Raw genomic sequence first — 57,671 nt, 5'->3', positions numbered from 1 at the left:
TGGCTTCTTGGATTGTGACACTACCTGCAGGTGCTCTACTTGCTGTTGTGTTCTTCTACGGAATTCAAGCTGCGTTTACTATGTAATCGCGACTGCGTTAGTGAATACTAGCGTCAGAACAGTGTGAGCTTCAGTAACGATATGTAAATGCCATGTCATTATTGACTCAAACGCACAGAAAGGGAGGCTTTGCCTCCCTTCTTTGTTGCACCGCATAAAGAAACTAAATATTATTTGCTGATTGAGGCTGACTCATACGCCTACCCAATTTGAATCGTTAAGGGATTTACTGTGAAAAAACTGATTAGCTTAGTTTTGTTCGCAATGCTTGCGGCTCCAGCTGCCTTTGCACAAGACCGTTATATTGCTGACAAACTATTTACTTATATGCATTCTGGCCCAAACAACACATTCCGTATCATCGGTAGTGTTGATGCTGGTGAAAAGATTACATTCCTACAAACTAACAAGAGTACGGGTTACACCCAAATTCAAGACAACCGTGGCCGTAAAGGTTGGGTTGAAAGCAAGTTTGTAAGCACTCAAGAAAGCATGGCACTGCGTATGCCTAAGCTAGAGAAAGAGCTGACGGAAGTTAAAGGCAAGCTAGCGAATGCTCGTCAGAGTGCTGACAGCGAAAAAGCTGGCCTAGCAAGCTCTCTAGATTCTCGTAACAAGCAGATTGCTGAACTAGAACAGAACTACAGTGAAATTAGCCAACAGCTAACGAGTTCTCAAACAGAGAACCGTGAACTGCGCGCTAAGCTAGACACTCAAAAAGACGACCTACTATTGAAGTACTTCATGTACGGTGGTGGTGTTGCGGGTATTGGTCTACTTCTAGGCCTTGTTCTGCCACACATCATGCCTCGTCGCAGAAAATCACCAAACGGTTGGGCGTAGACGTAACGCTTGTATTAGGTACAGTAAATTCAGTATCGAAGATCAAAAAGGAGCACCGAGGTGCTCCTTTTTATTTGTCTGTTATCTAGATACCTTTAGAGCTCGCTAGCCTTTCCACTCGTACAGAGCTGGGATTTCTATCTTCTGCTGATTGAACTCTATGATCACCGATTGTGGCTTAATCTCCAGCAATTGAATGTCTTGTCCAATCCAATCTCCTTGCGCCACTTCTTGACCGTTCACTTTTACCCAACGCTTGGTTTCGCTGCTCGAGTACATATGGGTTTGTAGGTCTAACTTAGGAAGGACGCCTGATAAGCTATTGGTGTGCGTTTCCAACTCAATGACCTGAGAACCCCTTTGCCCTGAGGGTCTAGAATCCATCGGCTCAGGAGCGCTTTGTTGCTCCCCCATAATGGATTCAAGCTTCAATGCCAAATCAGGTGGCAACTCACTGAGGTCTAGCCCTTGCAGCAGATCACTGTCCGATTGTAAGTCACTATTTGATTGCTGATCAGTGCTTGATTGCAGAGCAGTCGTTTCATCACTCGCGCCTGGCTGAACGGATGACGATTCAGAACTGGCTGTCATTTGAGTGTTGTTATCAGCATTAGCGAAGATCACTGCTGAGCCACCAGCGGTGTTTGCACGATTAGCGCCAGAATCAATCTGTGCATACATCTCTTGGCGTGGCAATGCTTTCAACGGTTGGCTCGCCGGTGCAGGGCGAACGGTGAACAAGGCATCTTCTTCCTCAGACACGGCATCCATGCTTGCTATATCAGCATCCGCAATTTCAGGCTCAATGTCTGATTCAGTTTTAAATTCTGGCAGAGCGACATTGGCAGCTTGGTTCACGGCTTCTTGTTGTTGGATATACGATTGATAAGCCAAGACGCCACCCACCAACAAAGAAGGAACCAAGATTAAGAGTAGCCCCATCGCTAACGATGAACCTCGCTTGTTGCTCATCCCTTTTGCAGAATTAGGAACATGATGATTCTGGTAGCCTTTGAAGCTTGGTTTGCTAAGAGAGTGCTGATTAATAGAAGATGGCTTGTGAGACGGCTGTTTAAGTTCGTGCATAATACGTGACATTAGCTTTCGCCCCCTTCTAGTGACATCAGCTTAGGCGAATCGAGTTGAGCTAATCTCTGCAATCTTGCTAAGGTGCGCTTACCTGCAATGCCATCAACAGACATACCTTGCCACGTTTGAAATGCTTCGATTTTCATTTTTAACTCATAATCAAATACATCATTACCGGAAACAACCTCTCCTAATACTTCAGAAAGCAGTAGATCAAGCAAAGCAACCGCTTCACCTTGATAGCCCTCTTTAAGGGTCTCTCGCAGCGGCTGCTTCCAAATAGCGACGTAATCGCCTTGCCAGATTTGCTCTAAGGATTGCTTCGGCATCACCAAGAGCTTTTCGTTAACGAGGAGCTCGACAGACTCCTCAGACGCACCATAAAGCACAGCAAACACTGGTTCTTGATCGATATCCAGATTAAGGACCACGGGTACGCCAAGCTCTAACAATGTATCCAAATTTGACTGTTGTTGCTCGCACACAAAGACACTTTGCGGCTCACTTAAGCACAAGCCATCACGCAGTGAAGACTGATACCCCCAGAGCGTATACAAGTCCTTGATAGCGAGAGAACGATTGGTTCCCTGCATCAAGTGCTGTTGAATATCTTGTGGCAAAGCAAACTTGGAAGGTTTTGGCTCAGCAACCAACTGAGGTTCATTCGCCACCAAAGAGCGCTGAGCCTGTGCAGACACTTCCGTCTTTGCTCCATTTGATGCATCCGTAGGCAACCAAGCATTGATATAGCTTGGAGCGAAGTTAAAGGTCGCTATTGCAAGACCAACGCTTAACGTCGCAATCCCTGCGTATTGGAATAACTTAGGCGCGACACGAGAAGTTAGAGCTTTCTCGACGTGATACACATCGGCCTGAAAGGACATAACCTGCTGACACGCTCGGTTAACCGTTTCATTGCTCGGTAGCTGCTCACCGTCATGAAAAGCCAACTGCAGTGCTTTATCACACACCAAGTTAATGAGCCTTGGAATACCATGCGTATATTGAGCAATCAGCTTGATAGAACGGTTCGAAAACAACATCTGCTCGCCACCCGCCGTCTCCAAACGAAACGCGATGTACTTGCCCGTTTCTTCGGTATTAAGAGGCAGTAAGTGATAACGACCAGTAATGCGCTGTGCTAGCTGACGTAGCTGCGTGGTTTGTAAGTGCTGTTGTAATTCCGGCTGGCCGACCAACAGTACTTTTAACAGCTTACGATTGTCGGTTTCCAAGTTTGTTAGAAGGCGTAACTGCTCCAACACATCGGCAGCGAGGTGTTGGGCTTCATCGATCACCAATAGGGTTTGAATGCCTTCGGCATGGCTATCAAGTAGAAAATAATGAATAGCCTGACTGAGCTGTTTCAACGATGCTTGTTCTGGGTACTCGACCTCAAACTCATCGCAGATAGCTTCTAGTAAATCCGTATTTGAAAACGTAGGGTTAAGTATAAGGCCAGCCTGAGTATGACTATCCAATGAAGACAACATCGCCTTAGCGACCGTTGTTTTCCCTGTACCAACCTCACCAGTAAGCATCGCAAAGCCCCCACCCTCGCCTAAACCGGCTTGTAGGTTCTGCATCGCTTCTTGATGGCGCTGACTCAAAAACAAGTAGCGAGAATTTGGTACAATCGAAAATGGCATCTCAACGAAGCCAAAATATTCCTTATACATGTGCTGCCCTATAATTACGATTAATGGAAAGTACCATTGCTTGCAGTAAAGTCCAGCAGTGATAAAACATTTCGAGGTGATAAGTTGCAAATTTACGATAGCCTACCAAAAGACAACGGGCTACAACGCTATCTAGTCGGTGGAGCAGTGCGCGATAAGCTGCTCAATATTGATAGTTATGATAGAGATTGGGTCGTGGTAGGGAGTACCCCTCAAGAGATGGAAAACCTTGGCTTTACTGCTGTGGGAAAAGATTTCCCGGTATTCTTGCACCCAAGAACCAAAGAAGAGCACGCACTGGCTCGCACTGAGAGAAAATCAGGCTCTGGTTACACAGGCTTCGAATGTTACTTCGCGCCAGACGTGAGTTTGGAAGAAGACCTGATGCGTCGAGATCTGACCATCAACGCTATAGCTCAAGATGATAAAGGCCAACTTCACGATCCTTATCATGGCCAGAAAGATCTCTCGGATCGTATCTTAAGACACGTTTCAGACGCTTTTGTTGAAGACCCTCTTCGTGTACTGCGTGTGGCTCGCTTCGCCGCCAAGCTTCACCATCTTAACTTCACGGTTGCACCTGAAACCATGGATATGATGAGTGAGATCGTCCAATCCGGTGAGCTGGCACACCTTACTGCAGAGCGAGTTTGGCAAGAGTGGCATAAGTCTCTTAGTACACCGCACCCTGAAGTGTTCCTCTCTGTATTGAAAGAGTGTGGTGCATTGGCAGTCGTATTACCTGAGATTGACGCTCTATTTGGCGTCCCTCAACCTGAAAAATGGCACCCTGAAATCGACACGGGTATTCACACTCTGATGGTTGCTCAGCAAGCCGCACTATTAAGCCCATCGCTACCGGTACGCTTTGCAGCTCAAGTGCATGACTTAGGTAAAGGCGTCACACCACAAGCTGAATGGCCAAGCCATAAAATGCACTGCCACACAGGTGTTAAGATAATCAAGAAACTGTGTGAGCGAGTGAGAGTGCCCAATGAGTTCAGAGACCTTGCGTTGTTAGTGTGCGAGCAACATTCTAATATCCACCGCGCAGGCGAGCTCAAACCAACCACCTTTCTCAAGGTTCTCAACAAGTTCGATGTTTGGCGTAAGCCAGATAGGCTCGACGATATACTACTTTGCTGCCAGGCCGACCACGCAGGCCGAAAAGGATTAGAAGATCAGCCTTATCCTCAAAAAGCGCGCTTTGAAGTCGCCTACCAAGCGGCGCTTCAAGTCGAAGTTAAGGCGATTATTGCCGATGGCTTTAAAGGTAAAGATATTCGAGAAGAACAAGAGAAACGCAGAGCCATCGCAATTGAAAACGCTCTATCAGAACTTGCTAGCAGTTAATCGTCACCGCACTAACTAAAACGTATTAAAAAGCCCGCAGTTAAGCGGGCCTTTTGTTTCAATTCTTACAGCGAGACCGTTGCCTGTGTCTGTTACTGCATAATTAAGAAAGCAAACAGACCACAACCTAGAATCAGGCGGTAGATAACGAACGGTGTCATGCCCATACGAGAGATAAGCTTCAAGAAGAAGTGAATACAGATGTAAGCACTGATGAAAGACACCGCAACACCCGTTAGCAAAGTGCCAACATGGATTGGGTCACCGCTTGTCACCAACTTAAGACCTAAATAACCACCAGCCAGAGTGATGATTGGGATAGACATCAAGAAAGAGAATCGAGCCGCTGCTTCACGTGTGAAACCAAGGTAAAGCGCCGCGGTAATGGTTGCGCCAGAACGAGACGTGCCCGGAATGATCGCCATTGCTTGAGCAAGACCAATAAACAGCGCCTTTTTCCAACCCGCTTGGTATTCGTCATCGCGCAGGCTTGAGTTCTTGTCCACCCACCATAGCAATAGACCAAAGATAACCGTTGTCGTCGCGATCACCCACGCACTGCGTAAGTAAAGCTCAACAATATCTTTCATCAACAAGCCAAAGATACACGCAGGAATCGTCGCGAGAATGATCATCCACGCTAACTTCGCTTCTTTACTGCGATCGCCTTTAAACACTGAACCAAAGAATGCGCTCAACAGAGAGACCACTTCTTTACGGAAATAGATAACAACAGCTGCCAAAGTACCAACGTGGACAGCGACATCAAAGGCCAAACCTTGATCTTCCCAGCCTAAAACAGCAGAAGGAAGGATTAGGTGTGCAGAACTGGAAATAGGTAAAAACTCTGTAAAGCCTTGCACCAACGCCAATATAAACGCTTCAAAATAACTCATTACTTACCTTAAAAATTATAGTTTTATATCTACGACAGAGAGCGAGTCTAATTGCTGCATCTTCTGCCATATTTCACTGACGGTTCTTCCGTCTTGCGGGATCACTCGCGCAGGACAAAGATCATAAAGCGGTTGTGTTACAAAAGGATATTTGTAGATATCACTGCGTGGTAATTCTGGCTCACGCTCAGAAACCTCCTCTCCAAACAGCACAATATCAAGATCGAGTTTTCGATCTTGTAGTTTGTGCGCATCTTGAGAGCGACCCCATTTAAACTCAATTTTACGCAGCTGCTGTGAAAATTCAGTCAATGAGAGTGACGTGTCGAGCTCTATCACAAAGTTATAAAACGGATGGCTATTAAAACCGACGGGCTCACAGTGATAGATTTTAGAGCATTTAAGGTTAGTCCCTAACGATTGAAGCTCTGTCCATGCCACCCTTGCATGCTTGTCGCGGTCTATGTTCGTGCCAACACCAACATAGGCTACTGTCATGCTTGACCTCGTTCGATGATCACACCAACGGCTTTTGCTTGTGGCACTGCGCCAGGTTTAGCCAATCGGATTTTAATCCACGGCACAGAGAACTGAGTCATAATAAGCTCTGCGACTTCTTCAGCAACACGTTCTACGAGTAGAAAACGGCCATTTGCAATGTGCTCAAGTACTGCAGTGCTCACTTTCGAATAATCCAAAGCATCAACCACATCATCACTCTTGCCTGCTGGGCGGTTGTCATGAGCCATTTCAATATCAAGCACCAGTTTCTGTTTGATCTCTTGCTCCCAATCGTAAACACCGATCGTTGTAATTACTTCTAGCTGCTCAATGAAAACTTTATCCAGTGCCATGACTTGTCCTTTTAGAGGTCGGATACCCAAATTGGGGAAAAAAACGTATTATTTGCGTAATTCGAGATATGATATCAATTACTCTTGGATTGAGCATTATTTTCCCATCGTTAGGCGTATAACCGTTAAAGGACAGACATGACCCCATTGGCACTTATCATGATCATTGCTGCCTACTTACTAGGTTCAATCTCTAGTGCGGTCTTGATATGCCGAGTTTTGAGGCTCCCAGATCCTCGAACAGTAGGTTCTAACAACCCAGGAGCAACCAATGTCCTGCGTGTTGGCGGTAAAGGCGCAGCAGCTGCCGTCCTTTTGTGTGACATGCTGAAAGGCACTATCCCTGTCTGGCTTGGCTACTACCTCAAGATCGACCCAATCATTCTTGGGGTTGTGGCAATTGCGGCGTGTCTTGGCCATATGTATCCGATCTTCTTCCACTTCAAAGGTGGTAAAGGCGTGGCAACCGCACTTGGCGCTATCGCCCCAATAGGATTCGATCTAACCGGAATGATCATGGCGACTTGGTTAGTGGTCGCGTTTTTGTTTCGTTACTCTTCTTTAGCGGCACTGGTTACTGTGCTACTTGCCCCTTTCTACGCTTGGTTAGTCAAACCTCAATACACACTGCCAGTAGCCATGCTGTGCTGTTTGATCGTGTTACGTCACCACCAGAATATCCGCCGCCTACTCGATGGCAGCGAACCAAAACTCGGACAAAAAAAATCGGCTTAAACTGTCACGTCTAAGCCGAACCATAATATTCAGTATTTAAAGCTTATAGCAGATGTTTATCTAAAAACGTCTTCAGCATTGTGTTCACAAACTCTGGTTGCTCTAACGAGCTAATATGACCTGCGCCAGGAATCACCACTAATTCACTGCCCGTAATGCAATCGTGCATTAGGTATGACTCAAGTACCGGACGTGGTTTATCTTCTTGTCCTACAGCAATCAAAACAGGCAGAGCAAAGTTCTCTACCGATTCAATCATATCGCGACGTCCAAACACCATTCGACCAATTCGTGCCACTTCTTCAGCGTTGTCGCCCTCAAGAGCTGATAACTGCTGAGTAAAACCTTCAACTAAAGCTGGCGTGTTGGTTTGCGTATCATTAGCGAAGAACAGTGGAACAACCGCTTCAACAATTGGCTGAGGAACCGTCTTGGTTTGAGTGATGGTATCTAATATGCTGAAGTACTTTGCGTGAGCAACTTCTGGTTCTAAACCCACAAAAGTATCCATTAGAACCAAAGACTTAATACGTGCAGGTGCAAGTTCCGCTAACTCAGTCCCCCACATACCGCCAACCGATAAGCCAACCACTGAGAATTCTTCGATCTCTAAATGATCAAGCAGAGCCAAAACGTGCTGAGCGTAATCTTTCAAGTTACGCATCGAAGTGGGTGCTGCTTGAGATTCACCATGAGACCAAAGCTCTGGAACAATACAGCGATACTGAGTTTTTAACGCTTCGATCTGCGGCTTCCACATTGCACTATCCCAAAGGTAGCTGTGGCCGAGTACAACAACAGGGCCTTGACCTTCATCTAGGTACGCCATCGATTGATTGTCTACTGTGAACTTGTTCATTTTCTTCCCTAATCTCTATCAGCAATTATTTATCGACATACAGTCGGTAAGCTAGGATATAAAAACGGCCGCACAAGGCGACCGTTTATCGAAACACTATAGTCAATTACGCAATTGGCTCTAGCTGGTCAATAGGCCAACGCGGTGTGGCATGAACAGACAAATCAGCCGTTTCGCCATTCTTTAGGCGCTGCATGCCCGCATAAGCGATCATCGCACCGTTATCTGTACAGAACTCAGTGCGTGGGTAGTACACCTCACCACCGACTTTCTTAGCAAGCGCCTCAAGCTCAACGCGCAGTTGTTTGTTGGCACTTACACCGCCAGCGATAACTATACGTTTCATGCCCGTTTCAACCAAGGCACGCTTACACTTGATTACTAAGGTTGCACAAACGGCTTCTTGAAACGCGTAAGCAATATCAGCACGAGTTTGGTCATCATTATCGTTATCACGAATGGTATTCGCTGCGAACGTCTTCAGACCAGAAAAGCTCATATCTAAACCCGGACGATCGGTCATTGGACGCGGGAACTTAAAACGACCCGGAGTGCCTTTTTCTGCCAAGCGAGATAGCAATGGACCACCAGGGTAATCTAAGCCCATCAGTTTCGCGGTTTTATCAAACGCTTCACCCGCTGCATCATCAATCGATTCACCAAGGATTCGGTATTCACCAATACCTTTCACTTCTACCATCATGGTATGGCCGCCAGAAACCAACAGAGCCACAAATGGGAATGGTGGTGGGTTATCTTCTAGCATTGGCGCAAGAAGGTGACCTTCCATATGGTGAACAGGCACTGCAGGCACTCCCCACGCATAAGCAATACTGCGACCAATCGTTGCACCAACCAGCAGTGCACCCACTAAACCAGGGCCAGCCGTGTAAGCCACACCATCAATGTCTTTCGACGTTAGGTTCGCTTCTGCTAATGCCGCTTTAATAAGAGGAATTGTTTTTTTCACGTGGTCACGTGAAGCTAGCTCAGGTACCACACCACCGTAATCGGCGTGCAGCTTTACTTGGCTATATAATTGATGAGAAAGCAGCCCTTGCTCATCATCATAAATCGCGATTCCTGTTTCATCACAAGAGGTTTCAATACCAATAATGCGCATAATTTTCTCGGCACGCTTTCGTCTAAAATGGGAAATTAGCGCAATATTACCCTGCCTAAGCTCTTCAAACAAATATTGTACAGACTATAATCGACAAAGTGCTTTACAAAGCCACTGTGATCGGATTAAAATTCCGCACCATTTTTGATCAAGCTGGTTAATGGCCAAACGCGAATAGAGAGTTAGCTCGATGGGTAACTTCTCTGATTTGGTACTGAGTAGCCAGCGATAATGAATAACCCCTGAGGTGAAAGGCATATGCCAATAGTTAAAGTACGTGAAAACGAACCGTTCGACGTTGCACTACGTCGTTTCAAGCGCTCTTGTGAAAAAGCAGGTATCCTTTCTGAAGTTCGCCGTCGCGAGCATTACGAAAAGCCAACTACAGTTCGCAAACGCGCTAAAGCAGCAGCTCAAAAGCGTCACGCTAAGAAGCTAGCTCGCGAAAACGCACGTCGCGTTCGCCTGTACTAATAACTTAATCCATAAGGACTGAGTTATGGCTCTTATTGAACAACTCAAAGAAGAGCAAAAATTAGCGATGAAAGCCAAGGACAAACCGCGCCTTGGCACTATCCGCTTAGCTCTTTCAGCAATTAAGCAACGTGAAGTTGACGAACGGATCACTCTGAACGACGACGACATTCTTGCTGTATTAGTTAAAATGGTTAAGCAACGTCGCGATTCTGTTGCTCAATATGAATCAGCAAATCGTCAAGATCTTGCTGACGTGGAAAAAGCAGAAATTACGGTACTTGAAGGCTTTATGCCTCAACCGCTAACTGATGAAGAAGTTATTGCACTACTTGATAGCGCAATCGCCGAAGCTCAACCAGCGGGCATGCAAGACATGGGTAAAGTAATGGCTATCTTGAAACCACAAATTCAAGGGCGTGCAGATATGGGGAAAGTTAGTGGTTTAGTTCGTTCTAAACTCGCTTAATCCCAAATCAAATTGCAACAAGCCGTGCAATCCTTCGGAACGCACGGCTTGTTTGTATCTGTAACCTATTCAAACTATTATTATCCACACTCTCAGTTAGTGCATTTTTCTAAGGTTTTATGGCAGGACACATCCCGCGTAGTTTCATCGATGATCTCCTAGCGCGTCTCGACATTGTCGACATTGTGGACGCACGCGTGAAACTTAAGAAAAAAGGCAAAAACTATGGTGCTTGTTGCCCATTCCACAACGAAAAGACCCCTTCTTTTAGCGTAAGCCAAGAAAAACAGTTTTATCACTGCTTTGGTTGTGGCGTACACGGTAATGCTATCGACTTCATTATGGAGTTCGAACGCCTCGATTTTGTTGAAGCTATTGAAGAGCTAGCCTCTTTCTTAGGCCTCGACGTTCCTAGAGAACAGCGCAGCGGCGAGATATCAACAGCACCAAGAGCCAACAGCGAACAAAAACGTAACCTCTACGATTTGATGGGCGGCATCAGTAATTTTTACCGCTCTCAACTGAAAATATCAGCCAACAAACCTGCGATTGATTACCTAAAGAATCGTGGCCTTTCGGGCGAGATCGTCCAGAAGTTTGGTATTGGTTATGTGGCCGATGAGTGGGACTTAGTTCGTAAGAACTTTGGCCAACAGAAAGAAGCCCAAGACATGCTCGTGACTGGCGGCATGCTAATTGAGAACGATAAAGGTAACCGATACGACCGATTCCGTGGACGCGTAATGTTCCCAATTCGTGATCGTCGTGGCCGTGTGATTGGTTTTGGTGGTCGTGTATTAGAAGACGGCACACCAAAATACCTCAACTCACCAGAAACGCCTATCTTCCATAAAGGTAAAGAGCTTTACGGCCTTTATGAAGTGCTGCAAGCCTACCGTGAACCGCCGCAAATACTTGTGGTTGAAGGTTACATGGATGTCGTGGCACTCGCGCAATATGGTGTCGATTACTCAGTAGCATCACTGGGCACCTCGACAACCGGCGACCATGTTCAAATGTTGTTCCGTCAAACCAGCACTGTGGTTTGTTGTTACGATGGTGACCGAGCAGGTAAAGAGGCCGCATGGCGCGCACTAGAAAACGCACTTGAGTATCTCAAAACCGGTAACACGCTTAAGTTTCTGTTCTTGCCCGACGGTGAAGACCCAGACAGCTATATTAGAGAGCATGGCAAAGCCGCTTTTGAACAACTGGTCCACAATGCGACGCCGCTTTCGACCTATTTGTTCGATAACCTGATTGAAATACACAAGTTAAACTTGGGAACAACCGAAGGGAAATCAGCACTGCGCGCACACGCTAGCGCATTGATTAACAAAATCCCTGACAGTTACTTCCAAGAGTTGCTCGAAAAATTGCTCGATGAGCGCACTGGATTTGATAACCAATTGAGGCGAGCGCGTGTTCATACACAGAACCCGATACCTCAACCGCATAAAGAGCTGAAACGCACTCCAATGCGTGAAGTTATCGCTTTGCTTATCCAAAATCCGAGCTATGCTGATATGGTACCGGATTTATCAAGTGTCAAAGGCTTACAGTTGCCTGGGCTAAGTTTATTCGTCGAAGTACTTGATAAATGCCATGCGCATCCCCATATCAACACAGGCCAATTATTAGAGCATTGGCGACACAATAAACATGAGGCTCTTCTGTCTCGTCTCGCGAGCTGGGAAATCCCCCTCGACGAAGACAATCAAGAAGACATATTTTTAGACTCATTGGACAATATACTTGCCCAGTGCGTTGAAAAACAGATTGAAAACCTGCAGGCCAAAGCAAGAAGCGTCGGTTTATCAGCCGAAGAAAAAAGGGAGCTACTAGCTTTAATGCTAGATCTAAAAGCGTAACCCTGTTTGATTAGTCAGCATTTAATAAATTTGTTAACATAATTGGTTTGCATTTGAGAATGCAACGTCCTTCACCAGACCTGAAGTTGGATATCATCTATGGATCAAAATCCGCAGTCACAGCTTAAATTACTTGTTATTAAAGGCAAGGAACAAGGCTATCTGACCTACGCCGAAGTAAACGACCACCTACCTGCAGAAATCGTGGATTCTGAACAGGTAGAAGACATCATTCAAATGATTAACGACATGGGTATCAAGGTAGTTGAAACTGCACCTGATGCTGATGATCTAGCACTTAATGATGACGATGCCAATATAGATGAAGATGCAGCCGAAGCTGCAGCTGCTGCGCTTTCAAGCGTAGAAAGCGAGATTGGCCGTACTACTGACCCAGTTCGTATGTACATGCGTGAAATGGGTACAGTTGAACTACTGACTCGTGAAGGCGAAATCGACATTGCGAAGCGTATTGAAGATGGTATCAATACAGTTCAACTATCGGTTGCTGAGTACCCAGGCACTATTCCATACATCTTGGAACAGTTTGACCGCGTACAAGCAGAAGAGATTCGCTTAACAGACCTAATCAATGGCTTTGTTGACCCAGACGACGATGGCACAGCTGCGCCAACGGCGACTCACATCGGTTCAGAACTTGCTGAAACTGATCTGGAAGACGAAGACAAAGAAGACGCAGAAGACGACGAGGAAGAGGAAGAAGAAGATACAGGTATCGATCCTGAACTTGCTCTTGAGAAGTTCACAGCACTTCGTACTAGCTACCAGAATCGTCAACTAGCGATCAACGAGTACGGCCATGAAAGCCCGAAAGCAATGCTTGCAACGACAATGATGCAAGACGTATTCAAAGAGTTCCGTCTAACACCAAAACAGTTTGATTACCTAGTAAACGAACTGCGTAACTCTATGGATCGCGTACGTACTCAAGAACGCCTAATCATGCGTCAAACGGTTGAATACGGCAAAATGCCGAAGAAATCTTTCATTGCTCTATTTACAGGCAACGAATCTAGCGAAGCATGGTTGGATGAAGTTCTTGCTTCAGACAAGCCATACGCAGAAAAGATCAAACGTAACGAGCACGACATCCGTCGCTCTATCCAAAAACTGGATATGATCGAACGTGAAACGTCTCTTACTGTTCAAAGCATCAAAGATATCAGCCGTCGTATGTCCATCGGTGAAGCGAAAGCTCGTCGTGCGAAGAAAGAGATGGTTGAAGCGAACTTACGTCTAGTAATCTCGATTGCTAAGAAGTACACAAACCGTGGTCTACAATTCCTGGATCTAATCCAAGAAGGTAACATCGGTCTGATGAAAGCCGTAGATAAGTTTGAATACCGTCGTGGTTACAAGTTCTCTACTTACGCTACTTGGTGGATCCGTCAAGCAATCACTCGTTCGATTGCCGACCAAGCTCGTACTATCCGTATTCCGGTTCACATGATCGAAACGATCAACAAGCTAAACCGTATCTCTCGTCAAATGCTACAAGAGATGGGTCGTGAACCACTTCCGGAAGAGCTAGCTGAACGCATGCAAATGCCTGAAGACAAGATCCGTAAAGTACTGAAAATCGCTAAAGAGCCAATCTCAATGGAGACACCAATCGGTGACGACGAAGATTCGCACCTAGGTGATTTCATCGAAGATACAACGCTAGAACTACCTCTAGACTCTGCAACGGCAACCAGCCTACGCGGTGCAACTAAAGACGTTCTTGCAGGCCTAACACCTCGTGAAGCTAAAGTACTGCGTATGCGTTTCGGTATCGACATGAACACTGACCACACTCTTGAAGAGGTTGGTAAACAGTTCGACGTAACTCGTGAACGTATCCGTCAGATCGAAGCAAAAGCACTACGTAAACTTCGTCACCCAAGCCGCTCAGAAACTCTGCGTAGCTTCCTAGACGAGTAATCGCACACTCAAGTGTGGTTAGCTTTTAAGCATAAATAAGAAAAGGTGAGCGTTGGCTCACCTTTTTTTTATCTGTGTGATTTAAGTGGCTAAGATGTAAGCGGAATTGCCCCTTATAGTGTCTAGACACCATTGAACGCTTCCCCTATAATCTATGCCCTACGGCCCCTTAGCTCAGTGGTTAGAGCGCACGACTCATAATCGTTCGGTCCCCAGTTCAAATCTGGGAGGGGCCACCAAATTAGAAAAGCCAGAACAGTTCATGCTGCTCTGGCTTTTTGCTTTTCTAAATCTGTACAACTTACGCCCTGCATTTCCTAACCAATAACGAATCATCCCGCACACAATTCCAATTGCCTCTCTGTGACTAAACATACTTTTCTTTTATAAAAAAATCGGCAATATGAGTGTACACAAATCATTCAATAGTTCAGGGAAGAAACATGAAAGACGAAACACTCTCGATTCACTTCGGCTACGAAACTGATCCAACAACCAAATCGGTTGCCACACCTATTTACCAAACCGTCGCTTACGAATTCGATGACGCACAACATGGCGCCGACCTGTTTAACCTTGCGGTGCCAGGTAATATCTACACACGGATAATGAATCCAACCAATGATGTGTTAGAAAAACGCATGGCAGCCTTAGAAGGGGGGATTGCAGGCTTAGTGGTAAGTGCGGGCAGTGCTGCGATCAACTACGCGATTCAGACGTTGGCGCAAATCGGTGACAACATTGTCTCAACGCCTCAGCTTTACGGTGGTACTTACACCCTATTTGCTCACATGTTGCCAAACCAAGGAATTGAAGTTCGTTTTGCTAAAGACGACAAACCAGAAAGCTTAGCGGCACTGATCGATGAAAAAACCAAGGCGGTTTACTGTGAAAGTATCGGTAACCCAGCAGGTAATATTATCGACTTAGAGCGTGTTGCTGAACTTGCTCACGCACAAGGTGTACCTGTGATTGTTGATAACACGGTGGCGACGCCTGTACTGTGTAAACCTATCGATTTTGGTGCTGACATCGTGGTGCACTCACTAACTAAATACGTGGGTGGTCACGGTACAACGTTAGGTGGCGTGATTGTCGACTCAGGTAAATTCCCATGGGCACAGCACAAGGACCGCTTCCCTGTGTTTAATCAGCCAGAGCCTTCTTATCATGGCGTGGTTTATACCGAGGCCTTTGGTGAGGCTGCGTTTATTGGTCGTGCTAGAACGGTTCCCCTACGTAATACAGGTGCAGCACTGTCACCAATGAATGCTTTCATGTTGATGCAAGGTTTGGAGACGTTGTCGCTACGCATGGAGCGACACACAGAGAATGCCTTGAAAGTAGCGGAATACCTCAAGCAACACGAGAAAGTCAGTTGGGTAAGTTACGCTGGCCTGCCTGATTCAGAATTCTATCCACTCGCTGAAAAGTACATGCAAGGTAAGCCATCGGCCATTCTATCTTTTGGTTTAAAAGGCGGTTATGAAGCCGGTGTTCGCTTCTATGATGCACTGCAAATCTTCAAGCGCTTAGTTAACATTGGCGATGCGAAATCTCTCGCTTGTCACCCAGCTTCGACGACACACCGTCAACTAAGCGAAGCTGAACAGAAACAAGCCGGTGTATCACCGGAGATGATTCGCCTATCAGTAGGTATCGAGCACATTGACGATATCTTGGCTGACCTAGAGCAAGCACTGAGCGCTTAATGACGCTACAGCTAGCTCTAACACTGATCGTTAACTAACAGACATAAAAAAGCCCATCACAGGATGGGCTTCTTATTATCTATATCTTAGGTAAGCTGTCGATTACTCAACTGTTACCGCTTTCGCTAGGTTACGAGGTTGGTCAACGTCGGTACCTTTGATTAGTGCGACATGGTAAGACAGCAGCTGCATCGGTACTGTGTAGTAGATAGGCGCTGTTACTTCACTTACGTGAGGCATCTTGATGATCTTCATGTTCTCATCGCTTTCAAAGCCCGCATCTTCATCAGCGAATACGTAAAGTAGACCGCCACGAGCACGCACTTCTTCAACGTTCGATTTCAGCTTCTCTAGCAAGTCGTTGCTTGGTGCAATAACGACTACAGGCATATCTGCATCGATAAGAGCCAAAGGACCGTGCTTAAGCTCACCAGCTGCGTATGCTTCTGCGTGGATGTAAGAGATCTCTTTCAGTTTAAGAGACGCTTCCATCGCGATTGGGTAGAACTCACCACGACCCAAGAACAGTGTGTGATGCTTATCAGCAAAATCAGGTGCCAGTGCTTCAATTTCTTTATCGAACGCTAATGCTTTCTCGATATCAGCAGGCAGTTGGTGAAGTGCTTGAACGATTTCCGCTTCTTTTTCTTCATTGATACGACCTTGTAGGCGACCAATTGACGTTACCATCATCAGCATCGCTGCTAGTTGAGTTGTGAAAGCTTTAGTAGAAGCAACACCGATCTCTGTTCCTGCGCGAGTCATGAAGGCAAAATCAGATTCACGAACCAGTGAAGAACCCGCAACGTTACAGATAGTCATTGCAGACATATAACCCTTCTCTTTTGCAAGACGAAGTGCAGCAAGCGTATCCGCCGTTTCACCAGATTGAGACAGAGTCACCAATAGGCTGTTCGGACGAACAACGAAATCACGGTAACGGAATTCAGAAGCAATCTCTACGTCACAGCTTACGCCAGCTAGAGATTCAAACCAGTAACGCGCTGCCATGCCTGAGTTGTAAGACGTACCACATGCGATGATCTGCACGTGTTCAACCTTGCTTAGGATCTCTTCAGCTTTAACGCCGATCGCGTTAGTGATAACCGAAGTGTCAGAGATACGGCCTTCCATTGTATTGATCAGCGCTGTTGGCTGCTCGAAGATCTCTTTCTGCATGAAGTGGCGGTATTGACCTTTGTCACCTGCGTCGTGTTCAGCGTTTGACTCAACGATTTCACGCTCAACACGCTCACCCGCTACATCAAATACCGTAACATCACGACGAGTTACCTCAGCAACATCACCTTCTTCTAGGTACATGAAGCGACGAGTTACGCTCAGTAGCGCCAGTTGATCAGAAGCAAGGAAGTTCTCGCCGACACCAAAACCGATAACGATCGGGCTACCAGAACGAGCTACAACGATACGGCTAGGATCTTTACGATCAACCGCAACCGTGCCGTACGCACCGTCTAATTGTTTTGCTGTTTTCTGTAGCGCTTCAACCAAAGAAGCTGAAGTGCGAAGTTCCCACTCAACTAAGTGAGCAATAACTTCTGTATCCGTTTGTGAAGTAAATACGTAACCACGCTCTTGCAGCATAGCGCGCAGTGCTTCGTGGTTTTCGATAATGCCATTGTGTACAACGGCAATATCACCAGACATGTGTGGGTGTGCGTTCGCTTCAGACGGCTCACCGTGTGTCGCCCAACGTGTATGAGCGATACCTGTACCACCAATCACTTGTTGCTCTTCTACTGCGTCAGCTAGCTCTTGTACTTTACCTAGGCGGCGTACACGAGTTAGGTTAGATTCAGTATCGACTACAGCGACACCAGCTGAATCGTAGCCACGGTATTCTAGACGACGAAGGCCTTCTACTAAAATTTCAGCTACATCACGCTGTGCTACTGCACCAACAATTCCACACATAGTTTCACTCCATCAATTTTGTTTTATTCCTATTGGCAGCAAGCAAAGGCCAAATCTTCATTAAGATCAATTATAGGAAGGTAAATGCATAATACTTAAATTTGTTTTTACGCTGGATCGGTCAGGATCACTCGAACATCATGTGATTCGATACTTGCTTTGGATTCTTCGCCTAAGTCTGTATCGGTAATTAAGATGTCAATGTGTTCCCATGCCAGCTCTAAGTTCGGGATCTTTCGTCCCACCTTTTCCGACTCAACCATCACGATCACTTCTCGTGACACTTCAGCCATTACTTTGCTCAGGCCAACCAGTTCGTTAAACGTGGTTGTGCCTCTATCGAGGTCGATACCATCAGCCCCAATAAATAGTTGGTCAAAATCGTAAGCACGAAGTACCGACTCTGCAACTTTGCCTTGGAAAGAGTCCGAATGGGTATCCCAAGTGCCGCCAGTCATTAATAACGTCGGCTCGCTTTCAAGCTCATTAAGCGCATTAGCAACGTGCAATGAGTTGGTCATAACAACCAAGCCACGCTTAGCATTAAGCTGCTGAATTAGAGCACCGGTCGTACTGCCACTATCGATCACGATGCGGTTATGGTCGCGAATTAAATCTGCAGCGGCTTTTGCCAATGAAATCTTTCGAGTCGAAACTTGTTGACCCAGCTCTTCGTTGACAACCTCTTTCGGTAACGAAATCGCACCACCATAACGGCGTAAAAGCTGACCGTTTTTCTCTAAAGACGCCAAGTCCTTTCTAATAGTGACTTCTGAGGTTTCGAACTTAGCGGATAATTCATCAACACTAACCTCCCCTTTTTCATTCACTAGGTTAGAAATTGCATGTCTTCTGAGTTGGGTGTTTCGTTTCGACATTTAAAAAAGGCCACTAAGTTTCGATGTGAAACATATTATAGTTACAACGAAACTATTTAGTCCATTTATTTTGATCCAAAAAATTAATAAATAGCGATAAAACCTTGTCCTAAGACAATTGTTAAGCAGTGATATTGAACTCATTAGGTGGTAGAATCCGCACCCGAAAAGAAAAAAAATTACAAAACTGACTGTTATTTTTTTGCAACTTACCCCCTATATAGTGGGGTAAGTCACAGAAAACCGATATTGAATCAAAATCTTTTAGTCATAAAATGACTAAAATTGATGAAAGACTTACAACTCTGAAGGACATATTGGAAGTCCCGCGCTTTTACACAACAGGCACAAAATGTTGATGTAGCGGACCAATCTTCAGAACTTAAATAAATTTCAAATTGTAACAATACTTACCGGAGAGTACCTTCCATGAAAAAGACCAAAATCGTATGTACGATTGGCCCTAAAACTGAATCTGTAGAGAAGCTAACTGAACTAGTAGATGCTGGCATGAACGTTATGCGTCTTAACTTCTCTCACGGTGATTTCGCAGAGCACGGCACTCGTATCGCGAACTTCCGTAAAGTAATGGAAAACAAAGGTGAGCAACTTGCTATCCTTCTAGATACTAAAGGTCCAGAAATCCGTACTATCAAACTTGAAGATGGTAACGACGTAGATCTAGTAGCTGGTCAAGAGTTCACTTTCACAACTGACGCAACAGTTGTTGGTAACAAAGACGTAGTAGCAGTAACTTACCTAGGTTTCGCTAAAGACCTAACAGCAGGTAACACTATCCTTGTTGATGACGGCCTAATCGAAATGGAAGTTATCGCAACAACAGAAACTGAAGTTAAGTGTAAAGTTCTTAACAACGGTGCTCTAGGCGAAAACAAAGGTGTTAACCTTCCTGGCGTTTCTGTTCAACTTCCTGCTCTTTCTGAGAAAGACAAAGCTGACCTTAAGTTTGGTTGTGAGCAAGGCGTAGATTTCGTTGCTGCTTCTTTCATCCGTAAAGAAGAAGACGTTAAAGAAATCCGTGAGCTTCTAAACGCTAACGGCGGCGAGAACATCCACATCATTTCTAAGATTGAAAACCAAGAAGGTGTAGATAACTTCGATTCAATCCTTGAAGCTTCTGACGGCATCATGGTTGCTCGTGGTGACCTAGGTGTTGAAATCCCAGCTGAAGAAGTAATCTTCGCTCAGAAGATGATGATCGAGAAGTGTAACCGTGCACGTAAGATGGTTATCACTGCAACTCAAATGCTTGACTCTATGATCAGCAACCCACGTCCAACTCGTGCTGAAGCGGGTGACGTTGCGAACGCAATCATGGATGGTACTGATGCAGTAATGCTTTCTGGTGAAACTGCTAAAGGTAAGTACCCAGTTGAAGCTGTTACTATCATGGCTCAAATCGCGAACCGCACTGATTCAGCTCTTAAAGCTGAGCTAGGTTCTCGTCTAGACAGCCCACGTCTACGCATCACTGAAGCAGTATGTAAAGGCGCTGTAGATACAGCAGAGAAGCTAGCTGCTCCTCTAATCGTTGTTGCAACTGAAGGCGGTAAATCTGCACGTTCAGTACGTAAGTACTTCCCAACAGCAAACATCCTTGCTCTAACAACTAACGAAAAGACAGCTGCACAGCTAGTTCTTACTAAAGGTGTTAAACCAGTTCTTGTTGATTCTATCGAGAACACAGACACGTTCTACATCAACGGTAAAGAAATCGCTCTACAATCTGGCCTAGGTAACAAAGGCGATATCGTAGTAATGGTTTCTGGCGCTCTAGTAGCTTCTGGTACTACAAACACGGCATCTGTTCACGTTCTATAAGAATGAACCGATTCGCATAAAAATATAAAAGAGGGCTTCGGCCCTCTTTTTTTATGAAACAAATCTTGCCTAACTTTTCAGTACGCTATATTATCAAACAAGATAGAACTACGTACTGTTAATATCCAATGGCTCTTTCCAAGAGATGGATTAGCAGACTAGAAATCAAATATACATGAGGTTTGTAATGTCTAGTCCTACTCTCACTGACAAAGTATCAAAGATGATTCGCCAAGATATTCTCAACGGTGAATTAACCCCAGGTCAAAAGCTCGTTGTTGCTGATCTAAAAAATAGATACAACGTTGGTGCATCTCCAATTCGTGAAGCCCTAGTGCAATTGTCTTGGAGTAAATACGTCAAACTAGAGCCACAAAAAGGCTGCTGGGTATCTCCTGTATCAAAGAAAGAACTGAATGACCTATACGAAAGCCTTCGTGTTGTATCATCGGTTCTGCTTAAAAAAGCGATTGCAGCAGGTGATGAGAGCTGGGAACTGGATGTACTAACGTCTTACCATAAACTATCGCGAGTACAGTACGTATCTGAAGAGTTTGACTGTGTAGAATGGGAAGAGCGCCACCAGCAATTCCATGTCGCACTGCTTGAAGGTGCAGATTCAGAGAACATGTTTAAGTTCTTTGATGACCTAATTAACCAAGTGAAACGTTACCGCTTCCTCGCTATGTCTGCAGAAAGCGCATCAGATGATCTGTTCAATATTGATGAACACGAAATGATCATGAAACTAGTACTCTCTAAGAATGTAGAACAAGCGACTGAACTGCTTGATCAACACCTGCTAGGTTCAATGAAACGAATTGAAGAAGTTATCGAAGCGGCATAACGCTAAAGTAGCTTCTAACCAAATAAAAACGGAGCCCAATGGCTCCGTTTTTTGTTTCCAGTATTACGACTGAACTACCACCCAAAAAACTCTTTGTGATGAGTATTGAGTAGCACAACCATAGGTAAAAAATACAAAGCACTCAATTGAAAGCCAAGAATGGCTAATGTGCCTATGGTTAACCTCACTAAAAAATCGACAAACATACCACGCCTCTTTTAACCAGACTGTATGATCCCCAAACTCTTGCTCCAGCTAACCTAATTCTACTGCTGCCTTTCAAACCATTGAAAAGGCTAGCTAATCAGTTGAATTAAGTTAACGGTGTCATCCTTTTACATCTGGTAAACACTCTATTTATTACACCGTTAAGCACGATGTAATCTGAAGCAAGGTAGTTTACTTATTGTTCATTTTAGCTCAAATTTCCACCAGCATTAGACTTTAGTCTAACTGTATAGATTTTGTGACATAGGTCGCTCAAAAGTGAGATTCCTATAAAAAGGGGGAGAGATAAAGTGAGTCGGGGCCAGCTTGAAGAGGTGAAGCAAAGAGAAGACAGGACTAGATAGAAGCGAACCTAAGCGACATCATCGTAGCTAGGACACATAGAGACCGTATTACGACCAGACGATTTAGATTCGTAAAGCGCAACATCGGCACACTTGTATGAGCGAGTGCTGTTACTTGTTAAATCAGTAAAGCCAACACTCACCGTTACCTTAGTTCCGGCTGCCAGTTCAATCTCTATTCGCAAGCGATCCAATACGCGCTTTGCTTCTGGCAGAGACGTGTGTGGCATCAAGAGTGCAAACTCTTCTCCTCCGACACGTGCAACAAAGTCCGTCCCACGAAGGCTATCTTGCAGAAGTTTAGCAACACCAGCGATCACACGGTCACCTTCGTCGTGGCCAAGCTCATCATTGATTCGCTTGAAGTTATCGATGTCCACCAAGGCTAAGCAGGTGGTCGCTTCGATCGGGTAACGCTCAACTAAGCGAGAATAGTAGGCCAGCTGCTCTTCGAATTTTCGTCGGTTCCAGAGATTACTCAAAGAGTCACGTTCACTTAAGATCCTCAAACGTACCTCAAGCTCCTTCCTTACGGAAATATCAACCAACGAGGTGATGTAGTAACTGACTTTGCCTGAATTGTTTTTGACCGCATGCACTCGCATGATCGCAGTAAAAGGAATACGCAGCTTGTTCTTACACTGAACCTCCCCTTCCCATACTTCTTCTTGCCCTAAATGACTCCAAATAGCCGAGCTTGAGAGCACTTGGTCGGTATTCTCAAGCAGCAACTGCAATGCATTTTGACCGATCACCTGTTTTTTGCAGTACCCAGTCATGTTCTCAAATTCGTTGTTGATCATCATTGTGCGGTGCTGCTTGTCAGAGATCATCACTGCCGACATACCATTCAATGCGGCGCGTGCCAATTTACTCTCTAGGCTTCGGCGTCGGCAGTGCGTCACCAGGTAAGCAAACGGGAAAGCGAATATCAGCACCGTAATCAGAACAATGATCTCTTCATGGGCCAAATCATCTAGATCACGCTCAGCCCGATCCATCAGTTGCTTTTGATTAAGTTGAATCAGTAAATGGACCTTTTGACTGTTCGCGAGCATAACCGTGTTAAAGGCAAACAAATTACCATCTTCAAAAACGTATCCCACCTGATCATTGGAGATCGCATCCCACGTCTTCGGCGCGATATTTTTCAGGTTATAGCCTTTTCTTTCAGGAATAGAGTCTCCGAACAACTTACCGCTGTTGTTACTCGCGATGAAGTAACCCGCGTCATTGAGAACTTCTGCTCTAAGATCGTTATCTGGTGAAAAGCTCAGACGCGACGATAAGCCCCATACATCAAGATTGATGACGAGGTAGCCTACTCTTTCGTCAGGGGTTTCTACTGGGGTAAAGACACGGATTACCGGCGAATAAGGGAAGGTGACTTCACCATGCTCAGTTTCAAGCTCAATACCCCAACCGCCAATCTGTTCGGCTTCTAGTTTTTGAGCGTATTGGAAGTAGTTAGAATCCGACCTATCTTGCAGCTGTTGAGGAAACGTCACTCTACCGGTATCAGAGGAATAGTTAACACGCACCAATTCTTTGCCAGTGACATCTAACAGATGGATTTGTGTATACCACTTCTGGTTCACGAGAACAGATTGCCAGACCTCTTCAAGTAGATGTTTGGTTTGGTCTGAGGGAGAGGAAGCAAAGTTAACCAAGCTCTGGCTATGACTGAGTAGCTCCATGACCGAGACTAACTGAGTCTTGAGAAGATCATAATCTCGCTTGGCATACACTAACTGATGAACGGCTTGCTTAGCTGAGTAGTCAAAGCTCTGCTGTTTTACTTCTTTGTAGCGCTGCAAATAATACAGACATACTGCAGAAGACAATATGATAGAGATAATCAGCAATGTAATTATTGATTTTTTATTTCGCATTGCTAACTCAGATGAATGGAAGTGCAGCGCGGGATTATAGCACTCTAAAAAATTAACAAAATAAAAGCCGCTTAAAAAAGCGGCTTTAAAGTTATTTTTTAAAGACTTATCGTCTAGGCTTTCAACGCACGTTCGCCTCGTGCGATGCCAACAACACCACTTCGAGCCACTTCAAGCACTTCCGTCACTTCAGACAGCGCCTGAATGAAGGCATCCAGTTTCTCGCTAGTACCCGCCATTTGAACCGTATATTGAGAAGCCGTAACATCAACGATCTGACCACGGAAGATATCCGCTGTGCGCTTCACTTCCGCACGAGCAAAGCCGCTCGCACGTACTTTTACCATCAACAGCTCACGTTCAATGTGTTCAAGTTCAGACACTTCTTGCACTTTTAGTACGTCGATTAGCTTATGCAGCTGTTTCTGGATCTGCTCAAGCTGCATTTCGCTCGAGTTAGTGGTTACATTAAGACGAGACAGCGTCGGATCATCGGTTGGCGATACGTTCAAAGACTCGATGTTGTAGCCACGCTGAGAAAACAAGCCAACTACACGAGAAAGCGCACCAGGTTGGTTTTCCATTAGTAGTGAAATAATGTGTCTCATATTATGTTCTCTCCGTTTTGCTTAGCCACATGTTATCCATACCCTCGCCTTTGATTTGCATTGGGTATACGTGCTCGGTGTCATCCACACTAATATCGACAAATACCAAACGGTCTTTCATCGCTAGTGCTTTTTCCAAACCTGATTCCAGTTCATCCGGAGATGAAATACGCATACCAACGTGGCCATAAGCCTCAGCAATAGCAGCAAAATCAGGAACAGAGTCCATATATGAGTTAGAGTAACGGCCTTGATAAACAATGTCTTGCCACTGTTTTACCATGCCTAGGAAACGGTTGTTAAGGTTAATAATCTTAACCGGGATATTGTATTGCAGCGCAGTCGACAGCTCTTGGATATTCATTTGAATACTGCCGTCACCGGTTACCACAACCACCTCTTCATCTGGCTTAGCAAACTTAACGCCCATACCAGCAGGCAGGCCAAAGCCCATCGTGCCTAGACCACCAGAGTTAATCCAACGACGTGGCTTGTTAAACGGGTAGTATAAAGCAGCAAACATTTGGTGTTGACCTACGTCAGAAGCAACATAGGCATCGCCATTGGTTACTTTATGCAGTGTTTCAATTACTTGCTGTGGTTTGATGCGCTCAGACGATTTCTCGTAAGCTAGGCAGTCACGCTCTTGCCACTGCTTGATTTCACTCCACCAGCTTTCAATCGCTTCTGCATCGTTAGTGCCGCCTTGCTCAACGAGCAAGTTCACCATGCTCTCTAGAACCTTTTCAGCAGAACCTACAATCGGTAGATCCACTTTTACGTTCTTAGAGATCGAAGATGGGTCGATATCAATGTGCATGATCTTCGCATCAGGGCAGTACTTATCTAGGTTATTAGTCGTTCGATCATCGAAACGTACGCCAATACCAAAGATCAAATCCGCATTGTGCATCGCCATATTGGCTTCATATAAACCATGCATGCCTAACATACCCAAAGAGTTCTTATGGGTGCCAGGGAAAGCGCCAAGCCCCATTAGGGTGCTTACCACAGGTAAATTCAGTGCCTCTGCTAATTTTAACAGCGGCTTATCTGCCTCAGAAATAACCGCACCACCACCGACATAAAGTACCGGCTTCTTCGCTTCAAGAAGGGCTTTTAGCGCCTTTTTGATCTGACCTTTATGACCCGTAACCGTTGGGTTATACGAACGCATTTTGAGCGTTTCTGGGTATTCATAAGGAAGCTTGATTTGTGGGTTTAAGATGTCTTTCGGCAGATCAATAACCACAGGACCGGGACGTCCTGTCGTTGAAATATAGAATGCTTTTTTAACGACTTCAGGGATATCTTTCGCTTTCTTAACTAAGAAGCTGTGTTTAACGATCGGGCGTGATACACCCACAATGTCACACTCTTGGAAGGCGTCGTTACCAATAAGGTTATTTGGTACGTTACCAGAAATAACAATCATTGGGATTGAGTCCATGTAGGCTGTTGCAATGCCAGTAACGGTATTGGTCGCACCTGGACCAGAACACACAAGTACTACGCCCGGTTTGCCGGTAGAACGAGTATAGCCATCTGCCATGTGGGTAGCAGCTTGTTCGTGTCGTACTAATACGTGTTTGATTTCAGCAGTTTTAGCATGCAGCGCATCGTAGATATCAAGTACAGAACCACCTGGGTAACCAAAGATTTGTTCTACACCCTCTTCAATTAGAGACTGCACCACCATCTCAGCGCCGGATAACATTTCAGCGCCGGATGACATGGCTGTTTCAGGTTTTGTTGTCATATTGCTCTCCTCACCAGTTTCCAATCATATTTGGTGAACATGTTGGGCTGGTTTTTTCATAGTCTAGGGCTTATTCGTAGCCTAATTCGAAATACTTCCACTTTTTCGGCTATGGCTGTCTGTCGTGATAACAACAAACAGTAATACGAAACAACTTTAACGCTTTATTATCATCTGGTCTAACACCTGTTATTCGGCAACTGTGCCAAAAAACCAACTATTAGCTCAAAGCATTAAATAAAACCCAACTCAGCCCCTCACGCCAGGTTTAAACACTAGTTAGCGAACAAAAAAAAGCACTTAATATTTTAATAGACCGCTATTTATCGATAAACCGCGAGCTTGCTGGTGTGCGCTTTCGCACATTGTGCTGTGTCATTAGATACAAAAAATCCCCCTAAAAATGCAATCACATTCGTAGGGGGATTTTTAAACAACTGAAAATTTATCTAAGCAGAAAACTACTTATCTTTAGGCTTTTCGTTGTACATTTCTTCGATTTCGTCTTGATACTTATCGTTGATAACTTTACGGCGCAGTTTCTGGGTCGGCGTCAGTTCGCCATCATCCATAGAGAATGCTTTTGGTAGCAGTTTGAATTTCTTTACTTGCTCAAACTTAGCCAGTTCTTGCTGTAGGTCATTCACACGCTTTTCTAGCATCTCGACGATTTGGTGGTGCTTAACCAGTTCAACGCGATCGTGATACTTGATATTAAGCTCTTTGGCGTACTCTTCTAGCGAGTCATAACAAGGAACAATCAGCGCAGAAACGAATTTGCGTGTATCAGCGATAACAGCAATCTGTTCGATAAAGTGATCTTTACCAATCGCACCTTCAACCACTTGCGGGGCAATATACTTACCACCAGAAGTTTTCATCAGCTCTTTGATACGATCAGTAATGAACAGGTTACCATTTTCATCAAAATGACCCGCATCACCGGTTTTCAAGAAACCGTGCTCATCGAATGTCTTAGCTGTCTCTTCTGGCATCTTGTAGTAGCCACGCATCACCATTGGACCGCGAACAAGAATCTCGTCCTTAGCACCAATTTTTACTTCTGCGCCCGGCATCGACATACCAATCGAATCAGGGTTAAAACAGCGATCATCCCAACAAGATACTGTTGCCGTGGTTTCTGTCATGCCGTAGCCAAGTTTTACGTTGATGCCGATAGCATGGAAGAAACGACCAATCGTCTCATCAAGCTTCGCGCCACCACATGGCATGAAGTTGATGTTACCGCCGAGTAGAGCGCGCAGTTTAGATAGCACAAGCTTATCAGCTAGCGCATGGCTCTTCTTCAGCATCAACGATGGAGTACGACCTTCTTGGTGACAAACTGAAAGCTTTGCTCCCATGTTCACCGCCCAAGTAAATAGCACTTTACGAATAAATGGTGCTTTAGATACCTTCTCGTGAATCGCAGAGAAGATCTTCTCGTAGAAGCGTGGAACCGCACACATTACAGTAGGTTTCACATCACTTAGCGCATCACGCACTTGCATCGTATCTTGCAGGTAGCAGTTGGTTGCGCCTTTATAAAGAACGTAGAACGTCCAAGCACGCTCAAATACGTGTGATAACGGTAGGAAACACAATGAGACATCGTCTTTGCTTAGGCTAAGGCGCTCATCGTGGCCTTCTAACTGGTAGCCAATGTTGGTGTAATCAAGCATTACGCCTTTTGGCTGACCTGTGGTACCAGAGGTATAGATAAGAGTCAGCAGGTCGTCCATGCTTGCATCAGCAAGACGCACGTCAAGTTCAGCTTGTTGTGCTTCAACGCCGCGCGCCATGAAATCAGCCCAAGATACCGCAAAGCTATGGCCTTGAAGATCGATATCATCAGACATCGCGACAACCACTTCTAGCTGTTCACACTCTTCGAATAGGCTCACCGCCGCGTCAAATTGAACTTGCTCACCAACGAATAAGATCTTCACATCCGCATTTTGGATGATGTAAGACGACTGTGCTGCTGTGTTGGTTGGATAAATCGGCACAGTCACAAGACGAGCTTGTAAAGATGCAAAATCTGCCACGGTCCATTGAGGCATATTATTTGAATAGATACCGATCTTATCTTGAACTCTCAGTCCCTGAGCCAATAGTGCTAATGAAAGCGTATCGATTTGTTGTCCAAACTGTTCCCAGCTAATGCCTTGCCATACATTGTCTACTTTGTGCTTCAAAGCTGTACGGTTGCCGCCTTGGGCAATTTGGTCACGAAGTCTTTTTACGATATGAAAATCTAAATTGGCCATCTCTTTACCTTTAGGCTTACACCTGTAAGCTTTTTTGAGCGCACAAGTGTACCTCTGATCATGGAAAAGGCAACTGATGAAGCTCAAAGTTATAAGTAATAGTACGTCTAACGCTTAGTTTTCTACCTACTAAAATAGCGCGCATAAAAAAGCCCTAAGCCAGTCTCCTAGCTTAGGGCTTATAAATCATAGGGATTAGTGTCTAGTTAAGTGCCACTACTTCGCCACAGATCATCATTAACTGATCTCGTAACCAAATGTGTCCTTTATCCTTTTCACTTGATTCGTGCCAGCTTAGGAAGCCAGAAATCGCCGCATTATCGAATGGGAAATCTAGAATCTGAAGCTGCTCTTTGTTTGCTGCATGTTCTACCATCCAACGAGGAGCAATTGTTACTAGTTCAGATTGGCCTACAACGTAAAGAACGTTGCTTAAACTCGTACCTTCGTAGAAAGGCGTGCAATCTAGGTCACGGTAAGCTTGCTCAGAGAAGCTACGTTGACCATGGATGCGAGACAGTTTTGCGTGCTTTTCGTTAAGCAGCTCTGCCGCAGAAACTTCACCGTTGATACGTGGGTGAGAAGCAGAAGCAACCACAACTAATTCGTCTTGGAAGATTTCAGTGCTTGAGAAGCCTTGCTCATCAAAACGAGCGTAATCAATAACGAAGTCGATTTCTTGGTAGCGCATACGCTCAGAAAGTTGACGATCGAATTCAGCATCCATGTGCAGTTTCACGCTAGGTGCTTGCTCGTTGATTGTCGACATAATCTTAGGAGCAAAACGCATATCACAAGGGCTGCAAATCGCTAGTTTGAACAGGCGAGAAGACGACTCTGGAGAGAACACAGAACTTGGTAGTTCGTTGCGTACTAACTGTAGCGCTTGGCGGATTGGACCAAACAACTGACGAGCACGTTGAGTCGGTTGAATACCACGACCTTGACGCATGAATAGTTCGTCGTTGAACATCACTTTTAGACGAGCAACAGCATTACTTACAGCAGGCTGAGACATACCCAGATTGTGAGCTGCACGTGTAATGTTTTGCTCTTGCATAACTGCATCAAATACAGTCAAAAGATTTAAGTCGACTCCACGAAGTGTGCTTTCCATTCTGTAGCTTGCAATAGCACTCATTGCGTCTTTCTTATCTAACATTCAAGTTGCCTCTTGTCGGTTCGACAGCGTTAAATTGGTAATGGTATGAGAATAGATAACCACTAATTCTTATATTTATCAGACCGATGTTTTTCGGATTGACATTACTATTAACCAATGCATCTCGAGCTACCAACAAGATTGATAAAGAATAATTTTATTTTACCTTAATGATTAAACAACATCTAAAAATCAATTATTTATAGAGTTATAAAAAAACATAAAATGCGTCACTTATGAGTTTAATTTCGACTTATTTAGCTGTTCTATCGTTTGGTTACATTTGTTACAATTTATTGAACTCGTGAATTGTTCAACCGGCCAATTCAGAAATAGCACTTATGAGTTAGGTGAGCGATGCATAACTTGGAAAGTCGACCTTGTCCCAAAGTTGCTTTCTTAAATCATCTTGATTAGACCAATTCCCTGCTAATACCCACTCAACGAGTGCACTTGCCACGTCTGGATAGGTGACCACTTCGGCCTGTTTTTCACTGAGCCAAGCACGCAAGATAGCCGCATCTAAAAACGTCATGGTTTGAGCTAACCCAAGGGCCTCTAGCGTCGCCACATTGCTCTGTTGTTCGAACTGTCCTTCGAGTGGTTTGAGAAGCAATTTCTTCCCCAAAGTTAGGGCTTCAGATGGCAATTCAAAGCCGCCATTTGCGACCACACCAGAGCACTGATTGAGGTCGAATTGAAAGCCCGCATGACTCAGTGGTTTGAACTCAATATTTTCAACTCGGCTATGCTCAATCACATCCGGGTGGTAACAGACAAAGTTTTGCGAAATGAACTTCATCAGCAGCTCTGAGATCGACTCAAGATCCTCAAATGGCAAATAGACCAACGTAAAGTCTTGTGCTGTTTTGGTTTGTTGCTCACCAACCAGCGTGTGAACGATAGGCGGCAAAATCGGCTGTTCAAAGTGATACCAGTGCAAGCCAATAGAGTGCTCGGTTGGGGCGAAATGTTGAATCACTGAATGTTCAATCCAGTTGCCCCCTTCTTTGGGTACATCATAACGAAACGCATTCTGGTGGCTTATCCCAATGCATGGCACACCTTGTCTCTTAGCCGCCCATGCAGTGACAGGCTCAAAATCATTAATCACTAAGTCATAAGGCGTAAGATCGATCTGGTTAATCTCACGGAGAAATCGCCAGATGTTGTTCTTCATGAATGTTTTGCCGTATTTAACCTGCCCCTGCTCGCTGTAAAAAGTTAAGCCGCTGCGGGTCTGATAGTTGCCAAACGCTTCCATCGAAAAGTATTTGCTCTCATCTCGCCCAGAGAACAGAAAATCGACATCAATATTTTGCTGACGAAAAGCAACGGCCATTGCTCTCGCTCGAGCGATGTGCCCATTTCCTGTGCCTTGTACGCCATATAAAATTTTCATGCATGTTCCTTTAAATTTACCACTTAAGCTCGGCAGTGGTTGCCAACAAAATAATTACAGGATGAAGCTGATAGCGAGGCTGGTACAAGCGATGCCCAAGGCTGCGCCAATCAGTACGTCCGTTAAAAAGTGCACACCGAGCAGGATTCGAGAGCCTGCAATCGCAGTTGCCCACACCAAGCTAAAGAGGTACAAGCTCGGATAGAAATGCCCGATTAGGGTCGCCATAACAAAAGCAGCAGCGGAATGCCCTGAAGGCAGACTGTATTTATCGGATGGCACAATATGAGAGTGAAGTAGTGAAGAGAATTCAGCTGGTCGACGGCGCTTGAGGGTATTTTTAGCAAACCAGTAAATAGGCAGTTCGATTGCGAAGGCGGTTAAGCCCACCAAAAGAAAGTCTCGACCGGTGTTGCTATCGACCAGCAGTGCAATCAAGGCAATCAAAACATAAAGGTGTCCATCTCCAGTATGAGACACCGCTTTACTGAGCGTTGCATGTTGCCCGCCATAGCGGTTGTTTAAACAGAAAACAGAAAATGCCACATCCCAGCGGACAATAGGTTCGATAGTACGCATACGATCTCCTTAACAATCCTTATTCAGTTAAGGCTCAAGTTATGCCCAACAAATGACAGTTAAGTGACGTTTTGAATGAACTAAAATGAAATTTCCCATGCTTGATAGACAGGTCAATGGATCAAGTCAGGATGGCGATAGATGCAACCGATAAAAATAAAGCGACCCAAGGCCGCTTTATTCTTCTATGTTTTTACTTCTTAGTATAAGTAAGCAAACGCTACTTCTATCGTGTTAATGGTTATAGCGTTCGCTAATAATAGTAGTACTCGCAAATGATAATAGCGCTAAAGGCTATAGGGCTAATGGCTCGTGCTTTTTCACCAAACCGAAATCCGCCAATATCGCGTAGGCCGCTGGGATCATAAACAATACTAATAAGGTCGAGGCAAATATGCCGAATACGATCGAAATAACCAGTGGCTGGATAACCTGAGCCTGTAAGCTGGTTTCCGTCAACAGCGGTAGCAAACCTGCCGCAGTCGTCATTGAGGTCAAGAATACCGCTCGGAAACGCTCGCGACTGGCTTTCACCACCGAGTCATGCACGCTATCTCCCTCATCGACATGGTGACGAATGTACTGCACCAACAAGATGGAATCATTAACCACAATTCCGGCAAGCGACACAAAGCCCATCATGCTTGGCATACTCAAAGAATGGCCAAGTATCCAGTGACCAACGACCACCCCAATAAAAGCGAGTGGAATCGCTAACATCACGACCACAGGCTCTAAATAGCTTCTGAACTGATAGCTAAGAATCGCAAACACGCCGAATAAGCCGAGCAAGAATCCTTTGCCCATCGAAGCGCCAGTCTTGGCTGCATCCTTGGCCTCCCCTTCGAAATCAAAGCGTAAACCCGGGTACTTCTGAATAAGTTTGGCGGCTTCATCTTTTTGGAACTGAGCCAGAATCGCGGATGAACTCGCTTTCTTATTATCAATATCACCAAAAATACTGATGGTTCTCAGCCCATCAATACGCTGAATTCGCACGTAGTTACGCTGGAAATCTAATGTCGCCAACGTTGCTAGCGGGATCTGACTGCCATCTGCGGTAATGATTGGGAAGTTAGCTAGCTGCTGTATGTCGCCCGCTTGTTCCTTATCAAGACGCACTTCAATCGAGATATTCTCAACACCGATTTGAATCTCGTCCGCCGTTTGCCCAAAGAAAGCCGCTCGTAACTGAGATGCAATCATCTGCCCATTCACATTGTAGGTTTCGGCTCCAGGGCGCAGCTTCACCAAGATCTCTTCTTTACCCATGCGCATGTCATCAAGCACGCCATGCACCCCATCAAACTGATTAAGGTACTCCTGAATATCCAAAGAAGCGGATTTCAATGCGCTCAGGTCATCGTGTTTGGCGCGGATTTCAATAGCACGACCGCCCGGCCCCATCGTGGGTTGCTTGAACACCAATGAAATAGGATCCGCTAAATCGCCAATATCTTCACGCCACGCATCAATGAAATCATCGATAACGGTATTACGGCTCTCTGCTCCGCGTAAATCTAAGCGCACGGTAGCTAAGTGCGGACCAGATTCGTTGGCATCTGCGTTGGCATTAAATTGGCTAGTAATGTGCTCAACCAAGGTGTTGCCTTCTTCGACCTCTTCGCTCCACTGCGCATTTAAACGCTCGGCTGATGCAACAATCTTATCGACCACTATCTCGGTTTGAGACAGTGACGCCCCCGGCGGAAGAATGATACGCGCCTCGGCAATATCGCCATCCAACTCAGGGAACGGTTGGAATTTGACAACACCACCAGCAATCAAGGCGACTGAAAGCAACAACAGCGTAATCACTCCGCCCATAAAGGCGTAGCGGAAGGTCACGACTTTCTCAACCATGTTCATCAAAGTGGTATTACGGAAGTTCTCAAACTTCTCAAGCAACACCACTTTAAAGCGCAGCGCTGGCTTGTCATTTTTTTCTTTGTGTAATGAATGAGATAGGTGATTAGGTAGAATCAGGAAGGCTTCAATCAAGCTCAACGACAGCACCAAAATCAATACTTGAGGAACGGCCTTAAGCACAGCGCCCATCTCGCCATCAAGAAACAGTAAGCTACCGAAAATACACACCGTGGTTAAGAAAGAAGACAGTACTCCGGGAAGCACTTTCTTAACACCGTTGTACACCGCATCATCAACGTTTTGCCCCCTATCTAAATGGGAGGCTATCGATTCGGCAATCACGATGGCGTCATCCATCATAATACCAATCGCCATTAATAAGCCGACCAGTGACATGATGTTGATCGATAGGCCAAGGTTCGCCATTAAGAACAAGCCACCAAGGAAGGCTACGGGCAAACCTGCCGCAACCCAGAATGAATATCGCAAACTGAAGAACAACCACATAGTAGCAAACACCAGCACAATACCTTGCCAGCCGTTGCGTACCATCATGGTTAGACGATCCCAGAGTACCGATGATAGATCGTTGGTCATTTGTAGTGTCACGCCATCAGGAGCAATCGCGCTTTGATCTTCAACGAATCGTGTTACGTTCTCTTTGATTCGCAGCGCATCGTCTTCTTTGTTCTTACTGATCTTAAGCAGCGCTGAAGGCTTGCCATCAAATAGCACCTTTTGCTCATCAAGCTCAAAGCGGTCGGTTATTTTGGCTATGTCTCTCAAACGAATCACCGAGCCATTAGGCGCAGATCCAACCACGATGCTTTCCAGCTCAACAGGCGTAACTCGTCTCTCGTCGAAACGAATCAGAAAGTTTTTGTCTGGTGTTTCAACGTTACCACTCGGCAGTTTTACATTCTGTCGACCAATTTGATCCGCGATATCACCGACACTCAAACCCAACTGACGAATAGCTTGGGTATCCAGTTCCACTCGATATTGATGATCCGAGAAGCCGCTAACCTCGACCAAAGATACATCGTAATCAAGCTTCATGGTGCGCTTAAGATCTTCCGCGTAGGCCTTAAGTTCTGGCCACGACGTTTCGGCTGTTATAGCGATATCGACAACCGGTTCATTCCAATCTAGCTCTTGAACAACAGGCGATTCAATCTCAGTTGGGAAATCATTGATCGAGTTGATCTGGGTTTGCACATCCACCAGCATTCGGCCGATGTCCGCTTTTTCATTTAACTTTAGAATTAAACGAGCGCTGCCTTCGATGGCTTCACACTGAGTTTCTTCAATGTTGGCTAAGCCGTCTACTGCATCTTCCATTCGCACACACAAGCTCTCTTCCACTTCTTGTGGAGAGGCGCCGGGATAAACAATCGCAGCCATAATGTAAGGCGGATCGTAAGCGGGGAAGGTTTCACGTTTGATGGTTGATAGTGAGCTTATACCCAAGATCAACAACCCAAGCATCAACAAGTTTGCTGCTGTTGGGTGCCGAGAGAAAAACTTGATCATGACGCACTCTCCTGAGTATCTGATTCAAGCTCAGCCTCTTCAGAGTTGGACTCTCTCAGTAACATGCCTTCTATTGCTGGCAGGACATCATTGAGAACCAGTTTATCTCCAGTTTGTAGCTCTCCACTCACAACCACTTGATTGTCTCTGCGATAAAGCACTTCAACATTGACCACTTGCAAACGCTGGTTGTCATCCATCAGGTAAACCTTATCACCATGCAGTGCTCGCTCTGGAACCACCCAACTTAGATTCGCGACACCCTCAATCTCGGCTTTGACAAACATACCGTTAACCAAAGGCGTTGCGCTGTCTGGTTGCAATTGCGAGTAATCTTGAGCGATCTCGAGAATAATCCCCGCCGTCGCTTGGTTTTCATCAACTGTTTCGCTGATTCTTGCCACCTTCGCTGGCCAACTGAGGTTCAGGTTGCCGCTGTTAAGTTGAATGCTTGCTTTGATTGGCGCTTCATAAGGATTAGGGATTCCTGCAGCATCGCGAGGAAATTGGTTAAAGCTGGAGGCTAAAGTTTGCATATCGTGAATAGAAAGTTGCGCCTCTACTTCCATGACATTAATCCCGTGAGCAATAAACATCTCCTGCTGAAGGTTAACCACTTGATTTTGTTCGATATCAACCTGAGCAATTCGCATCGCTCTTGGCAAAGTGATCGTGGTCTTATCGAGAGAGCGCTGCGCCTCTTTTACCTTAGACACGTTGACCTTAATCACCGCTTCCGCAACACGCTTTTCATCTGGCATCAACGCGATTTGGTTCGCGATATCTAATACCAACTTCTGCTGAGACAATGCGCTTTGTTGTTGCAGGTCGACATCCGATTGAGAGGTGAGCCCTTTCTTACGCAGATCCTGTTTACGTTGTAGCTCTTTATTGCTGATCACCAAACGATTCTTTTCGATCTTAAGAGTCTGATTAAGGTTGTCTTCTTCTTGATTCAATTTCGCTAATGAGGTTTGGCTTGATTTTAGATCCGCCTCTGCTTGTATCAGTTTCAATTCGTAATCCAATGGATCAACCTTGAGCACGACCGTTCCTGCAGGGATCACCTGGCCTTTTTCAAGATCTGGATGTCGATACACGATCTGTCCTGTCACCTCAGCAATCGCTTTCCATTCAACTTTCGGCACTACTTTGCCAAAGCCGACCGCTAACGGCGCTATCAGTTGTTGTTCTAGACTCACAGTATCAACTAAGCGAGCCCTATCACCCGCAGGTTTGGTTGGAAGATCCGGCTTCAAGTTAATCGCGGCGACAAGGCCAATAACACCAACCGCAAGTGCTGGAAAGAAGAGTAGTTTTTTATTTATTTTCATTATCTTTGGTCCTGCACGGAAGAAGGGCTCGGCGCGTTGATAAAGCCTTCAGTCATCAGTTGAATGTTGTGTTCGATTAAACGATTAAGAAATTCTTCATTAATTTCAATCCCATGGATTGCCAATAAAGGCGGCGGAGCGATGAAAGGAAACACCATCAAGCTTACATACGAAACACGGCACAATTTTGGATCCATGTTCTGTTTTAAGATGCCTTGTTCAACCAGCTTTTCAAAAATGACATCTTGGGCTGGCTTTGCAACATCGAGGAAAACCTTTTCGAGCAACTCTCTTTGCACTTCAGAGGGAGGCATATTCATCACTTGGGCTATCAAGCGAGGAAACTTCGGCACCTTGACCATCTCTTTGTAGTAAGTCCTCATTAAATCAAGAAAGTTCTCATGACTGCTTTCTTCAACCAACCTCTGCATCTGCAATTGCATCGGTCGTAGCGTTTCACGCAGCATCGCTTCAAACAGCCCGGCCTTACTACCAAAGTAATAGCGGATCATCGCTATATTCACACCCGCACGCTCAGCAATCAGGCGCGTCGAGACCTTGTCGTATGCTTGAACGACAAACAGATCACGAGCATGCTCAATCAATAACTGTCGAACATCTAAGTTTTTTTGAGGTCGCCCCGCTTTACGCGCTGCCATCACTGAGACCTATCCCTATAATTAATCACACGATTAATTATAGGGATAAATCGACATGGTTGTAGAAGATTAATTACTCACTATTTAATCAAATGATTAATTAATTTAGCCACCCTTTTAATTTTATTGGTGAATCGTTCCATCAAAAAGATTTACTACAAAGTTTTAACCTACACATCAGCCAAACGATAAACTAACCGCCCAGTACAAAACACTCAATCAGCTGATAACACCAGCAAATAACACGCAAGCAGCACAAACCAAAAAAAAACACCGCCAAAGCACGCTGATATTGGATTTTCTTGTTTGACGCTCAGAATAAATTGCGGTAAATATGGTGTTAACAGTTTATTTACGGATATTTGTGTAATGATTTTTTCTTCTTCTCGACTGCTGAAACTTCTCCTTATCGTGAACCAATCGCGCGGGTAAGTTGTGGGTCAAGAACTACACAAATATTAAAACCCGCGCTGAGCGGGTTTTTTTGTAACTGGCACTTTTAAAAGAACATCATTCTTAATAATAATTTGGATAGCAATCGATTCATTATCGATATAAGGAAGCACCCATGAACGATCAAGTGATAATTTTTGACACGACCTTACGTGATGGCGAGCAAGCGTTGGCTGCAAGCTTAACGGTAAAAGAGAAATTACAGATCGCTTATGCACTTGAACGACTGGGTGTAGATGTTATTGAAGCGGGCTTTCCGGTGTCATCACCAGGCGACTTTGAGTCAGTACAAACCATCGCAAAAAATATTAAAGACAGCCGAATCTGTGCACTTTCTCGTGCTGTAGCGAAGGATATCGATGCCGCTGCAGAAGCGTTAAAAGTCGCTGAGCAGTTCCGTATTCACACCTTCATTTCTACATCAACGGTTCACGTGCAAGATAAATTACGCCGTAGCTACGACGATGTTGTCGATATGGCAGTAAAAGCGGTAAAGCATGCGCGCAACTACACAGACGATGTTGAGTTCTCTTGTGAAGATGCAGGTCGTACGCCTATCGATAACCTATGTCGTATGGTTGAAGCGGCAATCAACGCGGGCGCGAAAACCATCAACATTCCAGACACAGTGGGCTACACAGTACCTAACGAGTTTGGTGGCATTATCAAAACGCTATTTGATCGCGTTCCAAACATCGACCAAGCAATCATCTCTGTTCACTGTCACGATGACTTGGGTATGTCGGTTGCTAACTCAATTGCTGCGGTACAAGCCGGTGCTCGTCAAGTTGAAGGTACTATTAACGGTATCGGTGAGCGTGCGGGCAACTGTTCTTTAGAAGAAATCGCAATGATCATCAAAACTCGCCAAGAGTTACTAAGTGTTCATACTGGTTTGGATCATCAAGAGATTCACCGTACCAGTAAGTTGGTTAGCCAGCTTTGCCACATGCCAATTCAAGACAACAAAGCAATCGTCGGTGCTAACGCATTCAGCCACTCTTCAGGTATCCACCAAGACGGCATGCTAAAGAACAAGAACACTTACGAGATCATGACTCCTGAGTCTATTGGCTTGAAAAACAAGGCATTGAACCTAACAAGTCGCAGTGGTCGTGCAGCCGTTAAGAGCCACATGGACGCAATGGGCTACAAAGACAATGAGTACAACCTAGATTCATTGTACGAAGACTTTTTGAAACTGGCTGACCGTAAAGGCCAAGTATTCGATTACGACCTAGAAGCACTAATGCACTTCGCAAATCTACGTGACGAAGATGACTTCTATAAACTTAACTACCTAAGCGTACAATCTGGTAGTGTTATGTCAACCACCAGCATCAAGCTGCAATGTGGTGATGAAGAGAAATGCGAAGCGGCTGTCGGTAACGGCCCGGTTGATGCTTTATACCAATGTATCTACCGCTTAACGGGTTACGAAATTGCATTGGATAAATTCGACCTTACCGCGAAAGGTGAAGGCGAAGATGGCTTAGGCCAAGCTGATATTATTGCGAACTACAAAGGCCGCAAGTACCACGGTACAGGCGTTTCAACGGATATCGTTGAGGCCTCTGGTCAGGCGCTACTGCACGTTATTAATAGCATTCAACGCGCAGACACCATTGCTGAAATGAAACAGCAAAGAATCGCAACAGTTTAAACACCCAATAACAGAGCCCTAGAGCCGATGTTATTGGCTTTAGGGACAAAATTTAAAACGAGCTAAATAGCTCAGTAACAAAGAATTAAAGGATTAACATGACTGATAAATCATACAAAATTGCCGTACTACCTGGTGATGGCATTGGCCCAGAAGTAATGCAACAAGCACACAAAGTGCTAGACGCGATTGAAAAGAAACACGCAATTAGCTTTTCTCGCGAAGAGTATGATGTTGGTGGTATCGCAATTGATAACCACGGCTGTCCACTTCCAGAAGCAACAGTTGCAGGTTGTGAAGAATCTGACGCGGTACTTTTTGGTTCTGTCGGCGGTCCTAAGTGGGAACACCTGCCACCAAACGATCAACCAGAGCGTGGTGCCCTACTTCCTCTCCGTAAACACTTCCAACTGTTCTGTAACCTACGTCCTGCACAAATCCACAAAGGTCTAGAGTCTTTCTCGCCTTTGCGTGCTGACATTTCAGGTAACGGCTTCGACATCGTTGTAGTTCGTGAGCTAACAGGCGGCATCTACTTCGGCCAACCTAAAGGTCGTGAAGGCGAAGGCGCAACGGAAAAAGCATTTGATACCGAGGTTTACCACCGTTACGAGATCGAACGTATTGCCAAGATTGCGTTTGAATCTGCACGTCTACGTAACAAAAACGTTTACTCAATCGATAAAGCAAACGTTCTGCAGAGCTCTATCTTATGGCGTGAAGTGGTTGAAGAGATCGCTAAAGATTACCCAGATGTAACGCTAAACCACATGTACATCGACAACGCGACCATGCAGCTAATCAAAGACCCGTCTCAGTTTGACGTAATGCTATGTTCAAACATCTTTGGTGACATCATTTCTGATGAGTGCGCAATGATCACTGGTTCTATGGGTATGCTTCCTTCTGCAAGCTTGAACGAAAGCAACTTCGGTCTATATGAACCAGCAGGAGGCAGTGCACCAGACATCGCAGGTAAGAACATTGCAAACCCAGTTGCACAAATTCTTTCTGCAGCGCTAATGCTTCGTTACAGCCTAGGCGAAGAAGCGGCAGCACAAGACATCGAAGCAGCGGTATCTAAAGCACTTTCAGCAGGCGAGCTAACGGCAGACCTTGCTGGCAAAAACCAAGCGCTGACTACCTCTGAAATGGGTGACAAGATCGCTGAGTACATCTTAGCTTCATAAGCTAAAGGCTCCGATTAGAAGCAAGTACATAAGAATAATATCAAGCCAAGTCAGCGTAAACCGCATGACTTGGCTAGAAACAAACACTGGGACTGATGCTCCCAAGGAAGAAAAGCTATGTCGACAAACCAGCACGCAAAAACCTTATACGAAAAAGTTTATGACGCTCACGTTGCGGTTGCAGCGAAGGGCGAAACACCAATTCTTTATATCGATCGTCACTTAGTTCACGAAGTAACGTCACCTCAAGCATTTGATGGCTTGCGTGAGAAAGGCCGCAAAGTTCGCCAAGTTGGCAAGACTTTCGCGACCATGGATCACAACGTATCGACACAAACTAAAGACATCAACGCTTCTGGTGAGATGGCTCGTATCCAAATGGAAACGCTATCGAAGAACTGTGAAGAGTTTGGTGTCACGCTTTACGATCTAAACCACAAATACCAAGGTATTGTGCACGTAATGGGTCCTGAGCTAGGTATTACGCTACCGGGCATGACCATCGTATGTGGTGACTCGCACACGGCTACACACGGTGCATTTGGTTCACTAGCATTTGGTATCGGTACTTCAGAAGTGGAACACGTTCTAGCTACGCAAACGCTAAAACAAGCTCGCGCTAAAACCATGAAGATCGAAGTAAAAGGCAAGGTTACTCCTGGCATCACTGCAAAAGACATCGTGCTAGCGATCATCGGTAAAACAACGGCTGCTGGCGGTACTGGCTACGTAGTTGAATTCTGTGGTGAGGCAATTACCGACCTTACGATGGAAGGTCGTATGACAGTATGTAACATGGCAATCGAGCTTGGCGCTAAAGCAGGCTTAATCGCTCCAGATGCAACGACATACGAGTACATCAAAGGTCGCAAGTTCTCTCCAGAAGGCGAAGACCTAGAAGCAGCAATCGAATACTGGGATACGTTAAAAACCGATGCTGATGCAGAATTCGATGCAATTGTTACATTAGAAGCGGCAGACATCAAACCACAAGTCACTTGGGGTACCAACCCAGGTCAGGTTATCTCAGTAGACACACCAATCCCTGCACCAGAAAGCTTCGCAGACCCTGTAGAAAAAGCATCAGCTGAAAAAGCGCTGGCTTACATGGGTCTTGAAGCCGGTAAATCTCTATCTGATTACAACGTAGATAAAGTGTTCGTGGGTTCTTGTACTAACTCTCGTATCGAAGACATGCGTGCAGCAGCAGCGGTAGCGAAAGGCCGTCAAGTAGCGAAACATGTTCAAGCGCTTATCGTTCCGGGTTCAGAGCAAGTTAAAGCACAAGCTGAGGCTGAAGGCCTAGATAAGATCTTCATCGAAGCAGGCTTTGAATGGCGTTTACCGGGTTGCTCTATGTGTCTTGCGATGAACAACGACCGTCTAGGTCCACAAGAGCGCTGTGCTTCTACATCAAACCGTAACTTTGAAGGTCGCCAAGGCCGTGATGGTCGTACGCACCTAGTTAGCCCAGCAATGGCAGCCGCAGCGGCTATCGCTGGTCACTTTGTCGATATTCGTGAACTTTAATTAGAGGATTTAACATGTCAGGTTTTCAACAACACACCGGATTAGTCGTTCCTCTAGATACGGCCAACATCGATACTGATGCGATTATTCCAAAGCAGTTTCTACAGAAAGTAAACCGCATCGGTTTTGGTAAGCACTTGTTCCACGATTGGCGCTTCCTAGACGATGCAGGCCAACAGCCAAACCCTGATTTTGTAATGAACGAAGCTCGCTACCAAGGCGCTTCAATTCTTTTAGCTCGTGAAAACTTCGGTTGTGGTTCATCTCGTGAACACGCACCGTGGGCGCTTGCCGATTACGGTATCCAAGTAATGATCGCACCAAGCTTTGCCGACATTTTCTACGGTAACTCGATCAACAACCAAATGGTGCCAGTTCGATTGACTGAGCAAGAAGTGGATGAGCTATTCCAATTCGTTGAAGCGAATGAAGGTGCAGAAATTACGGTTGATCTAGAAGCAATGAAAGTCAGCGCGAACGGCAAAGAGTACTCGTTTGAAATTGATGAGTTCCGTCGTCACTGCTTACTGAATGGTTTAGATAATATCGGCCTTACACTTCAACATGCCGATAAGATCTCAGAGTTTGAAGCTAAGATTCCTAGCTTCCTAAAATAATGAGACGTTTCTGAATAAATCTAAAGGTTGGCCAAGTGCCAACCTTTTTTATTTGGCTAAGCTTTTAACTTAACTTCATATGTTTATTTAAATGAAGAGCAATGAAAGAAAATGGTAAGCCTTAAGGTCTTAGTAGTCAGTCATCAGGAGAATGCCATGAAACAACTACTTTTTATTGTCAGTCTACTTTTCTCAACCTTAGCTTGGTCTGCGCCTAAATCCGATCTTTGGCCATACTGGAAGCAAAGCGACGAAACCAACCTAGAACAGGTATCTCATCAAGATTGGCAGCAATTCCTCGATAGCTACTTGGTTAAACAGGGGCAAAATACGTTAGTTAGCTATAAAGCGGTGAACACTGCCGATAAGACCAAACTTAAGCAATACATCAAGCAACTCGAACAGGTGAATCCGCTCAACTATTCAAAAGCGGAGCAGTATGCCTACTGGGTTAATCTATATAACGCCGTGACTGTCGATTTGATTCTTGATGCCTACCCGATCAAATCAATAACTAAACTTGGCGGACTATTTAGTTTCGGTCCGTGGGGGGATGATGTGGTAGTCGTTAATGGGAAATCACTGACACTCAATGACATTGAACACCGAATCCTAAGACCAATTTGGCAAGATCCTCGCACGCATTATGCAGTGAACTGTGCCAGCCTAGGTTGCCCTAACTTACAACCTGACGCTTTTACCTCTAAAAATACTGAAGCCTTGCTAGAGCAAGCTGCAACTGAGTTTGTAAGCAGTGACAAAGGCGTGATGGTTACAAACAATAAGCTTCAACTATCATCGATTTACGAATGGTTTGCTGTGGATTTTGGTACGAAGAAACAGCTTATTCAGCACTTAGAACAATATCGAATTGAAGCAGTAACCAATACTCAAAACATCAGTTATGAATACGATTGGTCGCTCAACCAAGCAAACTAGCTCTAAGGCTAAAGTTGATCACTAAAGTAAAAAAGAGGCGAGAGGTTTTTATTAACCTCTAGCCTCTTCTCAATTCTTTGACCGTATTTCTACAATTAAAAGCTTGAGCCCGGTTGCTGCAAGAACTCAATCTCTTCGGGAGTCGAAGCTCGCCCTAACACCTCATTACGGTGCGGATAGCGACCAAATCGCTCAATGATAACCTTGTGCTTAAACTCAAAGTCCAGATTATGCTCTAATCCCGTTTGAGAAAAGAGTTCCACGGCTTGTTCATGGACTAACAAAGATTCACTGTGCATATAAGGCATATACAGGAAGCTTTTCTGTTGCTCGTTAAGCTGGTGATCAAAACCACCCGCTACCGCCTCTTGGGCTAGAGCCAACGCCATCGGATCAGCAGAAAATGCTGTCGGACTTTTTCTACCAATATTTCGAGAAAACTGATCAAGTACGATAATCTCAGCCAATCGTCCTTGCGCAGTTTGGCGCCACTCAAATAGCTCGCCTTGAATGGCTGCTTTATGCAATTCAGAAAATCGAGACTCTATCAAAGTGTCAATCTCGGCGCCGCCAGTAAACCAATCTTTAGGCGTCAACTCATCGAACCAAAACTCTAGAACATCCTGATACGTTACCGTCATATAATTCCCTTTAATAAAAAACCGAGTAACTTTGTTATTACTCGGTTTAGTGTTCAATTACTTAAAACCTTTTACTTTCTTTATCAGGTCATAAGCATTCTGAATTTCTTGCGATTTCTCTTTCGCAACATTCATCATCTCAGGCGGTAAGCCCTTCGCCATCAGTTTATCTGGGTGATGTTCATTCATCAGCTTGCGGTAGGCTTTCTTCACCTCTTTACCGTCAGCACTTTCACTCACACCAAGAACCTTATATGCGTCGCCAAGTTGGTTCTGTTGCGAAGCCTGTTGCCAACCTGATGATTGCCCATGACCCTGATGGCCACCAAAGCTTCCACCTTGCTGTTGGAAACGGAACGCAGCTTCTTGCATCTGCAAGCGGCGTTCTAGTTGTGCTGCCGAAAACCCAAGCCCTTGCGCTATTTTATGCAGAACTTGACGTTCACTCGGGTGCAAACTTCCATCCGCAAATGCGGCAGATACCTGAAGCTCTAGAAAGAACTGCAGAAGATCAAAACGACCACCCGATGAGATTTTAACTCGCTCAAGTACGTCGTTCAGAGGGAAGTCGCTCTCTTTGCCGTCACGGAATGCATCTTGCGCTGCTTTACGCTGTTCGCCATGCAGGTTCATACGCTCCATCATGGTAGAAGCGAGTTGAATCTCTTCTGGCGTTACCTGCCCTTTCGCTTTAGCAACGTGCCCCATAACCGCAAAAGCGGATTTAAAAAACTCGTTCTGTCTTTCTGCTTGGCTTGGACCTCGACCAAAACCAGAGCTATTGAAGCCTGATTGGTTCAATCCGCGAGCTTTATCGAATTGGTGTCCTAAAAACAGACCAAAAACTAAACCGAGTGGCCCTCCAAATAAAAAGCCAAAAAACGCGCCCAAAATTTTGCCAAATATTTGCATTATGTGTTCTCTATCTATGAATTTTATCTGAGTAATGCTGTCTGATGATGCTGAATGCTATTATTTCCTTTATCATAAGGAAAATGCTTTATTAATTGGATTGATACTAGATCAACCCTTCATCTAGTGACACAGGATAGTTCAACTTCATGCAATCTTTTTCCCGCACCTTGTTAGCCGCGTCTATAAGTACGGCGTTATACGTGTCGACAACTCAAGCTGAAACAATCACCGATAGTAGTGTGCAGGAAATGCCCTCTATAGATCAATGCTTGATCGAGCCCGCTGCAGAAAACGAGACACAGCTACCCGCTCATGTTGAGTCAGATCGCTTAGAAGCTATCAATGGTGACAAGGCAATATACTCAGGTGACGTAGTCGTTACGCAAGGGAACAAGACCATCCTTGCAGATAACGTAACCCTGCACCAACAAGAAAATATCGTTGTAGCTGAAGGCAACGTAAACTTTAGTGATGGTCAAATCAAATCTATCTCAGACAGAGCGACCAATAATCTGACTACAGATGAAATGACGCTTGAGAACACCGATTACGAATTCCTTTGCGAGCCCGGTCGCGGAGATGCTGTTTATATAGCAAAAACAGGTAAAGCGGTTTATGAGATTGAAGATGGCTCCATTACCTCTTGCCCTATCGGCGATAATGCTTGGCGTCTAAGAGCATCGAGCATCAGTGTCGACCAAGACGAAGAACAAGCCACTTTTTATAATCCACGTTTTGAAATCCAAAGTGTTCCCGTCTTTTACTTACCTTACTTAACAGTACCGGTGGGTGATACACGTAAAACCGGTTTCTTGTACCCAACAGTTTCGTATGGTTCAAGCGATGGTTTTGAAGCTGAAATCCCAGTTTATTGGAACTTAGCACCAAACTACGACTTGGAAACCACCTTCAAGTACATGCAAGAACGTGGCACTCAACTTAATAGTAAATTCCGTTACTTGAGCGATTTTGGCTCAGGTAGTATCGAGTCTGAATATTTGCCGGATGACAAAAAATACTCAGAAAAAGGTGACCGTTGGGGTGCTCAACTCCAACATTCAGGGATATTCCAGCAATCGTGGTTGTTTGAAGTCGACTATTCAAAAGTCAGTGATATTGATTACTTTACCGATCTAAGTTCTGGTATTGGTAACCGTGAAGATGGCCAACTACTTCAGGAAGGCCGAGCGACATACCGTTCCCAAAACTGGGATGCATCGGTACTTGTTCGAGATTTCCAAGTTCTGACTACAAGCAATAACCTACCTTACCGCCTAATGCCACAGCTAGAGTACAATTACTATGCTCCTGAAGTGATGGAGTATTTAGATTTCGACATGATCAGTCATGTCTCAATATTTGATACCGACGCTGCAGGTAAACCATCTGCGAACCGTATTCACGTGGAACCTGGCATTACCATTCCTGTAGGCAATACTTGGGGTACTTGGACAACAGAAGCTCGACTACTTGGTACTTACTATCAACAAGACCTTGATGGCGTTGATACAGGTGCGGGGTCTGATTATGAAGGCTTAGAAGAATCGGTAAGCCGAGTTATTCCAGAGTTTAGAAGCCACGCAGGTATCGTTCTTGAACGTGATACAAAAATTGTGGGCAATTACACTCAAACACTCGAACCTCAAGTTCAGTATCTTTACGTACCAGAAGAAGATCAAAGTGACATTGGTCTTTACGATACGACACTACTGCAGACCGATTACTATGGTCTATTTAGAAGCCGTAAATATAGCGGTGTTGATCGTATCGCATCTGCGAATCAAATTAGTTATGGTGCATCATCTCGTTTCTTCGATGATGAGTATAAAGAGCGCCTCAATATCTCTTTCGGTCAAATTTTTTATATCGACAAAGATACAAAACAGACTTTAGACAACGACGATTCAGGCAAAAAAACTAATTACTCGTCTTGGGCTATTGAAATGGATTTCAACTATGATGACTACCTGTTCTACCATGGTGGCGTGCAATACGATATCGATACTACTGCAATGCAACTTGCAAACAGCACATTAGAATATCGCTTCGCAGGCGGTTACATACAAACCAACTACCGCTATGTAACAGAAGAGTACATAAATGAAACTGTAGATTTTGACGTATCATCCATAACAAGAGATGGTATTTCGCAAGCGGGTTTACTTGGTTCCTACCAAATTTCACCGAAATGGAGCACCAGTGCTCAATATTTCTATGACTTAACCACACAAGAAGATCTAGAGTGGTTAGCTCGTTTAAACTATAGATCGGATTGTTGGTACATCGGCTTTACCTATAGTAACCGTTTGACAAATAACATTAGTGACCCGAATACCACACCTGAATACGAAAACAACTTCAGTGTGAACTTCGGTATTGTTGGCTTTGGTACCAATATCGGATCTGATTCCGGCGCTATTGGTGATAGCAGTTCAGATAACTCTTTGAGCTACGGTCGCCCATTCTTCTTAAATAACTAATTTTCTTTATTGATAACACATCAGTAAATTTAAAGGATTACACATGACATTGTGGAAACGCACATTAATTGCTATTGCAGCGACTTGTACTTTATCAACAAGCTTTGCAGCACCGGTTGAGCTAGACAGCGTAAAAGTTATCGTTAACGAAGGCGTTATCTTACAAAGCGACATCGATGCTTCGATGAAGACACTGCGTGCCAACGCAAAAAAAAGCGGTCAAACACTGCCATCGCAAGATGTGCTCAATGAGCAAGTACTAGAAAAACTGATCATCGATACTATTCAAACTCAAGAAGCAGAACGTATCGGTGTTCGTATTGATGATGCTCGACTTGATCAAGCAATTGAAGGTATCGCTAAAGACAACAACCAAACGGTAGAACAACTTACCGCATCGGTTGCTGAAGAAGGCCTTAGCTACAATGCATTTCGAGAGCAAGTAAGAAAAGAGATTGCAGCAAGTGAAGCTCGTAACGCCTTAGTTCGTCGCCGTATCAATATTCTTCCTGCGGAAGTTGATAACCTAGCAGATATCTTAGCGCAAGAGACTAACGCGACCGTTCAATATAAAATTGGCCACATTCAACTGCGCTTTAATGATGACCAAACCAAAGAAGAGTTAGAAGCTCAAGCTACTGAACTGGTTGAAGAACTGAACTCAGGCAAAGATTTCAGCACCATGGCATATACTTACTCTAAGGGTCCTAAAGCGCTGCAAGGTGGTGATTGGGGTTGGATGCGTAAAGAAGAGATGCCAACCATTTTTGCTGACCAGATCAAAATGCAAAATAAAGGCAGCATCATCGGTCCTTTCCGTAGCGGTGTAGGTTTCCACATTCTAAAAATTGAAGATGTGAAAGGCTTAGAAACCGTAGCAGTAACGGAAGTGAATGCTCGTCATATCTTGATTAAGCCAACCGTAATCTTGAGTGACGATGGCGCGAAAGAACAACTTGAAGAGATCACGCGCCGCGTAAACACAGGTGAAGCGAGCTTTGGCGACCTTGCACAGCAATACAGCCAAGATCCAGGTTCTGCAGTACAAGATGGTGAGCTAGGCTACCAAACACCAGATTTGTATGTACCAGAATTCAAACACCAAGTAGAAACGCTACCAGAAGGCAAAATCAGTGCGCCATTCAAAACCGTACACGGTTGGCACATTGTTGAAGTACTAGACCGTCGCGAAGTCGACCGTACCGATTCAGCTTTGAAAAACAAAGCTTACCAAATTCTATTTAACCGTAAATTCAACGAAGAAGCTGGTGCTTGGCTACAAGAAGTAAGAGCAAGTGCCTTTGTTGAGATGGTTGAGGACGACCAAGATGACAACAACTAAACGTATTGTCATAACCGCAGGTGAACCAGCAGGGATAGGCCCAGATTTAACTTTGGCTCTATCTCAAGAAAGTTGGCCTCATCAACTCGTGGTTTGTGCTGATAAAACACTGCTATCCGAGCGAGCTAAAATTCTTGGTATCGAAGTCGATCTTCTGGACTACGATGCAAATGCAGCTAAGCAACCGCAACGCGCTGGCACACTGGTAGTGAAACACGTTCCACTTGCTGAAACGGCAGTTGCAGGTCAACTCAATGAGGCTAATGGCCATTACGTATTAAATACTTTAGAAACCGCAGCAATTGGCTGTATGAATGATGAATTTGATGCTATTGTCACCGGCCCTGTTCACAAGGGTGTAATTAACCGAGCTGGCGTTGCTTTTAGTGGCCATACCGAGTTCTTTGCAGAGAAGTCCAATACACCACTGGTAGTGATGATGTTGGCAACTGAAGGGCTGCGTGTTGCTCTCGTAACAACGCACATCCCACTAGCTTATGTATCTCAAGCAGTGACCGAAGACAGATTAGAGCAAATTATTGCTATTCTGAATAAAGACTTGGTTGAAAAATTTGCTATTGAGAAACCAACTATCTACGTGTGTGGCTTGAATCCACATGCTGGTGAAGATGGTTGCTTAGGGCGTGAAGAAATAGAAACCATCACCCCGACGCTAGAAAAAATTCGCCAAAAAGATGGCATCAATTTAGTTGGCCCATTGCCAGCAGACACCATCTTTAATGAAAAATATTTGCAAGATGCAGATGCTGTTTTAGGTATGTATCACGACCAAGTACTCCCGGTATTGAAATACAAAGGGTTTGGTCGCTCAGTGAACATCACGCTTGGCTTACCGTTTATTCGCACATCAGTCGACCACGGTACCGCCTTAGACTTGGCAGGGAAAGGCCAAGCCGATACAGGGAGCTTTAGAACAGCGCTCACGCACGCCATTGAATTAGTAGAGAAAAAGCAATGAGAAATGATGTCCACTTAGGACACAAAGCGCGTAAACGTTTTGGTCAAAACTTCCTTAACGATCCATACATTATTGATGGCATCGTATCGAGCATTAACCCACTACCAGGTCAAAATCTAGTAGAGATCGGCCCTGGTCTAGGCGCTATTACTGAGCCTGTGGGTAAGCTTGTCGATAAATTTACCGTTATCGAATTGGATAGAGACCTTGCAGAGCGTCTTCGTAACCATCCGGATTTGGCTGATAAGCTAACAATCCGCGAAGGCGATGCGATGAAGTTCGACTTCCAAGAGCTCGTTAAGCCAAACAATAAGCTACGCATCTTTGGTAACTTGCCATATAACATCTCTACACCATTGATGTTCCACCTTTTTGAATTCCATAAAGACGTGCAAGACATGCACTTTATGCTTCAAAAAGAAGTGGTTAACCGTTTGGCTGCAGGTCCTGGCAGCAAAGCTTACGGTCGTCTTACTGTAATGGCTCAATACTACTGCAAAGTAACACCAGTACTGGAAGTGCCACCAACGGCTTTCGTTCCGCCACCGAAAGTAGACTCAGCAGTCGTGCGCCTACAGCCATACGAAGTGCTGCCTTATCCGGCAAAAGATCTGAAATGGCTAGATCGCGTATGTCGTGAAGGCTTTAACCAACGTCGTAAAACAGTTCGTAACTGCTACAAGAGCTTAATCGATAAGGAAGTGCTTGAAGAGCTAGGTATCAACCCAAGCATGCGTCCTGAGAACTTAACGCTCGAGCAGTTTGTCGACATGGCAAACTGGTTGTACGACAGTCATAACGCTGACAAATAAATAAAAAAGGCTCCTACACTTCGGTTAGGAGCCTTTTTTATGTAATACTTTAATTACATTAAGTATATCAACAACAAAAGGTGCGAATATGGATATATCTACGCCTTGTATCAAATGCCAGGTTCACTCTAAGTACATAGAAGAACAATCTGAGCCAACGAAGAATCGTTATGTCTTCGCCTACATTATTACCATCAAAAATCTAAGTAAAACAACGGTGCAACTTATGTCTCGCCGCTGGTTAATTACCGACTCTAACGGCAAGCAGCTCACCATTGAGGGTGATGGTGTAGTTGGCCAACAACCCGTGATTGAAGCCAACGACGAGTACACCTACACAAGTGGTACGGTCATCGAAACCCCTGTTGGCGTTATGCAAGGTCACTATGTGATGACCGATAACAAGGGCATTGATTTTATTACCGAAGTTGACCCATTCAGACTCGCAATCCCTAATATTCTTAATTAGCCGTACATCCGTATCTACAGGAAATTATTGTGTCGAATTACATTGTCGGAGACATCCAAGGGTGCTTCGACGAACTTCAAGGACTACTTGAAAAAATTAACTTTGATAAACACCAAGATACTTTATGGGTCGCCGGAGACTTAGTTGCTCGAGGCCCTAAATCATTGGAGACGTTACGCTTTATTCGTAACCTTGGTGACGCAGCTAAGGTTGTATTAGGCAACCACGACTTACATCTTCTGGCGGTGTCCTTAGGACTATTTCCAGCGAAACCAAAAGATAAGACTCAAGCGATTCTTGATGCTGAAGATCGTGAACTGCTAATCGAATGGTTAAGACAACAGCCTTTGCTTCAAGAACACCCAGAGTTCGTGATGTGCCATGCGGGTATCTCACCGCAGTGGAATCTAGAAAGAGCACGTGTTGAAAATCGAGAGATCGTATCCTTGTTAAAGTCCGATAAATGGCAATGGCTAATCGAAAACATGTACAGCAACGCGCCTGATTTATGGCATCAGGATTTACATGATATTGAGCGCTATCGCTATGCGATCAATAGCCTGACAAGAATGCGTTTCTGTTTTGAAGATGGCCGTCTCGACATGGCATGTAAGCTACCACCGAATGAGATTACCGATGAACCATTAGTGCCATGGTTTGACCTTCCGCAACGCATAAAGCTCGATAAAACCGTTGTTTTTGGACACTGGGCTGCGCTTGAAGGCTATAACGGAAAAGACGTAATTGGACTTGATACTGGATGCGTCTGGGGAGGTGAATTGACAATTCTTCGCTGGGAAGATAAACAGTTTTTCACTCAGAAAGCGCTATAAAGATACGAGAAACTTGCGCTACCTTGGTAGGGTAACGCAAGCATTTTTCAGAGACTAGCTATTGATAACCACAGTTAACGCTCGAGAATCACAAACTCCATGTTGTGTTTGTTTTTCTCGTCAGCTTGATAGCTCTCGTTAAAGCTCTGCTTCCAGCCTTCACCCCAGTCAGGAAATTGTGTATCTCCATCGACGGCGAAATCGATGTAAGTCAGATACAACTTGTCCGCTTTAGGTAAGCAGCTCTCATAAATAGAGCCGCCACCAATGATCATCACCTCTTCAACATCACTGAGTAGCTCTAGAGCCTGTTCAATAGAAGTTACCGTCGTTACACCTTCAATCTTTAAACTCTCATCACGGCTGATTACGACATTCAACCGACCCGGCAAAGGGCGTCCAATAGAATCGTAGGTCTTACGTCCCATCACGACTGGTTTACCCATAGTCGAGCGTTTAAACCATGCAAAATCCGCAGGTAAATGCCAAGGCATCTGATTATCTTTACCTATTACACGGTTATTGGCCATTGCTGCAATCATACTGATGATCATAAATCGAAAGTCCTGTCCTTAACTAAAAGAATTGATGCTAGACGATAGGTCTGCGTCGGTAGAATAACAGCCCTGGTACAGCTAAGCCAACCGCCAGCCCTGCGATAATGAACATCGATTTCAAAAAATTCTCCATTAACATCGCTAACAGTTCGGGGCTATACCCAGCCCTATTAATCTCAACCATGGCAATCATTGCTTTAAAGGCAAAGACACCCGGAACCATAGGAATCAAAGCCGCAACTGTAAATACCTTAGGGTGCGCCAACAGTTTATGCGACCAATGCACCCCTATCATGCCGACCACAGTCGCAGCGAAGAAGGTTGCCCACTCAATTGGAATCCCAAAGTGCATCATCAAATAACGGCTACCATGACCGATAGAGCCGCCAAGTGCACAATAAATTAAAGCGCGTTGCGGAACGTTAAACACCAATGCGAATCCGACAGCCGGAATCGCTGCGAAAAACATATCGTTGAGTAAACCTAAAAACAGTTCGAAGATACTCATTAGCTTGCCCACCCCCAAACATCTGATAGACTCATCGCCGCGACAATGCCCAAGCTCGTCGCCAGAGTTAATAAGCTGGCCATGGTAAAGCGCGCTAACCCCATATTAATATGGCCTTTAAGCATATCAGCGACGGAGTTAATCAGAGGAAAACCAGGTACTAACATTAATACAGATGAAGCCATCACGATCGTGGGTTGGCCGCCAATATTGTAAAGTACGGCTTGAGCTGAAATGGTCGTGGTAACGAATGCTGTGATAGCAAAGTTTAATAGCGGATTGAAATGGCGGTGCCCAATCTCTTGCCTGACGATCATACCGCAAGCTGAAGCAATAAAAGTCATCATGAAGACTTGCCAGTCTCCGCCCGCAAGGTGGCTAAAAGAGGCGCACGACAACCCTATCATCACAACCACTAACCAACGGTTGTAGCGCTCGGGGCTGATGTTTTGAATCTTTTTATACGCCAAATCATAATCGAGAATTCCCTTCTCCATCATGATGCAAATGCGTTGAATGTCGGTGATAACCTGCATGTTAATGCCACGATCAGCACAACTTCGAGTAGTGGTAATACAGTGATCATCCATTACGGTAGTTACAACAAGCGCATTGGCTGACAGTGCGACTTCAACCTCATTCACCCCACAAGCAATACCGATGCGACGCATGATATCGCCGACCAGTGTGCTCTCTGCCCCGTGCGCCAATAACATTTGTCCTGATTGAGCGACGAGTCTTGAGATCGCTCTTTGCTTTGATGCCATGATTTCCTTCCCATAGGCGTTAATTATCTAAAGATAAATTTTGCATAAAAAACAGTAAGACGTCATGATTTAGATACAAAAAAACCGCAATTTTCATTGCGGTTTAATAAAACTATCAGTGTACTTGTAAGAAGCGACCGATGCGTTATGAGAAACTAAGAGGATTAGTCACGAACATAGATAACATGGCCGTCATCCTCTTCGTCATCCCAATCGTCCCAATCGTCGTCATCTTCAGTAACGACATTCTTACCGCTCATCGCATCTTTATGGTAGTCATCCCACATAAAGTCTACTTTTTCTTCTTCTTCAACTTCTACAACTTCACGAGGTAGGTTTTCCATAAACTCACCTAGTTTGAAGCAAAGATCTTTGGTGCCGATTTTATTCACAGCAGAGATCTTGAAGTACTCGCCTTCCCAGCCCAAAGCATCGATGATTTCTTGAATCTTTTCGTCTGCTTCGTCTTCTGGCATTAGGTCAACTTTATTGAACACTAACCAGCGAGGTTTTTGTGAAACTTTTTCACTGTATTGCTCAAGCTCATCGATGATCGTTAGTGCATTCTGAATAGGATCAGATTGATCGATCGGCATAATGTCGATCATATGCAGAAGAACACGACAACGCTCAAGGTGCTTAAGGAATCGGATACCAAGGCCAGCGCCATCAGCTGCGCCTTCGATTAGTCCTGGGATATCGGCAACAACGAAGCTCTTTTCAGGGACAACACTTACCACACCCAAGCTTGGGATCAAAGTAGTGAACGGGTAATCAGCCACTTTTGGTTTCGCAGCAGATACTGAACGAATAAAAGTAGATTTACCTGCGTTTGGTAGGCCAAGCATACCAACGTCAGCTAATAGAAGAAGCTCTAAACGCAGTTCACGAACTTCGCCTTTAGTACCCATTGTCTTTTGACGAGGAGCGCGGTTAACAGACGATTTAAAACGCGTGTTACCAAGACCGTGCCAACCACCTTTACCAACCATTACTTTCTTGCCGTGTTCAGCAACTTCAGCAACGATTTCGTTGGTGTGGATATCAACTGCACGCGTACCAACTGGTACTTTCAGCGTAATGTCTTTACCACGTTTACCAGTACAGTTACCGCCGCGACCATTCTCGCCACGCTCTGCATTGTAAAAACGTTGGAAACGGTAATCGATCAGTGTGTTTAAGTTCTCATCCGCTTGGATGTAAACATCACCGCCGTCACCACCGTCGCCGCCATCAGGACCACCTTTAGCGACGAATTTTTCGCGCCAAAAGCTAACTGTACCATTACCGCCATCACCGGCTTCTATTTTTACTACCGCTTCATCAACGAATTTCATTTTTTAACTCCGCACTTACGTTGCGTTACCACTCATCAAGGAGTGATATAAATTCTAGCAGATCCGTGTTTAGATCGATCACCTAAGATCTAGGCCGACCTGCAACCAAGGAACAAATAAGGAGAGGTTCTTTGCTTCTTATTTCTTAAAAACTAATCTGTTTATCAAAAAATAAAACGGCTTCTCAAAACCAAAACAAGAGCGTCTGCTTTTTTATTCTTGCTATAAATAAAAAACCCTGCCGAATCGGCAGGGCTTTTGAATTCAGCTTGAAAGCTAATAAAATAATCTAGTTAAAGATTAAATTACTCAGCTTCGATGCTTACAAACTTACGGTTTTTAGGACCTTTAACAGCAAATTTCACTTTACCTTCAGTAAGAGCGAAAAGAGTGTGGTCTTTACCGATGCCAACGTTTGTGCCAGCGTGGAACTTAGTACCACGTTGACGAACGATGATGTTACCTGCAAGAACAGATTCACCACCAAAACGCTTAACACCAAGACGTTTGCTTTCTGAATCGCGGCCGTTATTAGTAGAACCGCCAGCTTTTTTATGTGCCATTGTTAAACTCTCCTAATACTTAAGCGTTAATGCCAGTGATTTTCACTTCAGTGAACCACTGACGGTGACCAGCTTGCTTACGCGAGTGCTTACGACGACGGAACTTAACGATTTTTACTTTATCGCCACGACCGTGTTGTACTACTTCTGCAGTAACCTTGCCACCTTCAACAAGAGGTGCACCAACAGCGATTTCTTCGCCGTTAGCAACAAGAAGAACTTTATCAAATTCAACAGTTGCACCAGTTTCAACGTCTAATTTCTCTAAACGAAGTGTTTGACCTTCGCTTACTCGGTGTTGTTTGCCACCAGATTGGAAAACAGCGTACATATTTTACTCCGCTTTTTCCGCACAGCCTATGGTTGTTAATTGTACAACTCGGGTGTGCGCTAAACTAATCAATAGGGCGCAGATTCTACGGGAATCATGGCGCTATGACAAGCCATATTTTTAAAAAATTGGCGAAAACCTGTTCGCCAAAGAAAAGTGCGGCAATCATGCCCTTTAGCGATGTATTAATCAACGTTTTTTAGTGTATTATTCAACAATTAAATACAACGTATAAGCCTTACAGGGTCTAACTTCAGCCGGATGAACAATGGATTTTAAAGCTATCCAAACGCTTACTGCCAATGATATGGCAAAAGTGAATGAAACAATTCAAGCCCAACTTAATTCTGACGTAAGTTTAATCAACCAGCTTGGTTTTTATATCGTTAGCGGTGGTGGCAAACGCCTACGCCCTTTGCTTGCTCTTTTATCTGCTCGCGCACTTGGTTATCAAGGTGAAGCTCATATCACCTCTGCAGCCTTTATCGAGTTTATTCACACCGCAACCCTGCTTCACGACGATGTTGTCGATGAATCAGACATGAGACGCGGTAAAGCGACGGCCAATGCCGCTTTTGGTAATGCCGCTAGCGTTTTGGTGGGTGACTTTATCTACACACGCTCATTCCAAATGATGACAACGCTAGGATCTTTAAAGATCCTTGAGCTAATGAGTGAAGCGGTAAACGTGATTGCCGAGGGTGAAGTTCAACAATTAATGAACTGCAATAACCCAGACACCACAGAAGAAAGCTACATGCAGGTGATCTACTCTAAGACTGCTCGTTTGTTCGAAGCTGCGACCCAAATCGGTGCGATTCTTACTGAGTCATCACCAGAGATCGAAACAGCAATGCAGAACTATGGTAAATACCTAGGCACCGCTTTCCAACTGATTGACGATGTGATGGATTACACTGCAGATGGTAAAGAGATGGGTAAAAACGTTGGTGACGATCTAGCCGAAGGCAAACCAACACTGCCTCTACTTTACGCAATGCATAATGGCTCTCCTGAACAAGCAAGCATGATTCGTGAAGCGATTGAGAAAGCGAACGGCATGGAACGTCTTGACGATATTATGGCTGTAATGAAAGAGACAGGCTCTTTAGAGTACACAACAAATAAAGCCTACGAAGAGGCCGATAAAGCCATCGCTGAGCTTTCTGTACTTCCTGGCTCAGAATATAAGCAAGCTCTAACCACGCTCGCACACTTAGCTGTTAAACGCAGTAAGTAAGCAGGTTAATAGACAACTCGCTTCTAGCTTCTATATAAATAACAAAAAGAGCCTCAGGGCTCTTTTTTTTGGTTTTCAACAAATATTTGTAGGTGAGCCAAATTCAATATCGACTGGCTTCTAATGATAACGGCAGTTGTGCTTCAAGCTCTTCCATTGGCACCGCGTACTGCTCATGCCCGTTGTAAGTCTCTACTAGCGCGTACTGCTCTTGCTCATCAATTACCAATACTTTTCCTAAGTGCCCCAAATATTCGACATTCATACCCTTCTGAACAGTAGCCATAACATTTACCTTCACATTAATTGTAAAGCTAAATACGAGTAGCTTGAACTTCAGGATCAAAAAAGCCGATCATAATGACCGGCCCTTATTAATTAGCTTTGTCCCGTCCTGAAATGT

General features: G+C 44.8%; 51 protein-coding genes and 1 tRNA gene (1 of these 52 running past the window's edge). 24 read left to right on the top strand and 28 right to left on the bottom strand.

What is annotated here, in order from left to right; translation table 11 throughout:
- Together AB4274_RS15625 and AB4274_RS15620 are read left to right on the top strand one after the other, a co-directional pair.
- Positions 1-86, top strand: partial view of an inorganic phosphate transporter gene (locus AB4274_RS15625; protein WP_017061418.1) — the end only. The gene continues 1,177 nt to the left of window position 1, outside the view; 86 of the gene's 1,263 nt are visible here — the last part of the coding sequence; the start codon falls outside the window, past its left edge; the stop codon is at positions 84-86.
- Positions 87-291: 205 nt separating this feature from the next.
- Positions 292-903, top strand: coding sequence for a TIGR04211 family SH3 domain-containing protein (locus AB4274_RS15620; protein WP_017062917.1), 612 nt, complete (start codon positions 292-294; stop codon positions 901-903).
- Between the two features lie 105 nt (positions 904-1,008).
- Here AB4274_RS15620 and AB4274_RS15615 read toward each other — a convergent pair whose 3' ends face one another.
- Complete coding sequence (locus AB4274_RS15615) at positions 1,009-2,001, bottom strand: general secretion pathway protein GspB (RefSeq protein ID WP_017061416.1); 993 nt, start codon at positions 1,999-2,001, stop codon at positions 1,009-1,011.
- Complete coding sequence (locus tag AB4274_RS15610; RefSeq protein WP_198926812.1) at positions 2,001-3,671, bottom strand: ExeA family protein; 1,671 nt, start codon at positions 3,669-3,671, stop codon at positions 2,001-2,003. The genes AB4274_RS15615 and AB4274_RS15610 overlap by 1 nt, the downstream gene beginning before the upstream one ends.
- A 36-nt stretch (positions 3,672-3,707) precedes the next feature.
- On the opposite strand from AB4274_RS15610, the gene AB4274_RS15605 reads away from it, so the two are divergent.
- Entirely contained in the window at positions 3,708-5,024 is a 1,317-nt protein-coding gene (locus AB4274_RS15605; RefSeq protein ID WP_372112575.1) for a multifunctional CCA addition/repair protein, read from the top strand.
- A gap of 92 nt (positions 5,025-5,116) precedes the next feature.
- On the opposite strand, the gene AB4274_RS15600 is transcribed toward AB4274_RS15605, so the two are convergent.
- The 3 genes from AB4274_RS15600 to folB are packed head-to-tail and all read right to left on the bottom strand — an operon-like array spanning position 5,117 to position 6,774.
- Entirely contained in the window at positions 5,117-5,920 is an 804-nt protein-coding gene (locus AB4274_RS15600; RefSeq protein ID WP_372112573.1) for an undecaprenyl-diphosphate phosphatase, read from the bottom strand.
- 15 nt (positions 5,921-5,935) lie between these two features.
- On the bottom strand, positions 5,936-6,418 hold the full coding sequence (gene folK, locus AB4274_RS15595; protein ID WP_017061413.1) for a 2-amino-4-hydroxy-6-hydroxymethyldihydropteridine diphosphokinase: 483 nt from the start codon (positions 6,416-6,418) through the stop codon (positions 5,936-5,938).
- Positions 6,415-6,774 carry a dihydroneopterin aldolase gene (folB, locus tag AB4274_RS15590; RefSeq protein WP_017061412.1) on the bottom strand — a complete coding sequence of 120 codons (360 nt, stop codon included), beginning with the start codon at positions 6,772-6,774 and terminating at the stop codon, positions 6,415-6,417. Before folB ends, folK begins: the two co-directional genes overlap by 4 nt.
- 138 nt (positions 6,775-6,912) lie before the next feature.
- On the opposite strand from folB, the gene plsY reads away from it, so the two are divergent.
- Positions 6,913-7,509, top strand: coding sequence for a glycerol-3-phosphate 1-O-acyltransferase PlsY (gene plsY, locus AB4274_RS15585; protein WP_009847793.1), 597 nt, complete (start codon positions 6,913-6,915; stop codon positions 7,507-7,509).
- A gap of 43 nt (positions 7,510-7,552) precedes the next feature.
- On the opposite strand, the gene AB4274_RS15580 is transcribed toward plsY, so the two are convergent.
- Complete coding sequence (locus AB4274_RS15580) at positions 7,553-8,368, bottom strand: alpha/beta fold hydrolase (protein WP_372102381.1); 816 nt, start codon at positions 8,366-8,368, stop codon at positions 7,553-7,555.
- A gap of 106 nt (positions 8,369-8,474) precedes the next feature.
- Positions 8,475-9,491, bottom strand: coding sequence for a tRNA (adenosine(37)-N6)-threonylcarbamoyltransferase complex transferase subunit TsaD (gene tsaD, locus AB4274_RS15575; RefSeq protein WP_017061410.1), 1,017 nt, complete (start codon positions 9,489-9,491; stop codon positions 8,475-8,477).
- Positions 9,492-9,749: 258 nt separating this feature from the next.
- On the opposite strand from tsaD, the gene rpsU reads away from it, so the two are divergent.
- The 6 genes from rpsU to AB4274_RS15545 all read left to right on the top strand — a co-directional run bounded on the left by rpsU (position 9,750) and on the right by AB4274_RS15545 (position 15,961).
- On the top strand, positions 9,750-9,965 hold the full coding sequence (rpsU, locus tag AB4274_RS15570; RefSeq protein ID WP_004396009.1) for a 30S ribosomal protein S21: 216 nt from the start codon (positions 9,750-9,752) through the stop codon (positions 9,963-9,965).
- Positions 9,966-9,990: 25 nt separating this feature from the next.
- Positions 9,991-10,434, top strand: a complete 444-nt coding sequence (locus AB4274_RS15565; RefSeq protein ID WP_017069475.1) for a GatB/YqeY domain-containing protein — start codon at positions 9,991-9,993, stop codon at positions 10,432-10,434.
- A gap of 119 nt (positions 10,435-10,553) precedes the next feature.
- Positions 10,554-12,305, top strand: a complete 1,752-nt coding sequence (gene dnaG / locus AB4274_RS15560; protein WP_102428404.1) for a DNA primase — start codon at positions 10,554-10,556, stop codon at positions 12,303-12,305.
- A 99-nt stretch (positions 12,306-12,404) separates the two neighbouring features.
- Entirely contained in the window at positions 12,405-14,249 is a 1,845-nt protein-coding gene (rpoD, locus tag AB4274_RS15555; protein WP_048614894.1) for an RNA polymerase sigma factor RpoD, read from the top strand.
- 163 nt (positions 14,250-14,412) lie between these two features.
- Positions 14,413-14,488: transfer RNA gene (locus AB4274_RS15550), tRNA-Ile, on the top strand.
- A 204-nt stretch (positions 14,489-14,692) separates the two neighbouring features.
- On the top strand, positions 14,693-15,961 hold the full coding sequence (locus tag AB4274_RS15545) for an O-acetylhomoserine aminocarboxypropyltransferase/cysteine synthase family protein (protein ID WP_372112571.1): 1,269 nt from the start codon (positions 14,693-14,695) through the stop codon (positions 15,959-15,961).
- A gap of 102 nt (positions 15,962-16,063) precedes the next feature.
- Here the strand turns inward: AB4274_RS15545 and glmS are convergent, their stop codons facing one another.
- Positions 16,064-17,896 carry a glutamine--fructose-6-phosphate transaminase (isomerizing) gene (gene glmS / locus AB4274_RS15540; RefSeq protein ID WP_017061405.1) on the bottom strand — a complete coding sequence of 611 codons (1,833 nt, stop codon included), beginning with the start codon at positions 17,894-17,896 and terminating at the stop codon, positions 16,064-16,066.
- Positions 17,897-18,003: 107 nt separating this feature from the next.
- A complete protein-coding gene (locus AB4274_RS15535) occupies positions 18,004-18,774 on the bottom strand; it encodes a DeoR/GlpR family DNA-binding transcription regulator (protein WP_017061404.1) in 771 nt (256 codons plus the stop codon).
- A gap of 429 nt (positions 18,775-19,203) precedes the next feature.
- On the opposite strand from AB4274_RS15535, the gene pykF reads away from it, so the two are divergent.
- Both pykF and AB4274_RS15525 read left to right on the top strand, forming a co-directional pair.
- Positions 19,204-20,616, top strand: a complete 1,413-nt coding sequence (pykF, locus tag AB4274_RS15530) for a pyruvate kinase PykF (protein WP_136982222.1) — start codon at positions 19,204-19,206, stop codon at positions 20,614-20,616.
- Positions 20,617-20,791: 175 nt separating this feature from the next.
- Positions 20,792-21,463, top strand: coding sequence for a GntR family transcriptional regulator (locus AB4274_RS15525; RefSeq protein WP_136982221.1), 672 nt, complete (start codon positions 20,792-20,794; stop codon positions 21,461-21,463).
- Positions 21,464-22,043: 580 nt separating this feature from the next.
- Here AB4274_RS15525 and AB4274_RS15520 read toward each other — a convergent pair.
- The 10 genes from AB4274_RS15520 to AB4274_RS15475 form a co-directional block, all read right to left on the bottom strand.
- Complete coding sequence (locus tag AB4274_RS15520; protein WP_372112569.1) at positions 22,044-23,927, bottom strand: diguanylate cyclase; 1,884 nt, start codon at positions 23,925-23,927, stop codon at positions 22,044-22,046.
- A 113-nt stretch (positions 23,928-24,040) separates the two neighbouring features.
- On the bottom strand, positions 24,041-24,535 hold the full coding sequence (gene ilvN / locus AB4274_RS15515) for an acetolactate synthase small subunit (protein ID WP_008219984.1): 495 nt from the start codon (positions 24,533-24,535) through the stop codon (positions 24,041-24,043).
- A 1-nt stretch (position 24,536) separates the two neighbouring features.
- Entirely contained in the window at positions 24,537-26,294 is a 1,758-nt protein-coding gene (locus AB4274_RS15510; RefSeq protein WP_372112567.1) for an acetolactate synthase 3 large subunit, read from the bottom strand.
- A gap of 461 nt (positions 26,295-26,755) precedes the next feature.
- The gene (locus AB4274_RS15505; protein WP_136973936.1) at positions 26,756-28,564 is read right to left on the bottom strand and encodes a long-chain fatty acid--CoA ligase; all 1,809 of its coding nucleotides are present in this window, start codon (positions 28,562-28,564) and stop codon (positions 26,756-26,758) included.
- Between the two features lie 202 nt (positions 28,565-28,766).
- Positions 28,767-29,726, bottom strand: coding sequence for a transcriptional regulator LeuO (gene leuO / locus AB4274_RS15500; RefSeq protein ID WP_017061397.1), 960 nt, complete (start codon positions 29,724-29,726; stop codon positions 28,767-28,769).
- Between the two features lie 346 nt (positions 29,727-30,072).
- Positions 30,073-31,128 (bottom strand): MJ1255/VC2487 family glycosyltransferase, encoded by a 1,056-nt coding sequence (locus AB4274_RS15495; RefSeq protein WP_017068817.1) that lies wholly within the window; start codon positions 31,126-31,128, stop codon positions 30,073-30,075.
- A 54-nt stretch (positions 31,129-31,182) separates the two neighbouring features.
- Positions 31,183-31,707, bottom strand: a complete 525-nt coding sequence (locus AB4274_RS15490; RefSeq protein ID WP_017062930.1) for a phosphatase PAP2 family protein — start codon at positions 31,705-31,707, stop codon at positions 31,183-31,185.
- A gap of 294 nt (positions 31,708-32,001) precedes the next feature.
- Positions 32,002-35,109, bottom strand: coding sequence for an efflux RND transporter permease subunit (locus AB4274_RS15485; RefSeq protein WP_372112565.1), 3,108 nt, complete (start codon positions 35,107-35,109; stop codon positions 32,002-32,004).
- The gene (locus tag AB4274_RS15480) at positions 35,106-36,443 is read right to left on the bottom strand and encodes an efflux RND transporter periplasmic adaptor subunit (protein ID WP_050053092.1); all 1,338 of its coding nucleotides are present in this window, start codon (positions 36,441-36,443) and stop codon (positions 35,106-35,108) included. The genes AB4274_RS15485 and AB4274_RS15480 overlap by 4 nt, the downstream gene beginning before the upstream one ends.
- Positions 36,443-37,102, bottom strand: a complete 660-nt coding sequence (locus tag AB4274_RS15475) for a TetR/AcrR family transcriptional regulator (RefSeq protein WP_372112564.1) — start codon at positions 37,100-37,102, stop codon at positions 36,443-36,445. Before AB4274_RS15475 ends, AB4274_RS15480 begins: the two co-directional genes overlap by 1 nt.
- Positions 37,103-37,670: 568 nt before the next feature.
- Between AB4274_RS15475 and leuA the strand changes: the two genes are divergently transcribed.
- The 5 genes from leuA to AB4274_RS15450 all read left to right on the top strand — a co-directional run bounded on the left by leuA (position 37,671) and on the right by AB4274_RS15450 (position 43,494).
- The gene (leuA, locus tag AB4274_RS15470; protein WP_372112562.1) at positions 37,671-39,218 is read left to right on the top strand and encodes a 2-isopropylmalate synthase; all 1,548 of its coding nucleotides are present in this window, start codon (positions 37,671-37,673) and stop codon (positions 39,216-39,218) included.
- A gap of 98 nt (positions 39,219-39,316) precedes the next feature.
- The gene (leuB, locus tag AB4274_RS15465; RefSeq protein WP_048657987.1) at positions 39,317-40,408 is read left to right on the top strand and encodes a 3-isopropylmalate dehydrogenase; all 1,092 of its coding nucleotides are present in this window, start codon (positions 39,317-39,319) and stop codon (positions 40,406-40,408) included.
- A 117-nt stretch (positions 40,409-40,525) separates the two neighbouring features.
- The gene (leuC, locus tag AB4274_RS15460) at positions 40,526-41,938 is read left to right on the top strand and encodes a 3-isopropylmalate dehydratase large subunit (RefSeq protein ID WP_372112560.1); all 1,413 of its coding nucleotides are present in this window, start codon (positions 40,526-40,528) and stop codon (positions 41,936-41,938) included.
- Positions 41,939-41,952: 14 nt separating this feature from the next.
- The gene (gene leuD, locus AB4274_RS15455; protein WP_017062937.1) at positions 41,953-42,555 is read left to right on the top strand and encodes a 3-isopropylmalate dehydratase small subunit; all 603 of its coding nucleotides are present in this window, start codon (positions 41,953-41,955) and stop codon (positions 42,553-42,555) included.
- Between the two features lie 156 nt (positions 42,556-42,711).
- Positions 42,712-43,494 carry a DUF547 domain-containing protein gene (locus AB4274_RS15450; protein WP_017061387.1) on the top strand — a complete coding sequence of 261 codons (783 nt, stop codon included), beginning with the start codon at positions 42,712-42,714 and terminating at the stop codon, positions 43,492-43,494.
- 95 nt (positions 43,495-43,589) lie between these two features.
- Here AB4274_RS15450 and AB4274_RS15445 read toward each other — a convergent pair whose 3' ends face one another.
- Together AB4274_RS15445 and djlA are read right to left on the bottom strand one after the other, a co-directional pair.
- Positions 43,590-44,135, bottom strand: a complete 546-nt coding sequence (locus AB4274_RS15445) for a DUF924 family protein (RefSeq protein WP_017061386.1) — start codon at positions 44,133-44,135, stop codon at positions 43,590-43,592.
- Between the two features lie 57 nt (positions 44,136-44,192).
- The gene (gene djlA / locus AB4274_RS15440; RefSeq protein WP_017061385.1) at positions 44,193-45,047 is read right to left on the bottom strand and encodes a co-chaperone DjlA; all 855 of its coding nucleotides are present in this window, start codon (positions 45,045-45,047) and stop codon (positions 44,193-44,195) included.
- 149 nt (positions 45,048-45,196) lie between these two features.
- Between djlA and lptD the strand changes: the two genes are divergently transcribed.
- The 6 genes from lptD to AB4274_RS15410 all read left to right on the top strand — a co-directional run bounded on the left by lptD (position 45,197) and on the right by AB4274_RS15410 (position 51,965).
- On the top strand, positions 45,197-47,530 hold the full coding sequence (gene lptD / locus AB4274_RS15435) for an LPS assembly protein LptD (RefSeq protein ID WP_372112559.1): 2,334 nt from the start codon (positions 45,197-45,199) through the stop codon (positions 47,528-47,530).
- A 43-nt stretch (positions 47,531-47,573) separates the two neighbouring features.
- Positions 47,574-48,872: a peptidylprolyl isomerase SurA gene (surA, locus tag AB4274_RS15430; protein ID WP_065584690.1), complete on the top strand. Its 1,299-nt coding sequence runs from the start codon at positions 47,574-47,576 to the stop codon at positions 48,870-48,872.
- The gene (gene pdxA / locus AB4274_RS15425; RefSeq protein WP_017062941.1) at positions 48,859-49,851 is read left to right on the top strand and encodes a 4-hydroxythreonine-4-phosphate dehydrogenase PdxA; all 993 of its coding nucleotides are present in this window, start codon (positions 48,859-48,861) and stop codon (positions 49,849-49,851) included. The genes surA and pdxA overlap by 14 nt, the downstream gene beginning before the upstream one ends.
- Positions 49,848-50,663: a 16S rRNA (adenine(1518)-N(6)/adenine(1519)-N(6))-dimethyltransferase RsmA gene (rsmA, locus tag AB4274_RS15420; protein WP_017062942.1), complete on the top strand. Its 816-nt coding sequence runs from the start codon at positions 49,848-49,850 to the stop codon at positions 50,661-50,663. The genes pdxA and rsmA overlap by 4 nt, the downstream gene beginning before the upstream one ends.
- A gap of 88 nt (positions 50,664-50,751) precedes the next feature.
- Positions 50,752-51,132: a Co2+/Mg2+ efflux protein ApaG gene (gene apaG, locus AB4274_RS15415; RefSeq protein ID WP_004735899.1), complete on the top strand. Its 381-nt coding sequence runs from the start codon at positions 50,752-50,754 to the stop codon at positions 51,130-51,132.
- Positions 51,133-51,161: 29 nt separating this feature from the next.
- Positions 51,162-51,965, top strand: coding sequence for a symmetrical bis(5'-nucleosyl)-tetraphosphatase (locus tag AB4274_RS15410; RefSeq protein ID WP_017062943.1), 804 nt, complete (start codon positions 51,162-51,164; stop codon positions 51,963-51,965).
- A 74-nt stretch (positions 51,966-52,039) separates the two neighbouring features.
- Here AB4274_RS15410 and folA read toward each other — a convergent pair whose 3' ends face one another.
- The 6 genes from folA to rplU all read right to left on the bottom strand — a co-directional run bounded on the left by folA (position 52,040) and on the right by rplU (position 56,028).
- Positions 52,040-52,519, bottom strand: a complete 480-nt coding sequence (gene folA, locus AB4274_RS15405; protein ID WP_172380432.1) for a type 3 dihydrofolate reductase — start codon at positions 52,517-52,519, stop codon at positions 52,040-52,042.
- A 37-nt stretch (positions 52,520-52,556) separates the two neighbouring features.
- Entirely contained in the window at positions 52,557-53,030 is a 474-nt protein-coding gene (locus tag AB4274_RS15400) for a threonine/serine exporter family protein (protein ID WP_008220023.1), read from the bottom strand.
- Entirely contained in the window at positions 53,030-53,797 is a 768-nt protein-coding gene (locus tag AB4274_RS15395) for a threonine/serine exporter ThrE family protein (RefSeq protein ID WP_017061378.1), read from the bottom strand. The genes AB4274_RS15400 and AB4274_RS15395 overlap by 1 nt, the downstream gene beginning before the upstream one ends.
- Before the next feature lie 164 nt (positions 53,798-53,961).
- Positions 53,962-55,134, bottom strand: a complete 1,173-nt coding sequence (gene cgtA / locus AB4274_RS15390) for an Obg family GTPase CgtA (protein ID WP_017061377.1) — start codon at positions 55,132-55,134, stop codon at positions 53,962-53,964.
- Between the two features lie 305 nt (positions 55,135-55,439).
- The gene (gene rpmA / locus AB4274_RS15385; protein WP_004735905.1) at positions 55,440-55,697 is read right to left on the bottom strand and encodes a 50S ribosomal protein L27; all 258 of its coding nucleotides are present in this window, start codon (positions 55,695-55,697) and stop codon (positions 55,440-55,442) included.
- Between the two features lie 19 nt (positions 55,698-55,716).
- Positions 55,717-56,028, bottom strand: coding sequence for a 50S ribosomal protein L21 (gene rplU / locus AB4274_RS15380; RefSeq protein WP_004740823.1), 312 nt, complete (start codon positions 56,026-56,028; stop codon positions 55,717-55,719).
- Positions 56,029-56,296: 268 nt separating this feature from the next.
- Between rplU and ispB the strand changes: the two genes are divergently transcribed.
- Positions 56,297-57,268: an octaprenyl diphosphate synthase gene (gene ispB, locus AB4274_RS15375; protein WP_372112558.1), complete on the top strand. Its 972-nt coding sequence runs from the start codon at positions 56,297-56,299 to the stop codon at positions 57,266-57,268.
- Between the two features lie 103 nt (positions 57,269-57,371).
- On the opposite strand, the gene AB4274_RS15370 is transcribed toward ispB, so the two are convergent.
- Positions 57,372-57,554, bottom strand: a complete 183-nt coding sequence (locus tag AB4274_RS15370; protein ID WP_372112557.1) for a hypothetical protein — start codon at positions 57,552-57,554, stop codon at positions 57,372-57,374.
- Positions 57,555-57,671 lie beyond the last annotated feature (117 nt).

This window comes from Vibrio sp. 10N.261.55.A10, assembly GCF_041470825.1.
Taxonomy (GTDB): Bacteria; Pseudomonadota; Gammaproteobacteria; order Enterobacterales; family Vibrionaceae; genus Vibrio; species Vibrio crassostreae_C.
Note: the sequence above shows the minus strand (reverse complement) of the source record. Positions and strands in the feature narration are given on the sequence as shown.

Coding starts and splice junctions, on each gene's coding strand:
- AB4274_RS15600 (WP_372112573.1), bottom strand. CDS start 5,920: ATGAGTTATTTTGAAGCGTTTATATTGGCGTTGGTGCAAGGCTTTACA.
- tsaD (WP_017061410.1), bottom strand. CDS start 9,491: ATGCGCATTATTGGTATTGAAACCTCTTGTGATGAAACAGGAATCGCG.
- ispB (WP_372112558.1), top strand. CDS start 56,297: ATGGATTTTAAAGCTATCCAAACGCTTACTGCCAATGATATGGCAAAA.
- plsY (WP_009847793.1), top strand. CDS start 6,913: ATGACCCCATTGGCACTTATCATGATCATTGCTGCCTACTTACTAGGT.
- AB4274_RS15450 (WP_017061387.1), top strand. CDS start 42,712: ATGAAACAACTACTTTTTATTGTCAGTCTACTTTTCTCAACCTTAGCT.
- rsmA (WP_017062942.1), top strand. CDS start 49,848: ATGAGAAATGATGTCCACTTAGGACACAAAGCGCGTAAACGTTTTGGT.
- AB4274_RS15525 (WP_136982221.1), top strand. CDS start 20,792: ATGAGGTTTGTAATGTCTAGTCCTACTCTCACTGACAAAGTATCAAAG.
- surA (WP_065584690.1), top strand. CDS start 47,574: ATGACATTGTGGAAACGCACATTAATTGCTATTGCAGCGACTTGTACT.
- rpoD (WP_048614894.1), top strand. CDS start 12,405: ATGGATCAAAATCCGCAGTCACAGCTTAAATTACTTGTTATTAAAGGC.
- folK (WP_017061413.1), bottom strand. CDS start 6,418: ATGACAGTAGCCTATGTTGGTGTTGGCACGAACATAGACCGCGACAAG.
- rpmA (WP_004735905.1), bottom strand. CDS start 55,697: ATGGCACATAAAAAAGCTGGCGGTTCTACTAATAACGGCCGCGATTCA.
- lptD (WP_372112559.1), top strand. CDS start 45,197: ATGCAATCTTTTTCCCGCACCTTGTTAGCCGCGTCTATAAGTACGGCG.
- AB4274_RS15505 (WP_136973936.1), bottom strand. CDS start 28,564: ATGGCCAATTTAGATTTTCATATCGTAAAAAGACTTCGTGACCAAATT.
- leuO (WP_017061397.1), bottom strand. CDS start 29,726: ATGTTAGATAAGAAAGACGCAATGAGTGCTATTGCAAGCTACAGAATG.
- djlA (WP_017061385.1), bottom strand. CDS start 45,047: ATGCAAATATTTGGCAAAATTTTGGGCGCGTTTTTTGGCTTTTTATTT.
- AB4274_RS15580 (WP_372102381.1), bottom strand. CDS start 8,368: ATGAACAAGTTCACAGTAGACAATCAATCGATGGCGTACCTAGATGAA.
- AB4274_RS15485 (WP_372112565.1), bottom strand. CDS start 35,109: ATGATCAAGTTTTTCTCTCGGCACCCAACAGCAGCAAACTTGTTGATG.
- AB4274_RS15545 (WP_372112571.1), top strand. CDS start 14,693: ATGAAAGACGAAACACTCTCGATTCACTTCGGCTACGAAACTGATCCA.
- pdxA (WP_017062941.1), top strand. CDS start 48,859: ATGACAACAACTAAACGTATTGTCATAACCGCAGGTGAACCAGCAGGG.
- ilvN (WP_008219984.1), bottom strand. CDS start 24,535: ATGAGACACATTATTTCACTACTAATGGAAAACCAACCTGGTGCGCTT.
- AB4274_RS15490 (WP_017062930.1), bottom strand. CDS start 31,707: ATGCGTACTATCGAACCTATTGTCCGCTGGGATGTGGCATTTTCTGTT.
- AB4274_RS15445 (WP_017061386.1), bottom strand. CDS start 44,135: ATGACGGTAACGTATCAGGATGTTCTAGAGTTTTGGTTCGATGAGTTG.
- apaG (WP_004735899.1), top strand. CDS start 50,752: ATGGATATATCTACGCCTTGTATCAAATGCCAGGTTCACTCTAAGTAC.
- AB4274_RS15480 (WP_050053092.1), bottom strand. CDS start 36,443: ATGAAAATAAATAAAAAACTACTCTTCTTTCCAGCACTTGCGGTTGGT.
- rpsU (WP_004396009.1), top strand. CDS start 9,750: ATGCCAATAGTTAAAGTACGTGAAAACGAACCGTTCGACGTTGCACTA.
- AB4274_RS15610 (WP_198926812.1), bottom strand. CDS start 3,671: ATGTATAAGGAATATTTTGGCTTCGTTGAGATGCCATTTTCGATTGTA.
- leuA (WP_372112562.1), top strand. CDS start 37,671: ATGAACGATCAAGTGATAATTTTTGACACGACCTTACGTGATGGCGAG.
- AB4274_RS15615 (WP_017061416.1), bottom strand. CDS start 2,001: ATGTCACGTATTATGCACGAACTTAAACAGCCGTCTCACAAGCCATCT.
- glmS (WP_017061405.1), bottom strand. CDS start 17,896: ATGTGTGGAATTGTTGGTGCAGTAGCACAGCGTGATGTAGCTGAAATT.
- folA (WP_172380432.1), bottom strand. CDS start 52,519: ATGATCATCAGTATGATTGCAGCAATGGCCAATAACCGTGTAATAGGT.
- rplU (WP_004740823.1), bottom strand. CDS start 56,028: ATGTACGCTGTTTTCCAATCTGGTGGCAAACAACACCGAGTAAGCGAA.
- AB4274_RS15395 (WP_017061378.1), bottom strand. CDS start 53,797: ATGGCATCAAAGCAAAGAGCGATCTCAAGACTCGTCGCTCAATCAGGA.
- AB4274_RS15400 (WP_008220023.1), bottom strand. CDS start 53,030: ATGAGTATCTTCGAACTGTTTTTAGGTTTACTCAACGATATGTTTTTC.
- AB4274_RS15520 (WP_372112569.1), bottom strand. CDS start 23,927: ATGCGAAATAAAAAATCAATAATTACATTGCTGATTATCTCTATCATA.
- leuD (WP_017062937.1), top strand. CDS start 41,953: ATGTCAGGTTTTCAACAACACACCGGATTAGTCGTTCCTCTAGATACG.
- pykF (WP_136982222.1), top strand. CDS start 19,204: ATGAAAAAGACCAAAATCGTATGTACGATTGGCCCTAAAACTGAATCT.
- AB4274_RS15495 (WP_017068817.1), bottom strand. CDS start 31,128: ATGAAAATTTTATATGGCGTACAAGGCACAGGAAATGGGCACATCGCT.
- AB4274_RS15370 (WP_372112557.1), bottom strand. CDS start 57,554: ATGGCTACTGTTCAGAAGGGTATGAATGTCGAATATTTGGGGCACTTA.
- AB4274_RS15510 (WP_372112567.1), bottom strand. CDS start 26,294: ATGACAACAAAACCTGAAACAGCCATGTCATCCGGCGCTGAAATGTTA.
- AB4274_RS15475 (WP_372112564.1), bottom strand. CDS start 37,102: ATGGCAGCGCGTAAAGCGGGGCGACCTCAAAAAAACTTAGATGTTCGA.
- AB4274_RS15535 (WP_017061404.1), bottom strand. CDS start 18,774: ATGTCGAAACGAAACACCCAACTCAGAAGACATGCAATTTCTAACCTA.
- leuB (WP_048657987.1), top strand. CDS start 39,317: ATGACTGATAAATCATACAAAATTGCCGTACTACCTGGTGATGGCATT.
- leuC (WP_372112560.1), top strand. CDS start 40,526: ATGTCGACAAACCAGCACGCAAAAACCTTATACGAAAAAGTTTATGAC.
- cgtA (WP_017061377.1), bottom strand. CDS start 55,134: ATGAAATTCGTTGATGAAGCGGTAGTAAAAATAGAAGCCGGTGATGGC.
- AB4274_RS15565 (WP_017069475.1), top strand. CDS start 9,991: ATGGCTCTTATTGAACAACTCAAAGAAGAGCAAAAATTAGCGATGAAA.
- folB (WP_017061412.1), bottom strand. CDS start 6,774: ATGGCACTGGATAAAGTTTTCATTGAGCAGCTAGAAGTAATTACAACG.
- dnaG (WP_102428404.1), top strand. CDS start 10,554: ATGGCAGGACACATCCCGCGTAGTTTCATCGATGATCTCCTAGCGCGT.